Annotated in this window: 42 protein-coding genes (2 of these 42 running past the window's edge); 5 read left to right on the top strand and 37 right to left on the bottom strand. The window is 34.4% G+C overall.

Annotated elements, in window-relative coordinates; all coding sequences use genetic code 11:
• From BUC29_RS13020 to truA, 15 genes are all read right to left on the bottom strand, one after another.
• On the bottom strand, nucleotides 1-115 hold the 5' portion of the coding sequence (locus tag BUC29_RS13020) for a TPM domain-containing protein (protein WP_073416608.1). The gene continues 398 nt to the left of window position 1, outside the view; the window shows 115 of its 513 coding nt (coding positions 1-115); its start codon is at nucleotides 113-115; its stop codon lies off the left edge, out of view.
• A gap of 134 nt (nucleotides 116-249) precedes the next feature.
• Nucleotides 250-924, bottom strand: coding sequence for a carbonic anhydrase (locus tag BUC29_RS13015; protein ID WP_073416607.1), 675 nt, complete (start codon nucleotides 922-924; stop codon nucleotides 250-252).
• A 202-nt stretch (nucleotides 925-1,126) separates the two neighbouring features.
• Nucleotides 1,127-2,089: a DUF6620 family protein gene (locus BUC29_RS13010; protein WP_073416606.1), complete on the bottom strand. Its 963-nt coding sequence runs from the start codon at nucleotides 2,087-2,089 to the stop codon at nucleotides 1,127-1,129.
• A gap of 24 nt (nucleotides 2,090-2,113) precedes the next feature.
• The gene (locus BUC29_RS13005) at nucleotides 2,114-3,067 is read right to left on the bottom strand and encodes a hypothetical protein (RefSeq protein ID WP_084538648.1); all 954 of its coding nucleotides are present in this window, start codon (nucleotides 3,065-3,067) and stop codon (nucleotides 2,114-2,116) included.
• Between the two features lie 12 nt (nucleotides 3,068-3,079).
• Nucleotides 3,080-3,322, bottom strand: a complete 243-nt coding sequence (locus BUC29_RS13000; RefSeq protein ID WP_073416605.1) for a hypothetical protein — start codon at nucleotides 3,320-3,322, stop codon at nucleotides 3,080-3,082.
• Nucleotides 3,322-4,275: an SPFH domain-containing protein gene (locus BUC29_RS12995; RefSeq protein ID WP_073416604.1), complete on the bottom strand. Its 954-nt coding sequence runs from the start codon at nucleotides 4,273-4,275 to the stop codon at nucleotides 3,322-3,324. The genes BUC29_RS13000 and BUC29_RS12995 overlap by 1 nt, the downstream gene beginning before the upstream one ends.
• A 222-nt stretch (nucleotides 4,276-4,497) precedes the next feature.
• On the bottom strand, nucleotides 4,498-5,886 hold the full coding sequence (gene lpdA, locus BUC29_RS12990; RefSeq protein ID WP_073416603.1) for a dihydrolipoyl dehydrogenase: 1,389 nt from the start codon (nucleotides 5,884-5,886) through the stop codon (nucleotides 4,498-4,500).
• Nucleotides 5,887-6,402: 516 nt separating this feature from the next.
• Nucleotides 6,403-6,987, bottom strand: coding sequence for an NUMOD4 domain-containing protein (locus BUC29_RS12985; RefSeq protein ID WP_073416725.1), 585 nt, complete (start codon nucleotides 6,985-6,987; stop codon nucleotides 6,403-6,405).
• A 225-nt stretch (nucleotides 6,988-7,212) separates the two neighbouring features.
• Nucleotides 7,213-7,977: a LytR/AlgR family response regulator transcription factor gene (locus tag BUC29_RS12980; protein WP_073416602.1), complete on the bottom strand. Its 765-nt coding sequence runs from the start codon at nucleotides 7,975-7,977 to the stop codon at nucleotides 7,213-7,215.
• A gap of 335 nt (nucleotides 7,978-8,312) precedes the next feature.
• Nucleotides 8,313-9,632, bottom strand: a complete 1,320-nt coding sequence (locus BUC29_RS12975) for a RagB/SusD family nutrient uptake outer membrane protein (protein ID WP_073416601.1) — start codon at nucleotides 9,630-9,632, stop codon at nucleotides 8,313-8,315.
• Nucleotides 9,633-9,643: 11 nt separating this feature from the next.
• Nucleotides 9,644-12,982 (bottom strand): SusC/RagA family TonB-linked outer membrane protein, encoded by a 3,339-nt coding sequence (locus BUC29_RS12970; protein WP_073416600.1) that lies wholly within the window; start codon nucleotides 12,980-12,982, stop codon nucleotides 9,644-9,646.
• A gap of 21 nt (nucleotides 12,983-13,003) precedes the next feature.
• On the bottom strand, nucleotides 13,004-15,592 hold the full coding sequence (locus tag BUC29_RS12965) for a zinc-dependent metalloprotease (RefSeq protein ID WP_073416599.1): 2,589 nt from the start codon (nucleotides 15,590-15,592) through the stop codon (nucleotides 13,004-13,006).
• A gap of 86 nt (nucleotides 15,593-15,678) precedes the next feature.
• Nucleotides 15,679-17,115: a sensor histidine kinase gene (locus BUC29_RS12960; RefSeq protein WP_244160827.1), complete on the bottom strand. Its 1,437-nt coding sequence runs from the start codon at nucleotides 17,113-17,115 to the stop codon at nucleotides 15,679-15,681.
• A 189-nt stretch (nucleotides 17,116-17,304) separates the two neighbouring features.
• A complete protein-coding gene (locus tag BUC29_RS12955; RefSeq protein ID WP_073416597.1) occupies nucleotides 17,305-19,059 on the bottom strand; it encodes an ABC transporter ATP-binding protein in 1,755 nt (584 codons plus the stop codon).
• A gap of 83 nt (nucleotides 19,060-19,142) precedes the next feature.
• A complete protein-coding gene (truA, locus tag BUC29_RS12950) occupies nucleotides 19,143-19,877 on the bottom strand; it encodes a tRNA pseudouridine(38-40) synthase TruA (RefSeq protein ID WP_073416596.1) in 735 nt (244 codons plus the stop codon).
• Nucleotides 19,878-20,414: 537 nt separating this feature from the next.
• On the opposite strand from truA, the gene BUC29_RS12945 reads away from it, so the two are divergent.
• On the top strand, nucleotides 20,415-22,343 hold the full coding sequence (locus tag BUC29_RS12945; RefSeq protein ID WP_073416595.1) for an SPFH domain-containing protein: 1,929 nt from the start codon (nucleotides 20,415-20,417) through the stop codon (nucleotides 22,341-22,343).
• A 298-nt stretch (nucleotides 22,344-22,641) separates the two neighbouring features.
• Entirely contained in the window at nucleotides 22,642-23,136 is a 495-nt protein-coding gene (locus BUC29_RS12940; protein WP_073416594.1) for a metallophosphoesterase family protein, read from the top strand.
• A gap of 2 nt (nucleotides 23,137-23,138) precedes the next feature.
• Here BUC29_RS12940 and BUC29_RS12935 read toward each other — a convergent pair whose 3' ends face one another.
• The 3 genes from BUC29_RS12935 to BUC29_RS12925 form a co-directional block, all read right to left on the bottom strand.
• Nucleotides 23,139-23,879, bottom strand: a complete 741-nt coding sequence (locus BUC29_RS12935) for a sensor histidine kinase (RefSeq protein ID WP_244160826.1) — start codon at nucleotides 23,877-23,879, stop codon at nucleotides 23,139-23,141.
• 218 nt (nucleotides 23,880-24,097) lie between these two features.
• On the bottom strand, nucleotides 24,098-24,760 hold the full coding sequence (locus tag BUC29_RS12930) for a response regulator (protein WP_073416592.1): 663 nt from the start codon (nucleotides 24,758-24,760) through the stop codon (nucleotides 24,098-24,100).
• A gap of 150 nt (nucleotides 24,761-24,910) precedes the next feature.
• On the bottom strand, nucleotides 24,911-25,327 hold the full coding sequence (locus BUC29_RS12925) for a DUF4293 domain-containing protein (RefSeq protein ID WP_073416591.1): 417 nt from the start codon (nucleotides 25,325-25,327) through the stop codon (nucleotides 24,911-24,913).
• Nucleotides 25,328-25,510: 183 nt separating this feature from the next.
• On the opposite strand from BUC29_RS12925, the gene rho reads away from it, so the two are divergent.
• Nucleotides 25,511-27,322, top strand: coding sequence for a transcription termination factor Rho (gene rho / locus BUC29_RS12920; protein ID WP_073416590.1), 1,812 nt, complete (start codon nucleotides 25,511-25,513; stop codon nucleotides 27,320-27,322).
• A gap of 140 nt (nucleotides 27,323-27,462) precedes the next feature.
• On the opposite strand, the gene BUC29_RS12915 is transcribed toward rho, so the two are convergent.
• The 7 genes from BUC29_RS12915 to BUC29_RS12885 form a co-directional block, all read right to left on the bottom strand.
• Nucleotides 27,463-28,482: a M28 family peptidase gene (locus tag BUC29_RS12915; protein ID WP_073416724.1), complete on the bottom strand. Its 1,020-nt coding sequence runs from the start codon at nucleotides 28,480-28,482 to the stop codon at nucleotides 27,463-27,465.
• A gap of 7 nt (nucleotides 28,483-28,489) precedes the next feature.
• A complete protein-coding gene (locus BUC29_RS12910; RefSeq protein ID WP_073416589.1) occupies nucleotides 28,490-29,458 on the bottom strand; it encodes a DUF3667 domain-containing protein in 969 nt (322 codons plus the stop codon).
• Between the two features lie 153 nt (nucleotides 29,459-29,611).
• On the bottom strand, nucleotides 29,612-30,385 hold the full coding sequence (locus BUC29_RS12905) for a dienelactone hydrolase family protein (RefSeq protein ID WP_073416588.1): 774 nt from the start codon (nucleotides 30,383-30,385) through the stop codon (nucleotides 29,612-29,614).
• Between the two features lie 98 nt (nucleotides 30,386-30,483).
• Nucleotides 30,484-32,682, bottom strand: coding sequence for a penicillin acylase family protein (locus tag BUC29_RS12900; RefSeq protein ID WP_073416587.1), 2,199 nt, complete (start codon nucleotides 32,680-32,682; stop codon nucleotides 30,484-30,486).
• 2 nt (nucleotides 32,683-32,684) lie between these two features.
• Nucleotides 32,685-33,533 (bottom strand): cyanophycinase, encoded by an 849-nt coding sequence (locus BUC29_RS12895; protein ID WP_073416586.1) that lies wholly within the window; start codon nucleotides 33,531-33,533, stop codon nucleotides 32,685-32,687.
• 13 nt (nucleotides 33,534-33,546) lie between these two features.
• The gene (locus BUC29_RS12890) at nucleotides 33,547-35,022 is read right to left on the bottom strand and encodes a M20/M25/M40 family metallo-hydrolase (RefSeq protein WP_084538646.1); all 1,476 of its coding nucleotides are present in this window, start codon (nucleotides 35,020-35,022) and stop codon (nucleotides 33,547-33,549) included.
• A gap of 20 nt (nucleotides 35,023-35,042) precedes the next feature.
• Nucleotides 35,043-35,495, bottom strand: coding sequence for an Lrp/AsnC family transcriptional regulator (locus BUC29_RS12885; RefSeq protein ID WP_073416584.1), 453 nt, complete (start codon nucleotides 35,493-35,495; stop codon nucleotides 35,043-35,045).
• Between the two features lie 635 nt (nucleotides 35,496-36,130).
• Here BUC29_RS12885 and rocD point away from each other — a divergent pair.
• Together rocD and BUC29_RS12875 are read left to right on the top strand one after the other, a co-directional pair.
• A complete protein-coding gene (gene rocD, locus BUC29_RS12880) occupies nucleotides 36,131-37,384 on the top strand; it encodes an ornithine--oxo-acid transaminase (RefSeq protein ID WP_073416583.1) in 1,254 nt (417 codons plus the stop codon).
• Nucleotides 37,385-37,555: 171 nt separating this feature from the next.
• Nucleotides 37,556-38,011: a DUF1810 domain-containing protein gene (locus tag BUC29_RS12875; protein ID WP_073416582.1), complete on the top strand. Its 456-nt coding sequence runs from the start codon at nucleotides 37,556-37,558 to the stop codon at nucleotides 38,009-38,011.
• A 183-nt stretch (nucleotides 38,012-38,194) separates the two neighbouring features.
• On the opposite strand, the gene BUC29_RS12870 is transcribed toward BUC29_RS12875, so the two are convergent.
• The 12 genes from BUC29_RS12870 to BUC29_RS12815 all read right to left on the bottom strand — a co-directional run.
• Nucleotides 38,195-39,589 carry a RagB/SusD family nutrient uptake outer membrane protein gene (locus BUC29_RS12870; RefSeq protein WP_073416723.1) on the bottom strand — a complete coding sequence of 465 codons (1,395 nt, stop codon included), beginning with the start codon at nucleotides 39,587-39,589 and terminating at the stop codon, nucleotides 38,195-38,197.
• A gap of 10 nt (nucleotides 39,590-39,599) precedes the next feature.
• The gene (locus BUC29_RS12865) at nucleotides 39,600-42,578 is read right to left on the bottom strand and encodes a SusC/RagA family TonB-linked outer membrane protein (protein WP_073416581.1); all 2,979 of its coding nucleotides are present in this window, start codon (nucleotides 42,576-42,578) and stop codon (nucleotides 39,600-39,602) included.
• Between the two features lie 330 nt (nucleotides 42,579-42,908).
• The gene (locus BUC29_RS12860) at nucleotides 42,909-44,840 is read right to left on the bottom strand and encodes a family 2A encapsulin nanocompartment cargo protein cysteine desulfurase (protein ID WP_073416580.1); all 1,932 of its coding nucleotides are present in this window, start codon (nucleotides 44,838-44,840) and stop codon (nucleotides 42,909-42,911) included.
• Nucleotides 44,824-45,744 carry a family 2A encapsulin nanocompartment shell protein gene (locus BUC29_RS12855; RefSeq protein WP_073416579.1) on the bottom strand — a complete coding sequence of 307 codons (921 nt, stop codon included), beginning with the start codon at nucleotides 45,742-45,744 and terminating at the stop codon, nucleotides 44,824-44,826. Before BUC29_RS12855 ends, BUC29_RS12860 begins: the two co-directional genes overlap by 17 nt.
• 105 nt (nucleotides 45,745-45,849) lie before the next feature.
• Nucleotides 45,850-46,770, bottom strand: a complete 921-nt coding sequence (cysK, locus tag BUC29_RS12850) for a cysteine synthase A (protein WP_073416578.1) — start codon at nucleotides 46,768-46,770, stop codon at nucleotides 45,850-45,852.
• A 201-nt stretch (nucleotides 46,771-46,971) separates the two neighbouring features.
• A complete protein-coding gene (locus BUC29_RS12845; protein WP_073416577.1) occupies nucleotides 46,972-48,627 on the bottom strand; it encodes an arylsulfatase in 1,656 nt (551 codons plus the stop codon).
• Between the two features lie 605 nt (nucleotides 48,628-49,232).
• Nucleotides 49,233-50,492, bottom strand: coding sequence for a YeiH family protein (locus tag BUC29_RS12840; protein ID WP_073416576.1), 1,260 nt, complete (start codon nucleotides 50,490-50,492; stop codon nucleotides 49,233-49,235).
• Between the two features lie 344 nt (nucleotides 50,493-50,836).
• Complete coding sequence (locus tag BUC29_RS12835) at nucleotides 50,837-52,450, bottom strand: sulfatase-like hydrolase/transferase (RefSeq protein WP_073416575.1); 1,614 nt, start codon at nucleotides 52,448-52,450, stop codon at nucleotides 50,837-50,839.
• Between the two features lie 219 nt (nucleotides 52,451-52,669).
• Nucleotides 52,670-53,377 (bottom strand): rhodanese-like domain-containing protein, encoded by a 708-nt coding sequence (locus tag BUC29_RS12830; RefSeq protein ID WP_073416574.1) that lies wholly within the window; start codon nucleotides 53,375-53,377, stop codon nucleotides 52,670-52,672.
• Nucleotides 53,378-53,467: 90 nt separating this feature from the next.
• Entirely contained in the window at nucleotides 53,468-54,535 is a 1,068-nt protein-coding gene (locus BUC29_RS12825) for a sterol desaturase family protein (protein WP_073416573.1), read from the bottom strand.
• A 329-nt stretch (nucleotides 54,536-54,864) separates the two neighbouring features.
• Nucleotides 54,865-56,787: an arylsulfatase gene (locus BUC29_RS12820; protein WP_073416572.1), complete on the bottom strand. Its 1,923-nt coding sequence runs from the start codon at nucleotides 56,785-56,787 to the stop codon at nucleotides 54,865-54,867.
• 31 nt (nucleotides 56,788-56,818) lie between these two features.
• A protein-coding gene (locus tag BUC29_RS12815; RefSeq protein WP_073416571.1) for a RagB/SusD family nutrient uptake outer membrane protein crosses the window boundary here: on the bottom strand, nucleotides 56,819-57,671 show its 3' portion. The gene runs 623 nt beyond the window's last position; the window shows 853 of its 1,476 coding nt (coding positions 624-1,476); its start codon lies beyond the right edge, outside the window — the gene reads right to left on this strand; its stop codon occupies nucleotides 56,819-56,821.

The following is a 57,671-nucleotide window of genomic DNA, read 5'->3' as shown; positions in this document are numbered from 1 at the left end:
AAGGTCTTGAAAAAACGTTTTGAGAGTCTGAAACCGTATTTTCTTTTTTTGTCTGAGAAAATGATTTACCTGTTGAAAACAAGGCTATTATAATAATAAAGAATATTTTTTTCATCGCATGCGAAGATTAGATTTGGTGCCGCAAAAATACCATTTTATTAGTTTAGGAAAAAAAGATAAAAAGGATATTTAAATAAAAAATCCGATCTGTTTTCACAAATCGGATTCATTAATTACAATTTTTTAAACCTACAATTGGGTTACTTTTCCGGTATGAACATCATAACGCATAGAAACAATTGTCGCTTTATGCTCTTTTACGATAGGATTGTCCTGAACCATTTTGGCTGAATGTTTAATATTTGCATCTATTGCACCCAGATAATTTCCGGCCTTTGGAGAAATTTTATCAGCCTCAATTTCTTCATTTTCCTGAGCAATAGTTTCTACAATATTATCGATGTGATTAAAATGTTTTTTGTATGCTCCGTCTTTATCATTTATGTATGCTTTAACGGCACCGCACTCTGTATGGCCTAAAATAACAATTAATTTGGCATCAAGATGTTCAACGGCATATTCTATGCTTCCCATGTCGATATCAGAAATTAAATTTCCGGCATTTCTAATTACAAATAAATCGCCAATTCCCTGATCGAATACAATTTCAGGAGAAACCCTGCTGTCTGAACAGGTTACGACAACGGCAAATGGTTTTTGCCCGTCCTGATTCGCTAAAACAGTTTGTTTATCCTGATGCGGATGAATTGATTTTCCGTCAAGAAATCTTTGATTACCTGTTAATAATTGTTCCAGGCGGTCTGCCTTATTATTGTCGTTTTTAGCAGTAACTGGTTCTTCTTGTTTTTTACAGCCTAATACAGAAAGAAGAACAAAGAAAAGAAGTATAATTTTTGTTTTCATTTTGCAAGTTTTTAAAATTGATTAAATGAATATTGCTTAAAAAATGCAATGCAAAATTATCGGGCTCAAAATCTTTTTTTTGCCCGTAGAAGTCTTTTTTCTGTTAAATTAAATTTTTTTAAAACCAAGTAAAGTTAGTGTAAAAACAAAAAAAATCCGATTTGTAAGGAACAAACCGGATTTTATAGTGATAAAAAGAATGTTAGAAATTTACATCATCTGCAATATTTCCGCCTTGTTCAGCAGCAAATTTTGCAGCATATTCTTTTTGTTTTGCCTGCTGGTAATCATGAAATTCTGTAATATCTGCAGAATTCCAGTTTTGGTTTTGCTCAGTCATCCACTGCATTGCTACAGATTGAAAATCAGCCAAATTGATTCCGAAATTTTCCAAAATCCATTGTGCACCGTCAAGTCCGTATTCGTAAGCAGCTTGTCTTGCTCCGGCCAATTCTTCGTAGAAATAACGGTCAGTTTTAATTCTTTCCAGATTTGCTGCACCTTCTTCAGAAATCTCTGCTTTTAGGTTTTCTAATTGAGGAACTGTTACGTTCTCAGCATAATATTGTCCAAATAATGTTGTAACGGTAAACGATGTGTCTTCGCCCATACGCTGTGGCCAGATTGTGTTTAATTCTTCCCAAACAACTGGTTCAAATCCCATTGCTTTACAAACTTCAAGATAATCAACTCCTGCACTTATTTTAAGACACATTGCTGTATACGTTCTTAAATCTACTCCGTGAACCGGCTCCAGAAACGGATTGTTTTCGTCTACTTTTACAAAACCAGAAGTTTGAACTCCGCTGTATTTTAATGAATTTGCGTGCTCAAAACGAATCATTTGGTCAGAATCGCAGTTGTTCCATTCTGTATAAACTGTTCTTCTGTAATTGAAATATATGTTTTGAATGTCTTTTTCGTCAAGGTTTTCTCCGCTTGCACGTTCGTCAGCAATCCATGCTTCGGCTCTTTCAGCTACTTCGGCATCAAAATCTTCTACAGAATAGTGTGTTCCGTGCAATGTTTCCGGATCATATTCTATTTCCTGATAATCATTTGCATAATTATCGTCATAACTGTCATTTGATGTTTGTGTTTGTTCGAAATTTTGATTTTCCTGTTTGCTGTCTCCAGTCAGAGCTCCAAAAAGTTTTTTAAACATTTGTTGATTTTTAAGGATTAATAATTATTGTGTAATTTGATTTTGATACATTTTCTCGTTGTGTTCTTTTAAATCTGGCGTAATTTTATTCCATTCGTCATACATGGCGCGCAGATAAATTTGATATAATTTTGGAGCATTTTTAATTGCAAATTGTCTTTGTTCTTCCAAATCATCCATTTTTGCCTGAATTTCACTCAATACTTTTTTGTCTGATTCGTGAATTTTACTCAAACTTAATTCATGACGCAGATGATATAATTCGCGTTCTTTTTTATCTTCCGTTTCAAACGCTTCGTATAAATGAGCTGTTCTTTGTTCGGCAAGTCCGCGCGCAATGTTTTGTAAATTTCTGGCTTGTGTGCTTGGCGCAAATGTGTTTTGTGTTTTGCAATACGGACATGAAATAAAAGTCTCAATCAAAAAGATTTTTTCGATTTCGATATTTCCGCCGCACTGCGTACAGCTGAATTTATTTTTAATGGCTTCGTATTCGTCTAATATTTTTTGATATTCGATTTCAAGATCACGTTCCTGAGTTTTTTCGAGCTCTTTTCGCCAATAATCAAATTTATCGTCAAAATGGTTATAACGATCTGAACATGCTCTTCTAAATTCTGAAAGCAAATCATGATTTTTGTCCAGAACAGAAATCTGTGAATCCAGATCGTAATAAATACTGTCAATTTTTTCTTCGTAAGTATCTCTGGCTTTGTCTCTAATATTATTTAATTGACCATTAACGCCAGAATATACTCTTTGAAAAGTTCTTTTGTACATATCCTCATCCTCCTGTAAAACTTGTTTTAATTCAGGAACTGAGGCTGTTACCAGCTCTTCCATTTTGGCTTCAAGTTTTTCTGCAAATGAAAACCATCTTGTTTGTGTTTCCTCAAGTTCTGCGTACCATTCCGGCAAGGTTTCTTTATTCGCTTGGTTTTTTTCTGAATCTTTTGATTTATTAAATAGTCCGAACACGTTATATGATTTTTAAATTGAATTATCTTCTTTTTTAATATAAACTCCGTCTGTAAGTTTTAAGGTAATGAACTCAAATCCGCAATAAGCGCAATGTGTTACGCCATCTTGCTTTGCTCTTCCTGCCCCGCAGTTTGGGCAATCTCTGACGTTCATTTTTGCGTCGTTGATTTCCATTTCGCCGCCATAATTAGTCTGGCTTTGAGCTTTTTGTTTTAGTCTGTCTAAAAACGAATTGACTTTTTTCTCTTCCATTATAATTGGCTTAATAATTCGGATTTTTTTGTTTTGAATTCGTCTTCGTCAATTAATCCTGCGTCAAATAAAGATTTTAGTTTTTGAAGTTTAGAGGTTAAATCGTCTTTTACTTCTTCTTTCGGAGTTTCTTTATTTTGATGTAATTGATTTAAAAGAATTCCCATACTTAATGCATTTTGGGTTGCATCATGAAGTGCAGTTCCTTTATCACCAATCGCGGTTGCGGTATTGAATTTGGTAAATTTATCCATATCGGTTACCATATTCATATTGGTGATTTTGTCGTAATGTGCCGTAACTTCTTCAGGAAGAGTAACGCTTGTGATTACAAACTGTGTTAATTCAATTCCGAATTGAAGAAAATATGGTTTTAGATACGGCTCGATTTTTTTGTCTAATTGGGTAATATTTCCGGCTACATCTGTTACGGTTATGTTTTCGTTTGCTAAAACTTCTCCAAATTTTGGAGCCACAAAATCTCTTAATTGATTTTGCAATTCAAAAATGGTAAGCTGCTGATACGTTCCGGCATACTGACGGAAGAATTTGGCAACATCAACAATTTGAATGTCGAAACTTCCGAAAGCGCGAATTCTGATTTGTCCAAATTGTGGATCATTTAGCAGAATAGGAGCAGGAGTTCCCCATTTATTATTGATGAATTGATGTGTGTTGAAAAAATAAACATCGACTTTAAACGGACTTTCAAAACCGTATTTCCAGCCTTTCAGCTTGCTTAAAACCGGAATATTTTCTGTAGATAATGTATGAAGTCCCGGTTGATAAACATCGGCAAGCTGACCTTCGTTTAAAAGCATTACCTGCTGGCTTTCGCGCACGGTTAATTTCGCTCCGTTTTTTATTTCTTTATCTTCATCATAAAATTTCCACATTAGTAAATTAGGATCACTTGTTGTGGCTTCGATTATTTCTATAAAAGGTAATGTCATAAAATCTTATTTATAAAGAATAAAAATAAGAATTATAAGACGACTTCAATGTTTTTTAATGTGAAGTTTTTAACAAATTTTTCTTTATAAAATTTAAAGATTAAGATATTTGTTTGAGTATTGTCATTTCTCCCTTCGATCGAAACAAAATAAAAAATCCGATTTGTGAAAACAAATCGGATTTAAATTGAAAATTATATATAACCGTAAAACGGTATATTTTTACAAGTGAATTACTTCGCCGTAAGCATCAGCAACAGCTTCCATAACAGCCTCGCTCATTGTTGGGTGAGGGTGGATAGATTTAAGGATTTCGTGACCTGTAGTTTCTAGTTTACGAGCTACAACTGCCTCAGCAATCATATCTGTAACACCAGCACCAATCATGTGGCATCCTAACCATTCTCCGTATTTAGCGTCGAAAATTACTTTTACGAATCCGTCAGCATTTCCGGCAGCTTTAGCTTTTCCAGAAGCTGAGAATGGGAATTTACCAATTTTTAATTCGTAACCTTTTTCTTTTGCTTGTTTTTCTGTTAAACCTACAGAAGCGATTTCCGGAGTTGCATAGGTACAACCAGGAACGTTTCCGTAATCGATTGGGTCTACGTGAAGACCTTTGATTTTTTCAACACAGTTGATTCCTTCAGCAGAAGCTACGTGAGCTAAAGCCTGACCTGGAGTGACGTCTCCAATGGCATAGTATCCAGGAATGTTAGTTTCGTTGTAAGCGTTTACTAAGATTTTATCTCTGTCAACAGCGATTCCAACTTCTTCTAAACCAATATTTTCAATGTTTGTTTTGATTCCAACTGCAGAAAGTACAATATCAGCTTCTAAAACTTCTTCTCCTTTTGCAGTTTTAACGAATGCTTTAACTCCAGCACCTGTTGTATCGATACGCTCAACAGAAGAGTTTGTCATTACTTTGATTCCTGATTTTTTCAAAGAACGCTCAAATTGTTTTGAGATATCTTCGTCTTCTACAGGAACTACGTTTGGCATAAATTCTACGATAGTAACATCTGTTCCCATTGAATTGTAGAAATGAGCAAATTCAACTCCAATTGCTCCAGAACCTACGATAATCATAGATTTTGGCTGAGTTGGTAATGTCATTGCCTGACGATATCCAATTACTTTTACACCATCTTGTGGTAAGTTTGGTAACTCACGAGAGCGAGCTCCAGTTGCGATGATAATGTGATCAGCGCTATATTCAGTAACTTTATTGTCTTTGTCTGTAACGTCAAGTTTTTTTCCCGGTTTTAGTTTTCCAAAACCTTCAATAACGTCAATTTTGTTTTTTTTCATTAAGAACTGAACTCCTTTGCTCATTCCTTCAGCAACACCGCGGCTGCGTTGAATAACTGCTGGAAAATCTTTGTCGAATTCAGAAACTTTTAATCCGTAGTCAGAAGCGTGTTTTAAATAATCAAAAACCTGAGCTGATTTTAATAATGCTTTTGTTGGGATACATCCCCAGTTTAAACATACACCACCAAGATTTTCTTTTTCAACTACAGCTGTTTTAAAGCCTAATTGTGAAGCTCTAATTGCTGTTACATATCCTCCAGGACCACTTCCTAAAACAATAACGTCGTATTTCATTTTTTTTGTTTTTAGTATTAACTATCGAAAATGAGGTTTATAAATTCCGAAACTCACTTGTCGATTTTCTTTTGTTATTTGTGCTTGCGAATTTAATGATTTATTTTAAAAACAGTATCATGTAAAAAAGTAAAATGTGAGATGTTAGTTGTGAAATGTTAGTTGTGAGATGAAAGAGCAAGAAACAAGATTTATAAAATTTGAGATGTTATCCGTTTGTCAGGCTAAGCGAAGTCGAAGCCTTACTATTTGTAAAATAGCTCTTCGACTTCGCTCAGCCTGACACAAATTATTAAAAAATAAAAGCCACAGATTATTAGGATTAAAAAGATTTTTTAAAAATCCGTTTAATCTGTGTAATCTTTGGCGATATATTTTGTTTTCATGGAGCTATGTGGAAGAACTTTGCGTGGGCTTCGACTTCGCTCAGCCTGACAAAAAAATTATTAATTGTAAATGGTTAATTATTAATTAAGCATTTTCAGCCATTAACAATTAACCATTTACAATTAATAATTAAACTTTCACGTGTCCCCAGTTTTCGCCGCTGGCAATTCTGCGAATCTGCATTTCGCTTACTCCAAATTGTTTAGCGATCATTTTTAAACGTGTTTTTTGTTCTGGCCTTGCTAGTATTTTTTTGATTAACATGACTTTTGTGGTAGTTAATTTTCGTCCGTCGGCTTTTAGGTTGTGTTCGATCAGGTTTTTCTTTGCCTGAATTACTCGCGGACTTTTGCGGCTGTGTGCCATCATTTCCTGTTTGGTTGCCCAGCGTAGATTACTTACATCGTCGTTACTTCTATTATAATCAAGATGAAGAACATAAGTTTGATCTTCGGATTCTTTCGGAATAAAATATTGGGCAACTAATTTGTAAAGAAATAAGTATTTGTTGATGATTTTATCATCTTTTTTAACCTTAAATCTAAAAGTTGGATATCCATCGCTTAATCCGCCTTTTAGGATTCGGCCGTTTTCAATTTCGTCGGTAAAACTTATTAATCTTCCTCTGTTTGAAATTGCGTATTTAAGTTGCAGTGATGCGTTTATTTCTATTTCTTTGAATTCTTCGTTAGGGTAAAATCTGTTATGTGGCATTTTCTTTTTCATTTAAATTTTGTCTCTCAAAGATAAAGAATTCCCAAACGAAGAATGCTATTTGGCTGGTTATGAACTATCAATTTTATGATTCTTATAACGCTATTTTAACGTTTTAAAATGATTTTGACAGTTTTTAGGCAAGTTTAAACCTGCAAATTGTGAATTATGCAGTTTTTTGTTTTTCCGCAAATGCGTAATTTTTAAGAAAATTAACGTATTGGTTTATTGATCCAGCCAGTTTTTAAAGTTGTTGATTTCTTTTTTGCTGATGATTATCGGATCATTTTCGATAGGAGGTACATTCAGAATCAATTCGATTTTTTGATGTGAATGTTTTACAACTTCTTTTATTGTATTTCGATTTACGATATATTTTCGGTTTATTTTGAAAAATGCAAACGGATCGAGACTATTTATAATATCTGTTATGGTGCTGTTGTATAAATAACTGTTGCCTGATTTTACATAAATAAATAAGTGCTTTCCTGATGCTGCAAAATAGGTGATTTCGGAGTCGTTTACTGAAATTAATTTATAACCGTGGTTTACCAAAAAATGACGCTGTATTTTGTTTGTTTCTGGATTTTCGATTGCTACTAAAGACTGCAGTGTTGCATCGGCATTAAAGCTTTCCTTAATTTTTCTGAATTTACTTAAGGCTTCTAATAATTCCTGTTCTTCAAAAGGTTTTAAAAGATAGTCGATCGTAAAATGTTTGAATACCGAAATAGCATAAGAATCATAAGCCGTAACAAAAATAACGGGGCAGGAGATTGTAGTTTTTTCGAAAATTTCCAGACTTTTTCCATCGCCTAAATGAATATCCATAAAAGCTAAATCGACATTGTTTTGTTTAAAATAATCGACGGCTTCTTTGACAGATTTTAAAACTGCAATTTCGGCAATCTGCAAAATATCCTGCTGCTCTAAAATAGATTTTAGATAACTGGATGCAAGATATTCGTCTTCGATAATGGCAATTTTCATTTTCCTTTAATGATAAAGTTTTTAAGAAGTTCTTAAATAATTCTGCAAATATAATTGTCTATAGTTTTTTTACAACAAGTTTTTATAGGAGTTTGCAGTTTTGTTGTGATTTAATCTTATTTGTTATTTTTATTGTGTTGCCGTGGTTGAAACCACGGGCTGTGTTTATTTAATGTTTAATGAAATTTCAATGTTTCTATTTTAAATATAGCCTGTGGTTTCAACCACAGGAAACGATTTGTGATTCATGGATATATTTTAGATATGTCATAAAAGCAAAAAAGAGGCTCAGTTTTGCAACTGAACCTCCTTTTAAAAAAAACAATAGGTAAAACTTATAGATTGGGATTGTTTAATCTCGCGTCTGCCGGGTAAATAATGGTATATCGCGGATCGTTTTGTATCAATGTGTAATTGTCACCGTCAAAAGTGTGAACGATTTGTTTTTGAGATGTTCTTCTTAAATCAAACCAACGCTGTCCTTCAACAGCAAACTCACGTTGTCTTTCTGCGTAAATGAAGTTTGTTAAATCTGCCGCATTCATTGCGTTAACTTCAATTTCAAGCTGTACATAAGCAGCAGCTGTATATCTATTTTTAATGAAACTTAAAACAGTAGTTTTTGCATCAGCAATGTTGTTTAGTTTTAATGAAGTTTCAGCTTTTGTTAAATACAATTCAGAAGTTCTGAAAGAAGATTTTTGATCGTCATTTCCGCCTTTTTGGATTCTGTAACGGCTTCCGCTTGCTAAAAAGTAAAGAGGAAAACGCAAATCAGTTGTTTTGCTGTAAGCAGCAATTAAATCTGGTGAAGCATAAACGGCACCTTTTAGTCCATTTATTAAACCGTCTTCAAGAGCTAAAATAGATTCTTTTGAATCATATTTTGTAGCAAAAACCGGAGTAGCTTTTAAATCAACTAGATTACTGTTAATTGCTAATGCTTTGTTTGCAGCGTCAAGTGATTTTTGCCACTGTTGTTGGTATAAATAAAGGCGACTCTCAAAACTGTATAATGCAATTTTAGAAAAACGGTAATTTTTACCTTTTACCTGAGAATCTACATTGATTAATTTTTCTGCTTCCTGTGTGTCAGAAATAATTTGATTGTAAATTACTGCTACACTTTGTGGTACGAAAGCCTGCTCTAAATCAATTTCTAAAGCTAAAGGAACTCCTTTGTCTGATGCAGCAGTTGCAGCGTTATAAGGTTTTCCGAAAAGGTTAATCAAATCAAAGTAAGCCATTGCTCTTAGTGCATAAGCTTCTCCAACTAATTGGTTTCTTTCTTCAGAAACTTCTAATTTTTTAGACGCTTCGTTGATGATTACGTTTGTATAAAAAATAGTCTTATATAAATCAGCATATTGGAAAGTAGTTGTAATACGATCCGGATTAGCATCTTTCCAAATGTAAATATCTCTATAGTATGTTACATCATCACTAAATTCATTCATCGTTAATTCGTCTGTACGAAGTGCCGTTAATGATTTGTGTTCAGGATATACGTCATATCCTTTTGTTAAAACAGCGCGGTATTGATCTAATGTTTCCGGAATTACACGCCCAATAGGCTGAATATCCAGATAATCATCACAGCTTGTTACTGCAAGTGCTGCAGCAAAAAGTAGTATATATTTTGAGAATTTTTTCATCTTTAATTTTATTAGAAAGTTACATTACATCCTAAAGTGAATGACTTAGGAACTGGTTGTGCATAAATGTTTCCGAAAGTTTCAGGGTCAAAGTAACCTTTATAATCAGAGCTGATTACGAATAAGTTTCTTGCTTCAACATTAAGTCTGATGCTTGAAATGTTAATTTGATCTGTAAATGCTTTAGGGAATGTATAACCTAAACGCATACTGCTTAATCTCATATAACTCATTTCGCTTACCCATGTATCTAAGTAATTGTAAGTTGGAATTTGGTTTCCTCCAGAATACCATAAATATGGCATGTAAGAATCTCCTGTTCCTGTATCTTTACCATTAATTCCTGGTAAGTTAGAAGATGTATTAGTTGGTGACCATGCATCTAAAATATCTCTACTGTAGTTTTGTCCTCTGTCAACCAAAGTTCCGTTGTAAGGAGGAGTTTTTGTAACAGTTTGTTTAATATTGAAAGAAGCAGCGATTGTTAAATCAAAATTACTTACTTTAAAAGTATTGGTAATACCACCTGTAAATTTAGGATCTCTGTCTCCTAAGTATGTAAATAAATCTCTAAACTCAGCTGCAGATAGGTTTGATTGAACTAATTCTCCAGGGAAGAAGTCAGCAAATGGATCGTATAAGCCAAAGAATGTTTGAGAGTTTACAGTTTCTCCTTTTTTGTTGATGAATAATGGATATCCGTTTTCGTCAATTCCATTAGTTTTAAATCCAAATACGGCATTTACAGGACGTCCTTCTCTGTTTGGTAAATAATCAGTATCACGTACTTCGATACGGTCTATGTTACTTTTGTTATGAGAAAAGTTGATGCTTGTATTCCATTGAAAGTTTGGATGATCAATATTTTTTGTAGACAAAGTAATTTCATAACCTTTGTTAGTTACTTGTGCCCAGTTCATATTAGTATATTCAAAACCGTTTTCTAATGGAAGTGCTCTTAAACCAATTAAGTCAGAACTTTTTCTACCGTATAAATCCGTTACAAGGCTAATACGATTGTTGAATAAACCGATATCAGCACCAACGTTAGTATTGGTTGTTTTTTCCCAGCGTAATTTTTGATTAGGCGGACTGTCAACAGTAATGATTTGTTCGTTTTGTCCAGGCAAAATAATAGTTGTTCCAATAGTTCCCATTACATAAGGAGAAGTATTTTTATCAATATTTCCTTGTAAACCGTAAGAAGCACGAAGTCTTAAGTTAGAAAGTGTTAAGTTATCTTTTAAGAAATCTTCTTCAGAAACAGCCCAAGATGCAGATGTTGACCAAAGTGGTAAATATTTGTATTTAGGATCTACACCAAATAAATCTGAACCATCATATCTCACACTTCCAAACACACTATATTTTCTGTTGTAAGTATAAGCTGCAGTAGCGAAGAAAGAAGCAAATGCATTCTCATTTTGAGATTTAGCATATTGTCTATAATCTGTTTCTTTAGCCCAGCTTGCGTTAGGGAAAACAATTTGCTGTGTAGTTAAGTTTTTCTCGTCAAAACCAAACCCTTTTGTAGCAATAGATGTTGTGTAGTTTCTTCTTAACTCATTACCAACCATTGCTTCGATTTCGTGTTTTTCAGCAATTTCAGTTTTGTAGTTAACCATTGTTTTTAGGTTATACTGAAAAAAGTCAGTATTTGAGTTTTGGATAATACCACCTTCAGGAAGGAAATAATTGTATGCTCCGTTAGAGAAATAACGTGATTTTTCCTTTTGCTTTCTAGTATAATAAGTGTCTTTTCCAGCAAATTTTTCACTAGCCGTGTTGTCTAACTGTAGACCTAATTGAGACGTTACTTTTAAGTCTTTTGTAAGTTTATATTCAGCATCTAATAAAGCTTTTACCGCTCTTGTTTTTAAATCGTAAGAAGTATTGTTTCTTTCTTCGATAATATTAAAAGGAACATAACGGCCAGAATAACCAGTAATGTCCGGATCATATTTATAACTTCCATCTGCATTATATGGAGTTAAATATGGATTTACGTTTCTTGAATAATTTGATGGGTTTGTAAACGCATCTGTATCTGTAAGGTAAGATGTAGTTTTGTTTTCAGAACCAAAAATACCAACACCAACTTTAAATTTATCTGTTATTTGGTAGTTGTTTTTCAAAGTTAAGTTGTAACGTTTGAAACCAGTTCCAATAGTTGCTCCTTTTTCATCATAGTATCCTAAAGAGAAATAGTAATCTGATTTTTCTCCACCACCAGATAAACTTAAACCGTGCTGCGTATTGATAGCAGTTTGGTATAATAAGTTACCCCAGTTTGTATTGTTACTTCTTAAAGAGTTGATAGATTGTTGTGTTGCAGGGCTTAAAGCAGAAAATCCGCCGGCTCTGTAAGCGTCTAATTCACCAGCTCCGTTTAAGATACGAGAAATATCTCCACCTGTATCTCTGTACGTTAAGTCAGCGCGACTTGCTAAACCAAGTTCAAAATCAACTTTTTCATTTGAATCCATCAGGTTTAATTTTGAGAACTGAGGTCTTTGTGTGATAAAAGTGTTGGTGTTGAAACTTACGACCATTTTACCAGCTCTACCTTTTTTAGTAGTTACCACGATTACACCATTTGCAGCACGCGCACCGTAAATAGCAGTTGCAGCAGCATCTTTTAAAATCGTAATATCTTTAATATCGTCTGGGTTTAAACCTGCAATAGAGTAGTTGTTTAATACATCGATATTTTCTTTGTCAAAGTTTTTAGGAACTTCATTTCCTTCTAATGGTAAACCATCAAGTACCCATAAAGGATCTTGCGTACCGTTAAGAGAAGCTGTACCCCTGATTCTGATTTTTGCAGGTGCTCCAGGTGCTCCAGATGGTGTGCTCACCGCAACTCCGGCAATTTGTCCAACCAATAACTGGTCAATGCTGGAAACCCCAGTCTGCTGAATTGCAGCCATGTCGATTTTAGAAACTGCAGCAGTAAGTTTTCTTTTCTCAATTTTTTGGTAACCAGTTACTACAACCTCCTGAAGTTTTGCAGTTTCAGATGTTAAGTTAATTGTATAATTTTTTTGAGCAGAAAGTTCAAGCGTATACGATTTGTATCCCATGAAAGTAACTCTCAAAGAAGTAATATTTTTTGAAATTTTCAAAGAGAATTTACCGTCAAAATCTGTAGTAGTTCCGATTCCTTCACTCTGAATAATACCTGCCATAGCAGTTTTATTTGAGATGGAATTGTTCTCAACAAAGATCGATGCACCTGGAATAGGCGACAAGTCAGCTTCATCTTGAATGATCCCCGTAATAGTTCGGGTTTCCTGCGCATAACCTGCGATGGCCAGGAACAGCAGTAGGGCATGTAGAATTTTTTTCATGTTTTGGGTTTGGGTTATGTATTAAAAGGTTGTATTGTTCAAAGCTTTGTCGATTCGTTGTATTAAATCGCGGTAATGATTTTGGGTCGATTGATCTCCGGTACTTCTTTTTGTTCTTAATAACTGAAGTACTTTACTCAATTCTCCCTTTTTATCAGATGTTACTTCTGTAACTCTTTTTAAGAAAGAATTATTAATGTTTCTCGCCATATGTGCTTCATTTAAAGAACATAAATGAGGCATTTGTAATGTTTCTTCTATTTGGATTGTTTTTTTAACATCCGTTTTTTCAAATAATTTATTTGTCGAAACAATTAAAACATCTACATAATTTTTTTGTGTCATACGTTCTAAAATGCTCAGCGATTTGTTTTGAATAGTTCCTGCAAATACACTTTGATGTAATTTTTGGAATAAATCATTTACGGTAAAAACCTTTTCATTGGTTTTATTTCGCTGGTATAATTCATTTTCTGTCATTCGAAGTAAACGATCATCGCTGAATAAGCTATACATAACGTCGTATTGTAATGCTCTTGACATTGTATATGGTGTGTATTCATAAGGCCCAAAAGGAGAATCTTTCAGCGGGTTTGTTTTGTCTAAAACGTCATTAAAAAACAACCATTGCGGAATTGTAATTACATTTTTAACTAAATAATCTACCGCTCTTTTTTGCATTGCTGCAGGAACCGGAACATAACTTTGTTTGTTATCGCCATGAACCGTTGGGTTTAAGTAAACACCGCCAATATTGGTTAATACATGACCATTGTACGTTTGCCATTGTCCGATAGCTCCAATATAAAGTTTGCCAGTTTGATAGTAAGACTGATCTTTATCGTAGGACCAGTTTAAGATATTATCTACTACACGTTTTAGGTTTTTCAATCCGTACTCGCTTGCTTTTACGGCATCATTCCCTAAATCTTCAGACTGTGAACGAGGATCGATATCAGAGCCTTGCTCACCGTAAAAATAAATCGGGTCGTTTTGATGTTTTGCAATAGCTTCGTTTAACCTTGCCGTTTCATTTTCGTTTGGACCGTACCATCTGTAACCCCATTCGATTGCGTATTTGTCGTACTCACCAATTTTTGGAGTAATTACAGTTACGTTATCTTCCGGTTGTGCTACATAATTGTATCGGGCATAATCCATGATAGAAGGAGCAGTGCCGCCCATTTTTGCCGTGAATTCTTTAGAACGTAAAGACTCGACATCATAAGCGAAAGAAGCGCCCATATTATGTTTTAATCCAAATGTGTGTCCAACTTCGTGAGACGATACAAAACGAATCGCTTCTCCCATGTGTTCCTCACTAAATACATTCCCTCTTGCTTTTGGATCAATTGGTCCTGTTTGGATTCTCATCCAGCTTTGAAGCGAAGTCATAACATTGTGCCACCAAATAATGTCGGCTTCAATAATTTCTCCGCTTCTTGGGTCAACAACCGATGGTCCCATAGCATTGGATTTAGGCGATGCCGCATACGTAATAACCGAATAGCGAACATCATCAACGTCAAAGTCTAAATCTTTTTCAGTAGGTTCTTTTGCAATAATAGCGTTTTTAAAACCCGCTCTTTCAAAAGCTGCCTGCCAATCGAGTACCCCATCAATAATATATTTTCTCCACTGTTTTGGAGTCGACGGATCGATGTAATAAACGATTGGTTTTTTCGGCTCTACTAATTCACCTTTCAAATATCGTTCTTCATCTTCTTTCTTTGGTTCTAAACGCCAGCGCGTTATCAATTCTTTTTCAAGCATTGCTTGCTGTGCATCGGTAAAATACCAATGCTTTTCAGAAAAGAAACCAATTCGGTTATCAGAAAAACGAGGTTTCATTGGAGTTTTATCCAATAAAATAATATTAGTTGTCACACCAAGCGTAATTGGTAATGACGATGTGCCATCGCTGAAAGAAGTTGTAAGCTGCGATTTTACAACAATGTTTTTAGGGAAAGTTTTTAAACTTTCTATATACGATAAATCAGATTTTACAGAACCTCCAATACCAGTGTTGCTCAAAACATCATTGAAGCTTTTTTGTTTTCCGTCAAAAATCTTATTTACTTTAATTACTACAGCGCTCGAATCGTTATTTTTAGTTTCAATATCAAAAACTTCAATAACAGATTCAGAGAAATTGTCAATTACAGATGCTGTAATAGCATCCTCTTTTGGTGAAGAAACTTTAGGAACATATGTTTTTACCCAAACTTTCTTTGCAATTGTATCCTTATAAAAAGAAATGATTTTGTTTTCATAATTCATTCCTTTATTTAAACCGGCTTCGTTAATCTGGAAAGGAACCTGAGATAATTTATTTACAATCAGAAATTCTCTTTTAAATAAACTATCCTGAATTTCGAAATAAACATCGGTCTTAACCTGAATGATGTTAAATAGTCCTTTTTTTAGTGTGCCTTTTTTTACAAGGTCATTATATTTTTTCCCTTTTTTGGAATCAGTAGAATCTTTTACAACTTCAGTTTCTGTTTCTTTTTTCTTTTTCTTTTGCGAAAGAACTGTAACAGGAATGAATAATAATAAAATTAGTAAGCAAAGTAATTTTACACTATGCAGGAATGCCTTTTCCCTCATTTTGGTGTTAAGTTTAAGTTAATTTTTCATCGAAACTATTCGAATTTAGTTCAGAAAAAAAACAAAACGGAGTGAATGGCTTTTTTTTAGGAGTGAATGGATATTAAAGGCAAAATACATACGAAATTGCCGTCTTTTTCTGAAGTTTGTAAATTGGTTCTTGAATAAAAAGTATAAATGCTTGACAGGTATTTTAAACCAAAATTAGTGCTGGGTTCTCTGTGAGCCTTTTTTTGAAGATTATTGCTGATAATAACCTGATCTTTTTGAATCAGAATCTCTGTCGTAAGCGGATTTTCCTGTGTTGCCATATTATGCTTAATAGCATTCTCGACCACTACCTGAAAAGCCAGATATGGAATAAACTTTTCTAAAGCTTCCTGATCTTCGATTTTTATAGAAAAAATTAATTCTTCTTTAAAACGGGTTTGCTGTAAAAAGATATATTTTTCGATAAACAATAATTCATCTTTTAACGGAACAATATTCTTTTCTGGCGGATCTATCAAATAGCGATAAATGCGCGAAAGATTTAATGTGAATTTCTGTGCCGTTTTTACATCGCTTCCTACTAACATATATAAGGAGTTAAGCGAATTAAACAAAAAGTGCGGATTAATCTGCTCTTTTAAATGCTGCAGCTGAATTAATGCTTTTTCTTTTACGATTTTTTCGTTTTCAACCAGAAGTCGGTTTTTTTCTTTAATAGCGATTCCTTTTTCTCTGTACGCGCGTCTGTTGGCATAAGAAAATAAATAGAAAATCAACAATAACATTACCGTTGTGATCGAATAAATCCAGGTTGAATATTTTTTAACCAAAAAAACATTTTCATTGTCAATCATTTTCGGAAAACTAATGCAGATATACCAAGGCAGATTTTTAACATCTAACCTTGTTGTAAAACTGATAACATCCAGTTTTAAAAATTCAGACATCGTAATTTTTTTAGTGTAATCCAATTTTAAAAAATCAGATGCCGAAGTATTGGCGGGATCTTTTTTATAAGTAAAAACCGTATCTGATGGCTGAATAGCCGAAAAATCATAAATATTTTTTCCTATAAAGGTAGAGTCAGGGTGATAAACACATCTTCCTGTGTTGTCAAATACAAAAGCATAATTAGAAGCCGCTTTGTCAAAAGTCGCAAAATTATCATGCAATTTTTTTAAGTTGATGTCATAGCCGCAACGAACCGTTGTGTAGTTTTTGGAAATGATTTTAAAGTAAACTCTCCAAACCCATTCTTTTCCTTGTTTAATTACAGTATTGCTTCGCGTAGTGTTTTGGTTTTTAGAAATAAATTCGGCAACGTCTTTTTTTATTTCATCAGAAACAGAATCGTTTCCAAATTCTATTTTTTCATCATTAATCTGAAACCAGTTATCAACTATCATTAAATTGATGGACTGAACAGACGACAGTACCTTTATGTTAGCAGATAAATTAGATTTACTGCTGATTTTTAAAGCATGTTTGATTCTGTTTTCCTGTTCCAGAAACCTCGAAAATTCCCGCGACATTAATTCATGTTTTTTAATGAAGTTCAATCGCGCCTCACTTTCATTTGCTTTTTGTGTAACATCAGTAATCAAATTACTTAACATGTAAACAGAATAAACGATAATAAGAATAGAGACGATAACGTAAATTACGAAAGCACGTCGGGATGTTATTTTTTTTAATCTAAATCTCAAAAAGTATTCTATTAATTAATTCGCAACCGAAAATTGAGAATCGTATAAGTTTTTATAATACCCATCAGTTTTTGTTAATAACTCCTGATGCGTTCCTTGTTCCACAATTAAACCTTTATCCATAACCACGATTTTATCAGCATTTACAATTGTTGCCAAACGATGCGCAATAATAATCGAAGTTCTTCCTTTTGTAATAGTTTCTGTTGCACGCTGAATCAATTCTTCAGAATACGTGTCGATTGACGAAGTTGCTTCATCCAGAATCAAAATACTCGGATTACTTACATACGAACGTAAAAATGCAATTAACTGGCGCTGTCCAGAAGAAAGCATAACACCGCGTTCCTTCACATCAAAATCATAATTATCAGGAAGACTCATAATAAAGTCATGAACACCAATTTTCTTGGCAGCATCGAGAACCTGTTCGCGTGTAATTTCCGGATTATGAAGCGTAATATTATTGTAAATCGTATCGGCAAACAAAAACACATCTTGAAGTACAACCGCAATTTGTTTTCTTAAAGAAGCCAAAGTATAGTTTTCTATATTTTGCCCGTCGATATAAATTGTTCCGCTGTTAATTTCGTAAAAGCGATTCAGTAAATTAATAATTGTAGATTTTCCGGCTCCGGTTGAACCTACAATTGCAACGGTTTGCCCGGAATCTACAGATAAATCAATTCCTTTGATTACTTCTTCTTCTGGAATATAACTAAAACGAACTTGATTAAACTCGATACTTCCGTTAAAAACCGGAGCTTCAATTTTTCCTGTATCCTGAATATGATCCTGCGTGTCGATAATATCAAAAACACGATTTGCCGCAATCATTCCCAATTGCATCTCATTGAATTTATCTGCAATTTGTCTTAGTGGATTAAAAAGCATTCCGATAAACATCGTATACGAAAATAAATCTCCAAACGTAGTAAAATTATCTCCATTCAAAATTTTAAATCCGCCAAAAACAACAACCATTCCTAAAGTAATCGACGAAATAATATCGGCAATAGGAAAGAAGATCGAGTTGTACAGAATGGTTTTAATCCAGGCCACTCTATGTTTATCATTTATAACTCTGAAATTTTCCGCTTCGATTTTTTCACGGTTAAAAAGCTGAACGATTTTCATTCCCGTAACCCGTTCCTGAACAAACGAATTCATGTTTGCAATCTGAGTACGAACTTCTTCAAAAGCAACCTGCATTTTGCGTTGAAATATTCTTGTAATGTAAACCAGAATTGGCATTGCAACGACAACAATCCATGTCAGTTTCCAGTTCATGTAAAACATAAAAATCAAAACTACAAGCATTTTCATCAAATCACTTATAATCATAAATAATCCCTGACTGAAAATACGTGCAATCGATTCAATGTCTGAAACTGATCTGGTAACCAATTGCCCAACCGGAACCAAATCAAAATATTTCATTCTAAAACTTAAAATATGTTTGAAAAGTTTATTTCGAATATCTTTTACAATATCCTGTCCCAGCCAGTTGGCCCAGTACACAAAATAAAACTGAGAGAAAACTTCCATCAGCAAAACACCTCCCATTAAAATAATATATAGAAGTAAGCCCGTTTTGTCATGTGTTTTAATATAACCATCGACCGTTTGCTTTAATAAATAAGGTCGAAGTGCTGCAAAGATAGAGAGCGAAACCGCAAAAATAATAACGCCGTAATAACGCCATTTATAAGGTTTCGTATATTTTAAAATTCGTTTAAATAAACCGGTGTCAAATGCTTTTGCTTTCATTGATGCTTTAGGCTTTAGGCTTTAGGCAATAAGCTGTAATGCGTATAGTGTAAAGCCTATAGCTTACTGCTTATAGCCTAAAGCTATAAATAATCGTAATAGATTTTGGTTAAATACAAACCATGGGCCGGAACCGAAAAACCGGCTTTTTCTCTGTTTTTGCTGGCAATAATATTTTCAAAATCTGCCAGCGTGATTTTGTGCAATCCTATATTAATTAAAGTTCCCACAATCGCCCGAACCATATTTCGTAAAAAACGGTTGGCCGAAATTGTAAAAACTAATTTGTTGTTTTCTTGTTTCCAATATGCCTCAAAAATCGTGCAGTCAAAAGTATTTACATCGGTATTCACTTTAGAGAAACACTGAAAATCGGTATGATTTAATAAAATTTTTGCCGCTTCATTCATTAAATCTACATCCAGTTTTTGTGTTACGTACCAGCTTAATTCTTCTAAAAATGGATTTTTAACCGTGTTAATATGATATTCGTACGTTCTTTTTGTGGCATCAAATCTACAGTGCGCATCATCGTGAACAGGAATCAAATTGTAAACCGCAATATCTTTTGGTAAATACGAATTCAGCTTATGTACCAAGACCGGAATATCAATTGCTTTTTCTAAATCAAAATGCCCGTACATTTCCTCAGCATGAACACCAGTATCAGTTCTTCCGGCGCCCATTACATTTATCTCCGAATTTAATAAAACAGAAAGTGCCTTATTTAAAGTTTCCTGAACTGATGAAGCATTCGGCTGAAACTGCCAGCCATGATAATGAGTTCCGTTATAAGCAAAATGAATAAAATATCTCATTGTGAGGTACAGAGGTTTTTTTTAAAGGTACTGAGGTACTGAGGTGCAAAGGTACAAAGGTTTTTTTTAAAAGTTGCTATCCCGATGGCTATCGGGACTGAGATGCTAAGGTTCTAAGATTTTTTTAAAGTTATTCGGAGTTGCTGAGATTCTAAGTCTTTTTTTATCCTCAATTAATGTGTAGAGACGCACTGCAGTGCGTCTTACGTAATATTTTGAAAAATTACATTTATATATAGATATAATATTTTCGAATATTTAAAATCGATAATCTCCCATTTCAATAAAATCTAAAAACAAAATTTAGAACCTTAGCCTCTCAGAACCTTAAGATTTGTGTTAAAATCCACTAAAACCCAAAATGCGAGTCATAGTTTGTTCAGCAAAAAATAGTGTCAGAAATTGACAATTCCAACGATATAATCGAAATCATTTTTTAACATTTTTAGCAAGAAATTTCCAAATGTTAATTTTGAAAATTTTTCATTTTAACACTTCATATTTCTCCTATGTTTGCACTACTAAATATCAAAAACTATGAATGAAATTACTTCTTATTGGTGGATACTTTTAATAGTATTTGCGATTCTTTTTTACAAATTTATTTTACGTGTTTTCTTCGGAATGGTAATCGTTCCAGAGGATAAAATTGGTTTAGTAACCAAAAAATTCGTTCTGTTTGGCGCAGACAAATCATTACCCGACGGCCGAATTATCGCAACAAAAGGCGAAGCGGGTTATCAAGCAAAAACGCTTGCTCCTGGATTGTACTGGGGAATGTGGATTTGGCAGTATTCAATAGACATGACCAGTTTTACATTAATTCCCGAAGGAAAAATTGGACTGGTTTTAAGTAAAGACGGAAAAGAAATTCCAACCGGGCGTATTTTGGCCAGAAGAGTAGAAAGCGACAACTTTCAGGATGCAACAGCTTTCTTAGACAATGGCGGACAAAAAGGACGTCAGACTGCTTTTATTACAACGGGATCGTATCGTATTAATACGTTTTTGTTTGAGATCGTGATTGCAGATCAAATCAAGATTTTTGAAAATATGATTGGTATTGTAACTGCTCTTGACGGAGAGCCAATTCCGCAAGGACAAATCGCCGGAAAATTTGTTGAAGAACATAATAATTTTCAGGACTTTGATAAGTTTTTGGAACAAGGCGGAAACCGTGGTTTACAGCCGCAGGTTATGCTGGCAGGTTCTTACTATATCAATACTTGGGGAATTCAAATTGAACAAAACCCAATGACAGATGTGCCAATTGGTTACGTTGGTGTTGTGATTTCTTATATTGGAGAAGACGGACAAGACGTTACCGGAGATACTTTTAAACACGGAAACATTGTTTCAAAAGGACAGCGTGGTGTTTGGATGGAGCCATTTGGTCCTGGAAAATATGCCTTGAATAAGTATACAACAAAATTAGAAGCAGTTCCAACAACAAACTTAGTTTTAAACTGGGCAAACGCACGAAGCGAATCACACGATTTAGATAAAAACTTATCGACTATCACAGTTCGTTCAAAAGACGGTTTCCCGTTCAATCTTGACGTTGCACAAATTATTCACGTTCCGGCGGCAGAAGCTCCAAAAGTAATTGCACGTTTCGGAAGTATGAACAACTTAGTTTCTCAGGTTTTAGAGCCAACAATTGGTAACTATTTCAGAAACTCGGCTCAGGACAGTGATGTAATTTCATTCTTGACAACCAGAAAAGAGCGTCAGGAATCGGCTAAAAACCATATTAAGTTAGTTCTGGACGAATACAACGTAAATGCTGTTGATACTTTGATTGGAGATATCGTTCCGCCAGATTCATTAATGAAAACTTTGACTGACAGAAAACTGGCTGAGGAAGAACAAAAAACGTATCAAACTCAAAGAATGGCGCAGGAACAGCGTCAGGGAATGGAAAAAGAAACCGCAATTGCAGATATGCAGAAAGAAATTGTACGAGCTTCGCAAAGTGTTGAAATTGCACAACGTACAGCGGATGCAACAGTTAAAAAAGCAGAAGGGGATGCAACCAGTTTAAAACTGAATGTAAACGCAGAAGCAGAAGCTACAAAAATGCGTGCAAATGCCGAAGCTGAAGCAACAAAAGCAAGAGCAGGAGCACAAGCAGAAGCTACAAAACTAAATGCAAGCGCAGAAGCCGAAAGAATTTCGAAAACCGGTCTTGCAGAAGCCGAGAAAATTATGGCAATTGGTAAATCAACTGCAGAAGCTTACCAACTACAAGTTAGTGCTATGGGCGGTGATAACTTTACAAGATATAAAGTAACAGAGGAAATTGGTAAAGGAAATATCAAAGTAATTCCAGATGTTTTAATTTCCGGAAACGGAGGTTCTGACGGTTCAATCAGCGGTTTATTAGGATTAAAACTAATGGAAATGATGGATACAAAAGAAACGAAAGATTTGAAAGAAGTTAAAAATCAAAATCCGAAGAAATAATAATTATTTATAAAGTGTTAAACGTTAGATGTAAAATGTAAAAGACATCTTATATCATAGAGACGCACAGTATGCGTCTAACACATAGTCTGAAAACCGGTCTGCATCAGCAGATCGGTTTTTTTTGTTTAAAAGAAATGAAAACCAGACGAAAGACGTACTGCTGTGCGCCTCTACATAATATTGGCGCAAAAAAACCTTTGTACTTTTGCCTCTCAGTCCCGATAGCCATCGGGATAGCAACTTTTAAAAAACCTTTGTACCTTTGCCTCTCAGAACCTTAGTGCCTTAAAAAAAATTGAAAAAAATCCTCCTTCTTTCCGATACTCATTCTCATATTGACGATGTCATTTTAAAATATGTCAATCAGGCAGATGAAGTCTGGCATGCGGGAGATATTGGCGATTTGCATGTAACAGATGCTATAAAGGCATTAAAACCGCTTCGCTGTGTTTACGGAAACATCGATGATGCAAAAGCAAGATTAGAATTTCCGCTGAATAATAGATTTATGTGTGAAAATGTTTCTGTTTGGATTACACATATCGGAGGTTATCCCGGAAAATACAATCCTGCGATTAGAGAAGAGATAGTATCAAACCCGCCAAAATTATTCATCTGCGGACATTCACACATTTTGAAAGTAATGTTCGATAAAAAGAACAATTTATTGCACATGAATCCCGGTGCGGCAGGAAAAAGCGGATTTCATCAAATGCGAACGATGCTTCGTTTTGTTATTGATGATGATAAAATAAAGGATTTGGAAATTATCGAAATTGGAAAAAAATAAGATTAAGAAATCGGAACCTTTATTTTAACTGATGTTCCTGTATTTTCATTTGCCCTTGAAATAATCGAAAAATTTCCTTTTAGTTTCTTAATACGAACTCTAATTCTGTTTAAACCAAAACCTTCAATTTCGTTGAGTTTTTCGGCATTAAAACCTTTTCCGTTGTCGTGAATAATGATAATCAGCTGGTTTTGATTTTCATGTAACGAAATCTGAGCTTTTTGTGCTTCACTATGTTTTATTATGTTGCTTAGTAATTCTGACACAATGAAATAAAGCTTTGTTTCGAATTTTTCCGAATATCTCGTTTCAGTTAAAACAGAACTTGAAAATTTAAACTCAATGCTTGAATTAGAATTTCTTTCGCATAAATCTTCTAATGCATAAATTAATCCAAAACGAACCAAAAGCGTAGGAACGAGGTCATGTGATATATCCCGTAAAAGATCATGAGCTTCTAAAAGAATAGCTTTTGCTTTTTGAATTTCTTCAGATTGAATATTATTTTTTGTAGTAAACACATTTAAATGCAATCCTGCTGAGGACAAAAGCGAATTAATATTGTCGTGTAAAAAAGAAGCAATCTTTTTTTGCTCAGTTTCCTGACTGTCAATTCCTGCGTTTATTACGTTTAAAAGTATTTTTTGTTTGGCATCTTTGCGTTTGATTTTCTGTTTTAGCTTATTGTTTTGGTACACAAAATAAAACAGGAAAAATAATAATATGATTAAAATTACAGACAAGCTAACAAGCCTTTTGTTGCGTAACTGCTCGGGCGTAATTTCCTTTAAATCTTGAGTTTTTTTTGGATTTTCGACATTCGAAATTTTTACTTTTTCTAAAGAGTTGTTATCCTGGGGCAAAAGTTTATTTCCACTAAAGACAAGAATTAGGAATGATATAAATAACCTGATAAAAAACATATATTCTAAAGTATTTTATTATTCTTTTTAATTTGGATTTATGGATTTATCAAATTGTTTTTCAAGGCATATTTTACCAAACCTATCGTGTTTTTAATATTTAATTTTTTCATGATATTTTTTCGATGGGTTTCGACAGTATTTGTGCTGATAAAAAGTTTTTCACTTATTTCTTTTCCGCTGTATTCCAAAGAGATTAAAGTTATGATTTCGATTTCTCTTGGACTCAAAATAGGATTCTCGGCATAAATATTCTTGTTTAGTTTTGGATTATTTTGAGAAAACATACTAAATATTTTTTCTCTTACAGCATCAGAATAATATTCCTGATCCTGATAAACGGCATGAATAGCTTCAATAATATTTTCACCGGCACATTTCTTTGTTAAATAGCCTTTTGCCCCTAATTTCATTACTTCCTTAATGATCTTAAGATCATCATAACTTGATAAAATAATTACTTTACACGGAAATCCTTTTTGACTGAATTCTTTTAAAACTTCGATCCCGTCTTTTTGAGGCATACTTATATCCAAAACCAAAATATCAGCCTTATCCTGAACTACATCATCATATATTGTAAGACCATTCAAAGAACTTCCGGCAATTTCAAAATTTGGAACCGTCTCCAGTAAATTTGAAAGCCCATCAATAAGAACCTGATGATCGTCAGCAAGGTGTATTTTTATTTTATCTGCCATATTTTTGTAGAACAAAAAGCAAATTTATGAAAAAATTATCTTACAAAACGGTTTTTTAAAATATTCGCATTTTTTTGTAAAAATAAAGCACAAAAAAACCCGAATATAAATTCGGGTTTTTCTTCGCACAAAAAAATTAAGTTTATAGGTTTATCTCAATCGGTCTACAGATTTTACAAGATCTTCGTCCTTTTTGATGGCCTTATTAGCAAGAACTAATAACACGATAGCAACAATAGGAAGAAACATCCCAATACCTTTCTCAGAAACAACGTTAGCAGTTTCTCCAGATAAATTTAGAGAACGATAAACAAATAATCCTAATAAAATTAAATTTAATATTATGTTCAGTCTGTTTAGCACAAACTGATTTTGTCTCTTTTTGTATGATATAATACTAACAATAGTAAGCATTGTGCTTAAACCAACGATAATATTATATACAGGATCCTGATTAAAATAAAATACCTTGCCTGTTTTTAATGTCCATAAAGGTATAAATAGCATCAAAACACTTGTCGCTATAAACGTAAGAATTAAATATACAGTCTGAATTCGTTGTATCATGATCTAAAATTGTTTTACAAAAATATATTTTCTTTTTTTAAAATACTATTGTATGATTAAATTTTATTCGTATTATTGCATCATAATACCGTAAGCACTTCATACTGCGGTCAATCGAAAAAAAATATCTACCTATTCTTTTTACAGTATTTCCTTTAAAATAATTAAATTCATAGAACATTCATGTTTGATATTTCTGCATTAAAAGAAATGAAGCTATCTGAGCTTCAAGAAATAGCTAAGTTAGCTAAAACTATAAAGATTAATGGCGTTAAAAAAGATACTCTGATTACTCAGATACTTGCGCATCAGGAGGCGACATCAGCACCGCCCGCAGAAGCTATTGCAGAAAAGGAAGCAAATAATGATAAGCCAAAAAGAGCCCGAATTGCTCCGGCTAAAAAAACGGCAAATAAAAATACGCCGGTTCTTGAATTTGATGCGCCAGAAGAAACTTCAAAGGAAATTATAACTCCGGCAGCTGCAGAAGAAAAGCAAAAAACAGAGACTGAGCCCGCATCTGAAAATAAAACTGTAGACAAAAAAGGAGCAAAAGCTGTAAAATTTAATAAATCGGCTTATGAGAAAAAAGTCGCATTACAAAAGGAAAAAGAAGTTGCTAAAGAAGTGATTTCTACAGAAGAAATAACAGAGAATGCTCCAACGGCTCCAGTTGCTGAAAAAACTGAAAATACTGCTCCGGTTAAAAAGATTAATCCTAATCAGAATAAAAACCAAAATCCCAACCAGAATCAAAATCCGAATCAAAACCAAAACCCAAATCAAAACGGGAACGGAAACGGAAATAATGGGAATCATCAAAACCAAAACAATAAAAACAAAAAGAACAACAACAATTTCAGAGATTCAGATTTTGAATTTGACGGAATTATCGAAAGTGAAGGTGTTCTTGAAATGATGCCGGATGGTTACGGATTTTTACGTTCTTCTGATTATAATTATTTAGCTTCTCCGGATGATATTTATTTATCAACTTCACAAATCAGATTATTTGGTTTAAAAACCGGAGACACTGTAAAAGGTGTGGTTCGCCCTCCAAAAGAAGGTGAGAAGTTTTTTCCTCTTGTTCGTGTTTTAAAAATTAACGGACATGATCCGCAGGTTGTTCGTGACAGGGTTTCTTTTGAACACCTGACTCCTGTTTTTCCTTCTGAAAAATTCAAATTAGCCGAAAAAGGCAGTTCTATATCAACCCGTATTATTGATTTGTTTTCTCCTATCGGAAAAGGACAGCGTGGAATGATCGTTGCCCAGCCAAAAACAGGTAAAACAATGCTTTTAAAAGACATTGCAAACGCAATCGCAGCAAATCATCCTGAGGTTTATTTAATCGTTCTTTTGATTGATGAGCGTCCTGAGGAGGTTACAGACATGCAGAGAAGTGTTCGTGGTGAAGTTATCGCGTCAACTTTTGACAGAGAACCGCAGGAACATGTGAAAATTGCTAATATCGTTTTGGAGAAATCAAAACGTTTGGTAGAATGCGGACATGATGTTGTAATTCTTTTAGACTCTATTACACGTTTAGCAAGAGCTTATAATACAGTTCAGCCGGCATCTGGAAAAGTATTAAGTGGAGGTGTTGATGCAAATGCATTACAAAAACCAAAACGTTTCTTTGGAGCGGCAAGAAATGTAGAAAACGGTGGTTCATTAAGTATCATCGCAACTGCATTAACAGAAACGGGTTCTAAAATGGATGAGGTTATCTTCGAAGAGTTTAAAGGAACCGGTAACATGGAACTTCAGTTAGATCGTAAAATTGCTAACAAGCGTATTTTCCCAGCAATCGATCTTACTTCTTCAAGTACACGCCGAGACGACTTATTACTTGACGAAAAAACATTACAAAGAATGTGGATTATGCGCAAATATCTATCAGATATGAACCCAGTAGAATCTATGGATTTTGTAAACGATCGTTTCAAGAAAACTAAGAATAATGAAGAGTTTTTGATTTCTATGAATGACTAGAAAAGGTGCTAAGGTTCTAAGATGCTAAGTTTTTTTCTTCTTTGACTTTACAATATAAAAAAGGGATGAGTTATAAAACTCATCCCTTTTTGTTTCTATCTTAGAGACTCAGTAACTTAGAACCTTAGCATCTTAGAACCTTATTTAATCGGTTTATCAACCACCGGTCTGTTCTCTCTATTTGCTAAGTCCCAGGCAAGTACAAAAGCAAGTTTTGTTCTTTTGGTTAAAGCATCATATTCGATTTTTTGCGGTTCGTCGCCTTTTCCGTGGTAATCTTCGTGAACTCCGTTGAAGAAAAAGATAGCCGGAATACCATGTTTAGCGAAGTTATAGTGGTCAGAACGCTCATAAAAGTGATTTGGATCAGCAGGATCATTAAATTTAAAATCTAAGTCCATTTTGATGTATTTTTCATTCTGAGCCACAACCGCATTGTGTAAATCAGATGATAATCTGTCAGCACCAATTACATAAACATAATTGTTCGTATTAGCATGTTCTACGTCACGACGACCAATCATATCGATATTAATGTCTGAAATCGTGTTAGCAATTGGAAACAAAGGATTTTCAGAATAAAAACGAGAACCGTGTAAACCGTGTTCTTCACCGGTTACATGCAAGAATAAAATAGAACGTTTTGGTCCGTGACCTTGTTTTTTTGCTTTCGCAAAAGCTTTTGCCATTTCGATAACAGCAACAGTTCCGGAACCATCATCATCAGCGCCGTTATAAACTTCACCATTTTTAATACCAACGTGATCGTAATGAGCAGAAATTACCAAAATTTCGTCTGGTTTTTCAGAACCTTCGATAAAAGCCCAAATATTCTCAGAATCAGGTAAGTTTTGGTTACGTCTTGCATTTAAGTATGATGCGGGAATATGCTGATAATAATCAGATGCGCCTTTTGGAAATGGTATACCGCTTTTTTTGTATTGCCCGATCATGTAAAGACCCGCTTTTTTCTGCCCTGCAGAACCAGTTTCGCGGCCTTCCATTTCATCTGAAGCGACAGTGTAAAGCATTTTTTTAAGGTCTTTTTCAGAAATATATTTCACATATTTGGTTGGATCTGAATTATCCTTAGAAGCAACCTGAGCATTTTTACATGAAAAAGCCGAAGCGATTAATAAAAGAATTACAATTTTTTTCATTGTGTATTTAGTGTAAATTGATAAACGTGTATAAAACATAGAACGTGAGTAAAAATATAATAAAAAAGAAGTTTATAAAGAATAACATAACGCTTTTAACAAACGATACGATTCTGCTTTCGCCATAAAAACGGTGATGTGCCGGATAAAAATAGTAACACATCCAGATTACGCCTACAAAATTCGTTATACCCGAAATAAAATTTAAAGGACTGTTTTCACCAAAGAATCCTACAATCCTGTCTATTATAAACATTATGAGGAAAATGAGCAGTAAAAATGAAAAATAATGAAGGGTAAAAATTCCGTGATCAAAATAATACCATTTCTTTTTATTGTGGAAAATCCAGAGAAAGAAAGCAAAAAACGGCATTATAATAAAAAGAATTTTAGGAATATTATGGAAAAAGGACTCGATAAATTTTTCGATAATTTCTCTTTTGGTATTATGTTCGGTAACGTGAACCGATTTTTCATAAAGCCAATATTCAAACTCTGAAAGCTTTTCATCTTCCTTTCCGTATTTTTGAATCGAATCGATTTCTTTCATCGGTCTTAATTCAAAATGAGTTTTGTATTTAGATTTTTCCTCTTTTTTGTCCTGATTTACAAGCGATGTAGAAATTTCTTTTTCGCCTTTATTAAGTTTATCGCTTACTTTATTTGGAAACATAGCAATTAAAAAGAATGTGATAAAACTGATAAAAATATAAAGACGAACAGGAGCAAGATATGATAAACGTTTTCCCGAAAGATATTCTTTAGTTAATGTAGCAGGTTTAAAGAGAAGGTTTTTAATTGTTTTCCAAAAAGCATTTTCATAATGCGTTAAATCTTCAAAGAAATGAATAAATAAATGATGAAAAGTTTTTCTGGAATCTGAATTTTCCTGTCCGCAGTTTGGACAAAATTTTTGCTCAACAACATGCCTGCAGTTTAAACAGGTTTTGTCTTCTCTAATTTTGTTATGTGACATTGGTTATTTTAGTTGGTTTTATTTTTGGTTATTGTTTTAGCCCACGAATTAAACGGGTTAAACGGGTTTGCGCTGGTTTTTTGCCACAAAGTGCTATATATTAATCAGCGTAAATCCGTTTAATCAGTGTCATCTGTGTGCCATAAAAAAGTATTATTTTTTAAGAACCTCGTTTAGAAAAAGCTGTAAATGGTCAAAAGATCTTTTAGCCGCAACAGCATTGTAAGCAGCACCTTTAGAATTATCATTTCCGGCTTCCGGATTTGTAAATGAGTGTACCGAATTAGCATAATAAATCATTTGCCAGTCTGCTTTAGCATCGCGCATTTCCTGCTGAAAAGAAGCGATTTCTTCTTTTGGAACAAACGGGTCATCTGCTCCGTGACAAATTAAAATTTTAACCGAAGTTGGTTCTGTTTTTCTGGCTGCATCTTTACCTAAACCTCCATGAAACGAAGCAACTCCTTTTACATTAAGATGTCCGCGAACAGCTTCAAGAACTCCAGTTCCTCCAAAACAATAGCCAATAGCTACAATATTATCTGCATTTGCTCCGGATTTTATTAATTCCTGCAAAGCTGCGTTTATTCTTTTTTGATAAGCTTCAGGATTACTTTTATAAAAACCGGCTTGTTTTCCTGCTTCACCAGTATTTGTGGGATAATTTCCTTCTCCATAAATATCAGCGATAAAAACATGATAGCCTAATTTTGATAATTCCTGGGCAATTCCTTTTGACGCATTGTCGATTCCTAACCAGGCAGGAAGAAGCAAAATTCCGAGATTATTAGCGCTCTTTTTAGCCGATTTTATAAATAAACCATTTAATGTCTGATTTCCTTCAGCATATTTTACAGGTTTTAATTGTGCATTCATAACTGTTGAAAACAATGTTGCAACTACAATAAGTATGATTGATTTTTTCATTTTTTTACAATTTTTAACAAATATCAGAAATAATATGTTATAAAAAAACCTCGAGAGCTATTTCACGAGGTTTATTTAACACATTTCTTCGAGTAAAATTATTTACCGGGATGATAAGTTCGTTCGGCATTTTTAAGAACGTCTTCTTTATAAAACAAAACATCTTTAAATTGTCCCTTTCTGTACATTTCCTCCTGATCAGAAAAATGTTTCGAATTTATATCGCCGCTGTTGCCACCAGCCAATAATGATTTTGCTCTTATTTTTGAACCAAATTCTACTGCGCATACAAAGCTATTTCCGTTGTATCCGTATCGTTTTTTGGAATTATTATGGTAATTGGCTTTAAAAGAAGGTAAACTTCCCCATGAACCAGGGCCAAAACCAATTGGGAGACTTGGTTTTGAATCATCGTATTTTAAATCAATATCTCCGCTTGAACGTTGAAAACGATTAATTTCTCCCCAAGCTATTTTCCATGTTCCCCATTTTGAGTTAAGGTCTTTTATAACGGTTTTAAGCTGCGGAATCATTTGCTGCACTGTTGCTTTTTTTGCAAAGTTTTTAGTGTTTTCAACCTGATCCAATTGCCCTTCATCAATATAAGCTTTTTGAATAATTGGGTCTAATTTATAAGCCCATTCCACGGCTAAAGTTGTCGCAACAGAATTTTCTTTGGCATAATAATCCCAATTTTTAAGAATTGAAATAGGTTCAGCCAATTCGGAATATTCAACTGATTCTGGTTTGATATTTTTTTCGAAAACATCAATCAGACTCGGAATTAATATTTCAAAAATGGATAATTTAGTATCATATCCATCAGTAATAACTTTGTCTAATGTATATTTTTCGCCTTTGCTAAAAATTCTAACGGCATTTATTCCTCTAAAATTTTCGCCATCCGGCGCCATGTAAGGGATGTAGTTTTCCTTTTTTGGACTATTATTTCCAGCAACCGTAAATGGAGTTGAATTACAATTTTGAAGCCATCCATTTGTTGGGTTATATAGATGTACGGTTTCGTTTACATCGTGTAATCCTTTCCATTGGGTTGAAGAAATTGATCCGTCAATAACTTTTGACCAGTTTAAACTTTTGTCTCGAATTGGAATAAAATTTCCATGCCAATAGGCAATATTTCCTTTACTGTCAGCATAAACCGTATTGTTAGAAGTATTGGCTTTTAAATCCATTGCTTTTTTGTAATCGTCAAAATTGGTAGATTTAGTTCTAACCCAGCTCTGAATCAAACTTGCCATCGAACGATTATTTGACTTTAAACTAATCCATTTTCCGTCGCGTTTGGCCATAATTGGACCATTATTCGTTGCGTAGGTTTTGAATTTCTTTGAAATCAATTTTCCTTTTTTCAGATATTTTACAGTAATTTCTTTTTCGATAACAGGCAAAAGTTTAGAATCGAATTCATAGAAAAGCTTTCCGTTTTTGTTGGTAATTTTTTCGGCATACATATCCGCCACGTCAACGTTTGAAGAAGTATGCATCCAGCCGCAGTTTTCATTAAATCCCTGATAAATAAAAAACTGTCCCCAGGTTACGGCACCATAAACATTTAAACCTTCTTCACTTGAAATCTGTACTTCGGGTCTGAAATAAAAAGTGGTATGCGGATTTATATATAAAATCGAATTTCCGCTTTCTGTTTTAGATGGCGCAAAAGCAAAACCATTTGAACCCGTTTGAACATATTTTTCTCTTTCAACATAAGCGACTTTATCATTATTTCCAGAATAAAAAGCTTTTAATTCGCCAGTTGAAAGATCTGCAGTACTAATGGCGCCAATACTTCCGTCGGTCCAAAGCAGCGGAAACCATGGTTCGAAATGGGTTAAAAGTGCCGGTTTTATTTCCGGATGTTTATAAAGATAAAAGTTGATCGCATCGGCATAACTGTTTAAAAGTTTTTTGAGCCAGTCCGGAGCTTTTTTATAATCCGCTTTTGCTTCATCAACGTCAATTAAAAGTTTAATTTCTAAATCATTATATAAAACCGATTCGCCTTTTATTTCAGAAAGGCGTCCCAGTTTTTCTATATAATTCATTTCGATTCTTTTAAAATCATCTTCACATTGTGCATATAATAATCCAAAAACAGCATCGGCATCGGTTTTTCCGTAAATGTGTGGAATTCCCCAATTATCGCGTATAATAGTAACTTTTTCTGCCAGTTTTTCTAATCGGTTAATTTCTTTTGTGCTGATTTTTTGTGCCGAAAGCTGAAAACCACAACAGATTAAAAAAGTTATTTTTAGGATTTTAGAATATTGAAACATGCTTATTTGATATTAAATTTTTGCCCAGCTGTATAGATGCTCATTTCTAATTTTTCAATCGAAACGAGATTGTCTTTTTTAACTTTTACAATGCCTTTTGGATTTTTGAAAACAATCACTTCACTTTCTCCGGCAACTTCAACTTTATTGTTTCTCACAATAATTGCAGTTGCCTCGTCGATTCCAATTCCGGTTAAATCCGGAAACTCAACCAATGCAGAAAGTAAGCGGTTATAGCGGTTTCTTTTTAAAAAATGCTGATCGATTACAACCGATTTTAATAAGCCTAAACCTTCTGAAGTTTCGAGATTATCGTATTTAATTGTTGAAAAAGTTCCAGTATATTCTTTTTGCAATTTTTGGTTTCCGGTAATCATTTTTTCAGACATTACGGCCGCTCCGGCGCTTGTTCCGGAAATGGTACTTCCGTTTTCATACGCTTTCAAAATTGCTGTTTTTATTGGAGTATTATGAACAACAGACATAAATCGGGTTTGATCGCCGCCGCTTATAAAAATTAATTTTGCTTTTTGAACAGAATCTGTAAGTGTTTTATTTTGCGCTGTTTCTTTATTGAAGTTCAGCATCACAATTGGGTTTGATGTAAGTTTTACCATTTGCGTTTTAAAAAAGATAAACGAACTGTCCGGTTCTTCGCTTGACATTGGTAAAACCACGATATAGTCTTTTTTGCCTAGTTCAGCGACATCCAAAACCTGCTTCATTAAATCATCAGAACGATCACCTCCGCCAATAATAAATAATTTTCCCTTGGGATTTTGTGCCAGAACAAAAGTGCTTAGTAGTACAAAAAATATTGTAAATGATTTGAAAAGAAGGTTGTTTTTCATGGTTTATCTGGGTTTAGTTTTTTTGATTTTCAATGAATTTTAAAAGAGAATTGTTGACGATAAATAACACATCCTGCATTTTATCTAAATCTACTTTTGAAGCAATATCGCGAGGCGTATGATAATCCTCGTGAAAACCACTGAAAAAGGTTAAAATCGGAATTCCTTTTGCAGTAAACGATGCATAATCACTTCCCGAATGTCCGTTGGTTTCCCATAAATCCAAAGTGAATGGATTTTGAAGTTTAGCGTTGCTTTCGCTGGCGATTTTCTTTAAATATTCAGTTTCTTTTTGAGTTCCGATGCTTAAAATTCTATGAGCTTTATCTTCGGGAGCACTTCTCGAAATCATATCCATATTGATACAGAGAAGGATTTTTTGGTTTTTTAAATTCAAATTCTGAGCAAAATATTCACTTCCTAAAAGTCCCATTTCTTCTGCAGTCCAGGCGGCAAAAAGAATATTATATTGGGGTTTTATTTTTGATTCTGACCAGTTTTTTGCCAAAGCCAGCATGCCCGAAGTTCCTGATGCATTATCGTCTGCGCCATGATAAATAGAGTCATTTTTAATTCCTAAATGATCGTAATGTGCGCCAACAATAATGGTTTTGGTTGTGTCTTTTCCGGGAATCATTCCCAAAACATTTGCAGCATCTAACATATCATGTTTTAATTCTATCGAAAAATTGATTTTTACTTTTTGTGATAGAGTAGAAGCAAGGTTGTTTTTTAATGGAATATCAGTTTTAGAGAATAGACTTTCGGCTGTTTTTTTACTAATTCTAAAAACAGGAATTGCTTCTGATTTTGAATTTTCTAAAGAATGAAAAACTTCATTTTCTTTGTTTTCAGGTTTAAAGTTTTCTTTTTCAACAATGAGTAAAGCAATCGCACCTTTATTAATGGCGGTTTTTAGTTTTGTTTCTTCTAAATCATTTTCTTCGGGAAATATGTTTTTGAATTTTTTATAAGTTGCTGAAGTACTGTCTTTGTCGTTTGGAAATCCTTTTAAAACGACTACAATTTTATTTTTTATGTCTACATTTTTATAGTCGTCATAGTCTTCTTTTGGTAAACTTAAACCATAAGAAGCAAAAACTACTTCAGCTTGTTTTTTTTGAATGGAATTTTCAGTTGGAGTAACTTCAAAATCCTTTTCAGGTGAAAGTGAAATAGTTCTATAATTTTTTCTTTTGATTTCTAAAGCTGTTTTTTTTACGGTATGTTGCCGAATTTCAAATATTTGAAAACAATATTCAAAATTGTTATATTCTTTCAGCTTATAAGAATGCATTTTAGATGATATATAGCTTGCGGTTAGATTTCCTCCTCTTGTATTAGGTTTTCGGCCTTCCATTGAATCTGAAGCTAGAATATTTAGTGTTTCAGAAAAATCATTTTTCGTAGGATTTGGAATCGTCGTTTGCGAAAAGAGTATTGATTTACAAAAGAACAATGTAAAAAAGATAAGTATTCGTAAACGCATATTTCACCAGATAAAATTGATTATAAAATGATATTTCTTTTAAAAGCACAGCCCAATTCTATAATCGAATCGGTTTTAGCAATTCCGGGAATATTATCGATTTTTTCGTAAAGAATTTTTCGCATGTGTTCATGGTTTTTTGCCACAATTTTAATGTAAAGTGTAAACGAACCCGTTACATAATAACATTCGGTAATTTCAGGAATGTTTTTTAATTCTTCGATAATTCGGTTAGAATCAGAATCTTTGTTTAAAGTAATTCCGGTAAAAGACGCCCAGTCAAATCCAATTTTTTTCTCCTGAATAATGGGTTTTATACCGCCAATAATTCCTTGTTCCATTAATCGGTTAATACGCTGATGCACCATTGTATTTGATATTTTCAAATTGGCCGCGATGGAAGAAAAAGCCATTCTTCCGTCTTTTTCAAGTTCCTTAATTATATTGATATCAAATTCGTCTAAACTATCCATTTTTTAAAATTGGTTTTATTTCTCAAATATTTGTTTGAAATAAATTATTCGTGTTATTATATAGTCCCTATGGGACATTTTAATGTTATTTCATTCTTTTTTTCTACCGATCTGTAACTCCTAACGGAGTTTTACCGCAGTTGATTTTGTTTTTAAATATTGTTTGAAATAAATATCGTATACTATTATATAGTCCCTAAGGGACATTTTAACGTCGTCATTATTTTTTCTACCGATATTTAATTCCAAACGGAATTATGTTGCTATTTATTCAAAGCACATCGTCCTTATTATAACATTTTAGCGTGGCATCATTATTTTTTCTGCCGATATTTAATTCCTACCGAAGTTATTCATTGATTTCAAAGGTATCTCGTAGAGATAAAATATCGGTAGCTTTAAATATAACGCCCCAGCAATTAGTCCCGTAGGGACTACACTACATAACCATAAAAATAGCTATTTTTTTTAATAAAAGACTATATAATTGAAATTTCTAAAAATTAAAATTGATTCTAATTGTGTTCAAAAATAGTTTTTTTGACTTTAAATTAATTAAAATAAAGTCAAAATTTACTTTTTTACTTTGTTAATTTAGAATATTTATTACTTTTGTTTCTTTAAAGTTAAATATCATGATACATACAGAAAACGCACTTTCGTCAAAATCAGAAGTTTTGATTGAAAAAGAGAATAAATACGGAGCTCATAATTATCATCCGCTTCCTGTGGTTTTAGAAAGAGGAGAAGGTGTATATGTATGGGATGTTGACGGAAAAAAATATTACGATTTCTTGTCGGCTTATTCTGCAGTAAATCAAGGACATTGTCATCCTAAAATTGTGAAAGCAATGGTAGATCAGGCTCAGACATTAACGCTGACTTCTCGTGCTTTTTACAATGATAAATTAGGAAATTACGAAGAATACGTAACGAAGTATTTTGGCTTTGATAAAGTCCTGCCCATGAATACGGGTGCAGAGGCTGTTGAAACGGCTTTGAAAGTCTGTAGAAAATGGGCTTATGAAGTAAAAGGAATTCCTGAAAATCAGGCGCAGGTTATTGTCTGCGAGAATAACTTTCACGGAAGAACGACTACAATCATTTCATTTTCAAATGATGAAACGGCTCGTAAAAACTTCGGTCCGTTTACAGATGGATTTATAAAAATTGAATATGATAATCTTGAAGCGCTTGAAAAAGCTTTAGAATCATCAAAAAATATTGCTGGATTTTTGGTTGAACCAATTCAGGGAGAAGCTGGAGTTTATGTTCCGTCAGAAGGGTATTTGGCGAAAGCAAAAGCGTTATGCGAAAAACACAATGTTTTATTTATTGCTGATGAAGTGCAGACTGGAATTGCGCGTACAGGAAAATTATTAGCCGTTCACCACGAAAATGTACAGCCGGATATTTTAATTCTTGGTAAAGCGATTTCTGGTGGAGTTTATCCGGTTTCGGCAGTTTTGACAAATGACGAAATCATGAACGTTATAAAACCTGGCCAGCATGGATCTACTTTTGGAGGAAATCCTGTTGCGGCTGCGGTTGCCATTGCGGCTCTTGAAGTTGTTAAGGAAGAAAAACTGGCTGAAAATGCAGAACGTTTAGGAGTAATTTTAAGAGAAGGATTAAATAAAATTGCTGAGAAAAATGACCTGATTACGCTTGTTCGCGGGAAAGGACTTTTGAATGCGATAGTTATTAATAGTGGTGAAGATTCTGATCTGGCTTGGGAAATCTGTTTAAAATTCAGAGACAACGGACTATTGGCAAAACCAACTCACGGAAATAAAATCAGATTTGCTCCGCCTTTGGTTATGACAGAAGTTCAAATTAAAGAGTGTCTTGAAATCATTGAGAAATCATTGAATGAATTCAAATTATAAAGGATATAATTATATTAAGAAAGCCGCATTTTATATGCGGCTTTTTTTTTGAGGTCTAAATTATATAACAACGGATGAAAATTATATAACTTATAGATGAACTTCCTGAGTAGTTTTGGGTATCTGATTTAAGACAAAAAAGATTTGTTGAACCTTATAAATTTATCGAAGATGGCTTACGGAAATAATGATTTAACGCGTTTTTTAGATGCTCAAAACAAACTTTACCTTACAGCTTATTCTGAATTGAAAAAAGGGAAAAAAGAAACACACTGGATGTGGTTTATTTTTCCTCAGATACAAGGATTAGGAAAAAGTGATATTGCAAAATATTACGCTATTGCTGATCTTGATGAAGCACAAGCTTATTTGAATCATCCGATTTTGTCAAAACATTTGGTTGAAATTGCTCAGCTTTTATTAAATTTTAAAAAGAAAAAATCTATTGAAGATATTCTGGGAGAATTAGACGCTCGTAAACTTCGTTCGTCGTTGAGTTTATTTTCACAGGTTGAAAATGCAAACCCAATTTTTCAGGAATTATTAGATACTTTTTATTCGGGAGATTTAGATCAGGCTACTTTGACAATCGCTCAGGAATTAATGAAAATGCCTGTTGAGGCATAACTTAATATATATATGATATTAAACTTTACCTTTCAATTTTACTTATTTAGAATCTGTTAATTAAAAAAGCCATTCATTGGGGAGAATGGCTTTTTTTTGCTTAACAAAGATTGATATCTTTAACTTAAGCAATAAAAAAACATCCGCTATAGCGGATGTTTTTTAGTTTTATAAATATTTAAATTAAATTCTATAACCCGGATTTTGAGTGATTTTTTTGTTAGCATCAGTTTCTTTTAACGGAATTGGAAACACTAATTTATCAGCATCATAAGTTAATAAAAGCGGATCACCATCTGGAGTTTCTGTCAAAATAGAACGTTTAGTTCTCTTAATGTCGTGAATTAAAAATCCTTCCATTCCCAATTCTAATTCTCTTTCCAACAAAATATCATCAATTGTTACTGCAGTTAAAGCATCTGCATGCGCTCTTCCACGAATAATATTGATGTCATCAAGAGGCGTATTGCCAATTGCAGTTCCTTCTTCAAGATTCCCTTCTGCTCTTATTAAATACATTTCTGCCAGACGAATAATTCCAACATCAGCAAACTGATCTGTATATTTAGAAGTCAGGATTCTTCCGTTATCTTCGTTTTCGTATATAAAATTGGCTCTGTCGTCAGGATCACTAAATTTATTTAGATAAGCATCACGAATAGAAAAATCCCCGCCGCGTCCTCCATTACCTTCAGAAGCATAAAAAGTTACCGCATCATTTACACCAGTTTGTTTGGTAATTTGAATAGCAAAAACATCTTCTGCCTGATCGGTATCATGATTAAAAGCTGCTGCATAATTTTGAGACAATGCATGTCCGCTGTTTTCAATAACGTCATTTGCCGCATCCCTTGCTAAATCGTATCTTCCCTGCTGTAAATACACTCTCGCCAATAAAGCTTGTGCAGCATATTTATCAGCATAAAAACCATTTTCTTCTGGTAAGTTGGTATAAGCAAGATTTAATCCGTCTATAATAACTTTATAAACTTCTTCAACAGTACTTCTTTCTTTTGAAAGATCAACACTGAAATCATAAATTGCATTTGGTCTTATTACAACTCCTAATTGATTGTTTGTTTTGCCGCTTTCATACGGTTTTGCAAAGAATCGAACCAAATCAAAATAAGCCAGTGATCTTAAAAAACTAGCTTCGCCAATCATAACGGCTTGTCTGTCGGGATCTTTTACCTTGTAGATATTCTCGATAACGGTATTCGATGCATTTATAATTTCGTATAATCTTGCGTATGTTCCTTCGATAATTACATTGTCAGACAACATGTTCTTGTTGTACATTTGTCTTAATTCACCAAAAGTACCGCGCCATCTTAAATCGGTTGTACTTAAAACTCCGGTTACGCCTAGTAAATCTGCGTAAAGGAGAACTCTTCCGCCGTAAGCGTTTCCATTAGCTGCAAGTGCATAAGTTCCCGTTAATACATTGGTTACACCCGTTTCTGTGCTTAAGGTTTTATCAGCGTCTTCTCTTTGTTTAGGATCTAAGTCTAATTCATTTTCACAACTTGTAAAAAAAGCTGCTAAAAATATAAATAGGATTAATTTATTTGCTTTCATCTTTTTCATTTTAAAAATTAAAGTTTACACCAATTGCAGTTGTTCTTGCAGGCGGTGCTGAGTAAAAATCTTCTCCAATTCCTGTATCATCTCTTCTTGCCTCAGGATCATTACCTTCGTAATTTGTAAATGTTAATAGGTTAACAGCAGTAAAATAAATTCTTAAACTGCTCATTCCTAAATCTTTCAATACGTCTTTAGGAAGCGTATAACCTAAAGTTAAATTTCTTAAACGAACAAAATCAGCTTTGTCTAAATAACGTGAAGAATCCTGAGTTCCGTTTCCTCCTCCAAATCTTGCCTGTGGTACATCTGTAATATCACCCGGTTTCTGCCATCTGTTTAACTGATCTGCTGTCTGGTTGTCAAAATAATCAGCCGCAGTCGATTGGTAAATTCCTGCTGAATTGTAAATACTTGCTCCCCATTCTCCCTGAAATGTAAAGGTAAAATCAAATCCTTTGTAAAGAATAGTATTGGTTAAGCCAGACATTAAAGTTGGGAATGGATTTCCGGCAATAATACGTTGTGCTTCACTATAATTTCTAGTTTTAGTACGATCTAGTGTACCATCAGCTTTTTTAGTGTTTTTATAAAATAAAGCGTCTCCGTTATCAGGGTCAACTCCAGCATATTCAACTAAATAGAAAGACGAAATGTTTTCTCCGACTCTGTTGATATTATAAGAAACGATAATATCTCTGTTATCATTTGGAAGCGATTTTACTTTTGACTCATTTGTTGTGATATTGAAACTTGTGTTCCATTTAAAGTTTTCAGTATCAATATTTTTTGTGTTTAAGGTAACCTCAAAACCATTACTTCTAATTTTTCCGATATTTTTATTGATAGAAGCTGCTCCGGAACTTATTGGCAACGGAACTTCAAATAATAATCCGTCCGTATCTTTTTGGTAATAATCGGCTTCAAGTGTAAATCTGTTTAAGAAACCAACTTCGATACCAAAATCTGTCTGAGCTGATTTTTCCCAAGTCAAATCGTCATTACCCGGCTGATCGAAAGTAAGTCCAGATTTTAAGTTATAAGGATTTGGTCTGTAAAGCTGACGAGAAGCAAAATTCCCGATTTCGGCATTTCCTAATTTACCCCAGCTTCCTTTAACTTTTAAGTTCGTCAAAACATTACTGTTTTTTAAGAATTCTTCCTGAGAAATAACCCATCCTGCAGAAAAAGCAGGGAAAACTCCAAAACGCTCATTTTTACCAAAACGAGATGAACCATCACGACGAATACTTGCTTTTAAAAGATATTTGTTCATGTAGGAATAATTCAATCTTCCAAATTGAGAAACAAAAGCATAATCTGTTTCGTTTCCGTGTCCTTCGTTTACCTCAGCACCGCCGTCTACTGTTTGAAAATCATCGCTTGAGAAATAAATACTGTTTACGTCCTGATATCTTCTATGGTACTTATTGAACTCCATACCAGCCACAACATTGAAAGTATGTTTTTCTGCAAATGTCTGATCATATGTGAAATAATTACTCGAAACATAATTTTCTGTATTTACAGAAGAAGCAAAAACAGCTCCGTCTGTTGCCATAAAAGGTGCATTTTTACCTTGCCAGTAATCTTCTGTCTGAGATAAAAGATCATATGAGAAATCAGAATTAAATTTTAATGAATTAAGAATTCTAAACTCTGCAAAAGCTTTACCTGTAAGTCTGCGCATAATGGTTTTCCAGAATGTATTATCTTTTGCTAAAAGGTAATTTGAGTATTCTGTATTTGGGTTTGCGCTTCCGTCTTCTAATCTTGCCGGCGAAATAGGCGCTTGCGCAACAGACTGCAATGGAGAAGAGAATGAGTTATCATCCTGAACCCTGTGAATTAAAGATCTAGAAAAACCAAGGTTCATTCCCAATGTTAAACGATCCGTAACTTTATGCGATACGTTTGTTCTTGCTGTGAATCTTTCTAAAGTATTGCTGTCAACAATACCCGTTGTGTTGTTGTACGCACCAGAAAAGAAATATTTTGTTTTTTCATCTCCTCCAGAAGCAGAAAAATCAGCATCGGTAGTATAACCAGTTCTTAGGGCAATATCCTGCCAGTCAGTATCGACTGCACCATTTCTCCAGTCGGTTCCCTGAGAAAGATATTCTAACTCATCTTCAACAGATTCTAAGTCATTTACGTTTCTTCCAGCCTCCTGCAATAATTCAACATATTGTTTTGCATTCAGCCATTTTCTTTTATGAGTAGCTTCGCTTACACCTTGAGAAAGATTTACGGTAAAAGTTCCTTTTCCTTCTCTTCCTTTTTTAGTAGTAATTAAAACAACTCCGTTTGCTCCACGCGCTCCATAAATTGCTGCCGAAGAAGCATCTTTTAAAACGTCAATAGATTCAATCTCATTTGTACTTAAAGTCAATAAAGGGTTTGTTGGCGCTCCGTTGCTGGATTCATCGTCATTAATTAACGGAATTCCGTCCAAAACATACAAAGGCTGTGTTCCCGCACTAATACTCGCTGCACCGCGCACACGAATATTAATACCACCGTCAACCTTACCGTTTGTCTGCGTAATCTGCACACCTGCTAATTTTCCAACCAAAGCATTCTGAACGTTTGAAACCGGAATCTGCTGAATATCTTTTGCCGTTACACGAGCAATATTATCCGTTAAATTTCTCTTCGATTGAGTTCCGTAACCTACAACAACTACAGCTTCAAGTTCGTTTTGAACTTCAATTAATTCAATTTTAATATTGTTTGCAGCCGGAACTTCGACAGTGTCATAACTTACATAACTTACAACCAGTATTTCGCCTTTTTTTGCTGCTATTTTAAAAATTCCATCAAAGTCAGTTTGAGCACTAACATTTTTTCCCTTTACAATAATATTTACTCCGGGAATTGGTAATCCTTTTTTATCTGTTACTTTTCCGGAAATAGATTCTTGTGCTGCGGCTATTTGTACAAATAGTAAAAACAGCCACAAAAAGTGTTTTAATTTAATTTTCATGTTCATTTCGTTTAAATTAGTCTCTCAAATATCCTAATTTAATGTTAATTTTTAATGGTTTTTTAACATTAAAAATAACAAAAACATCATGTTTTGTGATATTGATAACTTTTGTATATGTGTTTGTTGGTTTTTGATGAAAATTGTTTGATTTTTTGATAAAAATGTAAGGAAGAATATCTGCGTTAAAAAAACAGGCATAAAAAATTAATAGAAAATAATTGATTTTATTAAAAAAGCGACTGTTTTATAACAATCGCTTTTCAGGGTATAATTACTTAAAATATCAAAAAAAGCAATTATCAGTTTTGAGAAGAAATCTCAATATTTTTAGAATCTAACTTTTTTAAGTTCCCAGATGGTTTTTATGAAAGTGTCGACATCTTCAGTTGTATTGTAAAATGCTAATGAAGGACGAACCGTTGTTTCAACTCCCATTCTGCGTAAAATAGGCTGCGCACAATGGTGTCCCGTTCTCACTGCAACGCCTTCTTTATTTAAAGCCTGCCCAACCTGATCGTTCGAATAGCCTTGTAAATTGAAAGACAATACACTGGCTTTATCTTTGGCAGTTCCAATCAATCTAACGCCCGGAATTTCTTTCAAAAGTCTGGTAGCATATTCTAACAAATAATGCTCGTATTGACCAATAGCTTCAATTCCTAATTTGGTTACATAATCGATTGCTGCGCCAAGGCCAATGGCATCAGCAATATTTCCCGTTCCAGCTTCAAAACGATTCGGAGCTTTATGGTATTTTATTTCCTCAAAAGTTACGTCCTGAATCATATTTCCGCCAGATTGATACGGCTGCATTTCGTTTAGCAAATCTTCTTTTCCGTATAAAGCTCCAATTCCAGTTGGACCAAATAATTTATGTCCAGAGAAAACCAGCCAATCCGGATTTAAATGCTGAACATCAACTTTCATGTGCGAAACCGATTGTGCACCGTCGATTAAAACTTTTGCTCCGGCTGCGTGTGCCATTTCAACTATTTTTTTTGCCGGCGTTACCGTTCCCAATGCATTCGAAACTTGTGTGAAAGCGACCAAACGTGTTTTTGAATTCAGCAGTTTTGCATATTCATCAAGCAGAATTTGTCCGTCATCGTCAACTGGAATTACTCTTAATTTCAAACCTTTTTTGTCAGCAAGACGTTTCCACGGAACTATATTTGCATGATGCTCCAGATTACTCACAATGATTTCATCTCCGGAATTTAAATTCTGTTCGCCCCAGGTTGAAGCCACCAGATTTATTCCTTCAGTTGCGCCTCTCACAAAAACAATTTCGTTTACAGAAGAAGCATTTAAAAATGCTTTTACTTTTTCACGAGCCGCTTCATAGGCATCTGATGCACGCGCAGCCAATTCATGTGCCGCACGGTGAATATTTGAATTTTCGTGTTCGTAGAAATACGCAATTCTGTCAATAACCGATTGTGGTTTTTGAGTTGTTGCCGCATTATCAAACCAAACCAAAGGTTTTCCGTTTACGGTTTCTCTAAGAATCGGAAAATCCTTTTTTACCAAAGCAGCGTCAAAAGAATGACCTTTAAAAAGATTAATTTCTTTATGTACGAAAGAATTCCCAACAATTATATCCGTACTTCTTTTATCAAAAGCAAAAGGATTCTGCTCCAGAAAATAGTATGAATTTGTTGTTTCATTTCCGTTTAACGGAAAATCTTCGCGTTTTTTAAATTGTGTATCGACAGATGCTAAAGCTGCCTGTAATTCAATTTCAAAAGATGAATTCTCAGTTTGAAATGGCAGATATAGATGGTTCAGTGAAAATCCCGAAAAAAGACTTTCTTCATTTAATTGAGGAGCATTTCCATTTTTTAAATTAGAATCATAAAACCCGTTATGCGGATTGTTGATGTTTAAATCATGGTTTTCTTCAACACCAGAAGAAGAATTCCTGTTTTGCGGATTAAATCCTGCTCCGGCATTTGGGTACAAAGCTGAAGTTCCACTTCCGTAATTTATTACTGATGGAGAAGCCCCAAATCCGCTAAATGCTGGCGGAGAAGGCGAAGTACTCGACGGGCTTACAACTGGAATCTGACCAAACTGATCAAGATTTCCGGCATGCAATATCGTTTCTGCAATTTTTGTCGCACGAGGATGTTCTGACTTATCCGGACTTAATGAAATTTCTTTTGGAAATTCATTTGGTAAAGCTTTAAACAACTCGTTTGCCAGATTTTGCAAATCGTCGATACTTAGTAAACCGTTGTTGTTAATATTTGTACTCATGATACTTTCCTATTTCTACATCTTCTAAAACAGCAATAGCATCATCTACCAAAATAGCCAAAGAACAATAAAGTGAAACTAAATACGATGCAATGGCTTTTTCATTAATTCCCATAAAACGAACTGATAATCCAGGAGATTGTTCGCCTTGTAATCCCGGCTGAATTAATCCGATAACACCCTGACGGCTTTCACCGGTTCTTAAAAGAATGATTTTTGATTTTCCTTTTTCGATTGGTAATTTATCAGATGGAATAAGCGGAATTCCTCTCCAGGTTAAAAACTGAGATCCGAATAAAGAAGTTGTCGGCGGCGGAACACCGCGACGTGTACATTCGCGTCCGAAAGCGGCAATTGCTAATGGATGCAAAAGGAAAAATCCTGGTTCTTTCCACACTTTTGTTAATAATTCATCAAGATCATCCGGAGTTGGCGCACCTGTTCTTGTTTTTATAATTTGAGAAGGTGCAACGTTGCTCAATAATCCGTAATCTTTATTATTGATTAATTCGCTTTCCTGACGTTCTTTGATTGTTTCGATAGCCAGACGAAGCTGCTCTGAAATCTGATTATACGGTTTGCTGTACAAATCAGAAACACGAGTGTGAACATCTACAATTGTTTGTACAGCAGCCAGATTGTATTCTCTTGGATTATCGATATAATCTACGAAAGTATTTGGTAAAACTCTTTCATCACGTGCCGAACAATCTACTTCGATATGGTTGGCGTTTTTTACTTTATTCAAACGAAATACGCCAGATTCTACAGGAACCCAATGCAATAAATGTGTTAACCAGCGTGGAGTAACGGTTCCAATTTGAGGAACGGTACGAGTTGCAATTGCTAATTGTCTTGCAGCAACATCGCCTAATGCGGTCTGTTGTTTTTCTAATTCTGCCATAGTTTTAAGGTTTTTCGGTTAATTATTTTATTTTTGATCAATTCTAAGATTTAATTCTTAAAATTACGGGTTTTATTTTATTGTAATATTTTGGTTTTTAATTTTTTATGAGAAAAAATCAAATAATTCTTCAACAGAAAGATAGCGTTCTCCAGTATCATAATTGAAAGTTAGAATTACGGCATCTTCGGGAATATTTTTCAGTTTTTTTGAAACCGCAGCCAATGCCGCTCCAGTTGAAATTCCACCAAAAATTCCTTCTTCTTTCGTTAATTTCTTAGCAAATGAAAAAGCGTCATTTTTTTCAATAGTTACAATTTCATCGATATATTCTCTGTTAAAAACCTCAGGAATAAACCCGGCGCCAATTCCCTGCAATGGATGTGGAGCAGGAATTCCGCCGCTTAAAACCGGCGAAAGCGCAGGTTCTACTGCAATAGTTTTTAAATTTGGAAAATGCTGTTTCAGAATTTTAGAAACTCCGGTAATATGTCCGCCCGTTCCAACTCCGGTAATTAAATAATCAATCCCGTCCGGGAAATCAGCTAAAATTTCCTGTGCCGTTGTTCTTTCGTGAACTTCAACATTGGCACGATTGGTAAATTGCGAAGGCAGAAAAGAATTTTTAATTGTGGCCGCCAGTTCATTTGCTTTTTCAACCGCTCCTGAAGTTCCTTTTTCTCTCGGAGTCAAAACATATTCTGCGCCGTAAGCTTCGATAATTTTTCGACGTTCGATGCTCATCGATTCCGGCATTACAATAATTACTTTGTAACCTTTTACAGCTGCAACAAGCGAAAGCCCGATTCCGGTATTTCCGGATGTTGGTTCAATAATGATAGAATCCGGATTTAAAATTCCTTTTTTCTCCGCATCTTCAATCATAGCCAGTGCAATTCTGTCTTTGATACTCGATCCCGGATTTGCTTTTTCTAATTTAATCCATACTTCATGGGTTTTAAAAAGCTTATTAAGCCTAATGTGCGGCGTATTGCCAATGGTTTCTAAAATGTTCTGATATTTCATGTGTTTGATATTTTTATGCTTCGATGTATTCAGGAATTTAAACACATAGAAACATAGAATTTCGGCACTTAAAAAAGGCGTTTCACTTATTTTAAACAAACATAGTAGGCTATGTGTTTGAAACTAGTTTCTTTTTCATCCTCTTTTACACACAAAATCTATGTTTCTATGTGTTTAAATATTTTACGAGTTTAACTAATTTTATTTTTTCAAAGCCGCACCGCCCGGCATTGTTTCTGGTTTTAGTTTGAATTTACTGTATTCTACAACTCCGGTTTTATCAGCCCATTCAAAATAAGAAGCCGAAAGTTTGTTTACAATTCCCGGATTTTGCTGAGCGACATTTGTAGTTTCGCCTCGATCTTTTTCAAGATCGTACAATTCCCATTCATAAGAAGGATAAATCGAAACCAATTTCCATTTTCCGTCGCGAACGGCTCTGTTTCCTGCTCTTTCCCAAAATAATGGTGCGCCTCTATCGACCTGTGAAACATTATCAAATAAAACAGGCAACAAACTTTTTCCAACCAAAGAGTTTGTCGTCACACCATTATATTCTTTTGGGTATTCTATTCCTGCCAATTCGTAAAAAGTAGGAGCTAGGTCAATAATATGTCCGGTTCCTTTATCAATTCTTCCTGCTTTTATTTTGGATGGAAACCAAGCGATAAAAGGGGAACTAAAACCGCCTTCGTGCATATTATTTTTATATTGCTGCAACGGAGTATTTGATAAATATGCCCAGTTTTGTTCCTGATAATCAAATGAACCCGAAGTTCCAACTGGTCCGTCATTTCGAACCAAACCTCTTCCCAACGGATTATACGTATTGAATCCGCCTTGCGCTCCATTATCTGAAATGAAAATAATCAGCGTGTTTTTATCTTTTTTAAGCGCTTTTAATTTGTCCAGAACTTTGCCAACGTTTTGATCCATATTGTCGACCATAGCGGCGTATACTTCCATTTTAGCTTTCCAGAATTGTTTTTCGTCGTAAGACAATTTATTCCATTCCGGAACTTCAGGATCTCTTGGCGATATAGTTTGGTCAGCAGGCAAAATTCCGCTGGCTTTTAGTTTCTGAATTCTTTTTTCTCTTAAAACATCCCAGCCTTCATCAAATTTCCCTCTGTATTTGGCAATATCAACAGGTTTTGCCTGAAGTGGCCAGTGAGGCGCAGTAAAAGCCAGATATAAAAAGAAAGGTTTGTTTTCCTTATTTTGTTCGTCAAGGAAAGTCACCGCATTGTTTCCGATTTCATCTGTAAAATAATACGAATCATCTTTTGGATGCAGTTCTTCGTTATTACGAATTAATTTTACCGGATACGGCGTTTTCCCGAAAGGCAGAGGTTTTGTATCAAAATAATTTGAAGCGCCTTTTAAAATTCCGTAAAACTTATCAAAACCTCTTTGGTTTGGCCATTGCGCCTGATCTTCTGATCCTACATGCCATTTTCCGGATAAAAGTGTGCTGTAACCGCCGGAACGGAAAACTTCTCCCAAAGTCAAAGATTCTTTGTTTAAATAGCCCTGATAAGCCGGTAAACCTAAATTGACATCAAAAAATCCAACTCCGGCTTTGTGCTGATATTGTCCGGTTAGGAGGGAAGCTCTTGTTGGCGCACAAATCGAGTTGTTGTAAAATTCGCGTAAACGCAAACCTTCTGAAGCCAGTTTATCGAGATTTGGTGTTTTAATTTCTGAACCATAATTCCCTAAATCTGAATAACCCATATCATCTACCAAAATCAAAATAATATTGGGTTTTGACTGCGTTTGAGCGTTCGACTCGTGAGAAGTAAAAGCTCCGGTTAAGAGAATAGAAAACAGAAGTTTTGTAATTTTTGTATTCATCGTAATGTGTTTTTTGTCTGTTGTTTTTTTTAAGTGATAAATGTTCTTTAAATCAGGTCATTTCTGTTGCCGCAGAAATGACCTTTGGTAATCAAAAAGAATGTTAGTTTGTCGTCTCTATTTTCATTTTTGATTTAGTATAGCGTAACATCTTCTGAAACATAAGTTCAAATGATATTTTAGTAAAATTGGGATAAATGAAGTTCGTTTTCATATGTTTCGATTTTAGTTTAATCTGATTCAAACGAACGTATAAGGAAGAATTAACAACAGCTGCACATATAACAAGAAGCGTTATAAGTATGTTTTTTACGAAGAATGTGGTACGTATTGTTAACTGTTGTTTTCAAAATGTAAGTTTTTAATTTTAAACTCTACTAATTCTATAGACAAAATTATATTTAAAAATGTAAAATCCAAATTAATCTTTACTTTTTTTGAAAAAAAGATGTGATATAATAGGGTGTAGGTGTATTATTTCGGTTTAGTTTGTTGATTTTTAATGTTTTAAAGGTATTAAAAAAAACACAAAGACATGCTAGATGTTTTCGCCACGAATTCACGAATTTTATTTGTCAAATTCGTGAATTCGTGGCGAAAAAAAATTAACCAAAAAGCAAAAACGCAATAATCAAAGTAACAATCACATTGAATAATTGTGCAATCAAAAAGGCATACAATGGTTTACGGCTGTTATTACTTAGTAAATCTTTAAAATTAGTTTCTAAACCAATGCTTGTAAAAGCCAATGCAAACCAAATTCCCTGCAGGTTTTTCAAACTGTCTTTTACGCTGTCTCTGGTTTCGGGAGAAATTAAAAAGGAGAAGAGTAAAGAAGCGGCAATAAATCCGATTACGAATTTTGGAAAACGTTCCCAAATTACTTTTAAGGTTGGTTTTGATTCAATTGCTTCAGACGAAGTATTATGTGAATATGTCCAATAAACCGAAATCGCAAAAGCGGCTAATCCCAACAAAACATTTTGGGAGAATTTTACAATCGTGCTGATTTTTAAAGCGGTTTCTCCAACCAAAGTTCCAGAAGCTACAACAGCTCCAGAAGTATCGATACTTCCGCCAAGCCAGGCTCCGGTTACTTCTTCGGGGAAATTGAAATATTTGGCAATTATCGGCATGAAAATCATCATGGGAATTGCGGTTACCAAAACAATTGAAATCACATACGATAATTTCTTAGAATCACCTTTTATTGCGCCCGAAGTTGCAATTGCCGCCGAAACGCCGCAAATAGAAACGGCACTTGAAATCATCATCGTTAATTCGTCGTCGACTTTTAATTTTCGACAAAGCCAAAAGGCAAAATACCAGACGGATATCACAACAACCAATGCCTGAATTAAGCCTAATGAACCTGCCTTTAATATATCTGAAAAAATAACACCGGTTCCTAATAAAACCAATCCAATTTTCACAAAAACTTCTGTAGAAAGTGATGATCGAAACCAATCCGGAAGTTTGAAGAAATTTCCAATCGCCAAACCAATTATCAAACTGAAAATTACGGCTTCGAGATTGATGGATTTTATGGCTGAATTTCCGGCGAGAATCAATGCAATCAAGGTTAAAAGATATACTATCGGAAAAGTAAAAAGAAAATATTTTACGGATCTTCCAATTAAAAAAGATCCAAGTGTTCCGATAAAAATCAAATATAGAAATTGAATTAAAAGGATTTTAAGGTTTTTAGAATCAAATACATTCGTAAATAAATCGGAAGTATTTGTCCAGCTGAAAACCGGAACTTCGGGAAGAAATATAAAAAGAGAAATACCGATTATTATAAATCCCAGAATAACTACTGTCCAGTCTTCGTGAATATTAAATTGTTTGGGTTGAGTTGACATTTGTTTTTGATTTGATTATTCTAAGAATTATTGATTCTAAGATTTTATATTAAATTGCCTCCAGCTTTAGCTGGATTTAAAGAATGTGTACATTAGAAAGCTATTAATTGCCTCCAGCTTTAGCTGGAGGTAACTGATTTGCAAATAGAAAAGGCTTTAGCCGAATTAAAAGTTTGGCTAAAGCCTTCTAAACTTTCAATTTTAAACCTCCAGCTAAAGCTGGAGGCAATTGATTGTTTAATTTCCTGCAAGGTTTCCAAAACCTTGTAGGTATTAGTTATTAATATAGAATTTAAAATGAAAGACCTACAAGGTTTTGAAAACCTTGCAGGACTGCTTTAATTTTACAAATCAACAAAGTATTTTTGTTTGCCAAAGTCGAATTCATAATAAGTAAGATTAGGCCAAAGCGGTTTAACAAGTCCTTTTTCCCAAGTTTGTAAAGCAGTTTGTAATTCTTTTACTTTTTCAGGATTTTTTGAAGCCAAATCTGTAGTTTCAGATTTGTCTTTGGATAAATCATACAGCCATTTTTCATGTGTTTTTCCGCTGATTATTAATTTCCAGTTTCCGCTTCGAATGGCTTTTGCATCGCCGGAACGCCAGTATAGATCTTTGTGCGCTTCTTTATTGTTATTGACAACGTCAACCAAATCAACTCCGTCATAAACTCTGTCTTTTGGTAAACCAGAATGTGTTACGGCTGCAATTGTGCTGAAAATATCCAATGAACTTACCGGAGTCTTATAAACAGTATGCGGCTTGATTTTTCCCTTCCACGAAAGTGCAAAAGGAACATTTATTCCGCCTTCAAAATGAGAAAATTTACCGCCTTTTAAAGGAGCGTTCGTTGTTGCAAAAGTATAATCGGCACCGCCGTTGTCACTTATAAAAAAGATTAAAGTGTTTTCTTCTAAACCTTCTTTTTTAACTTTTTCCCTAATTCTTCCAACCGCGTCGTCAAGTGCGCTGATCATCGCAAAATAAACACGTTTGTTTTCGTCTTTTACATTCGGGAAACGTTCGTAATATTTTTTGCGAACCTGAAATGGTGTATGCGGCGCATTAAACGGAACGTAAAGTAAAAAAGGTTTGTCTTTATTTTTGTCTATAAAAGCTTCGGCTTCGTCAGCAAATGTTTCGGTTAAATACTTTTTATCTTTTATAATAGTAGTATCTCGGCGAATCTGTCCAGTTCCTACACGGCCGTTGCCCCAAATTGTTTTATCGGTAAAATCTTTGTGATGATGGTTAATAATGTCCGGATTATCATCTTCGGGCGTGTAAAGTGAGAAAGCCTGATAAAATCCATAATGGTAATCGAAACCTCGGTCTAAAGGAAAAAATCCTTTGTTGTGTCCTAAATGCCATTTTCCGATAATTGCCGTATTGTAACCTTGTTTTTTGGCTAAATCAGCAAACGTAATTTCAGATTTTGGTAAACCTTGTGTGGCTATAGAAGCTTCATTTGGGTAATTTATTTTATCATTTATTCGCCAGTTGTTGGTATTTATTACATATTTAAAAGCATAATATTCTAAATTGTTTTTTGGATAACGATCTCCCGGCTGATATTCATGTCCGAAACGTTCCTGATAACGACCTGTTAATAATCCCGCGCGCGAAGGCGAACAAATGGATGCAGAAACATATCCGTCGGTAAAAGTAACTCCTGATGCTGCAAGCGAATCAATTTGCGGCGTTGGGGTCGATTTTCCTCCATAAAGAGAAATATCATATTTGCCTAAATCATCGGCAACGAGAATGATAATATTAGGTTTTTTTTCTGAAGTTGTATCTTTTTGAGACAGAAATGCTGCTTTTCCCTGAGCTAATTTTTCATCGGGTTTTATTAATGTTCCGTCTGTATTGATGGGCCAGAAAAGAAATAACGCAATAAACGAAAGGATTATAACGATAGGGAGAACGATCCCGGTTATTTTTTTATAGTTTGCCATTATGGTTAGTTATTTTTGGAATTTTGGTTTTGCATTGTTTATTTTTTATGTACAGTTTGTCAGGCTGAGCGAAGTCGAAGCCCACACAAGTAGTTCCGTCACGAAAATTCAATCTTTGTGGAGTTTCTAATGTGGGCTTCGACTTCGCTCAGCCTGACATTCGACTTCGCTCAGCCTGACACCATTGCAGTGAACTTTATCAAAGTTTCACGGGTATTTTTATTTCGAAGCTAATGCCACATCAACATCATTTTTTAAATCGCCTAAACCGTCTTTTTTGAAAATGATTTTACCATTTTGATATAAAATCAAAGTTGGAAAAACTTTTACGGTTTTTAAATCGGCGATTACCTGTGGACTGGTTTCTAACTCGATTTCTACGATTTTTAAGTTTTCACCGTATTGCGCTCTGATGGTTTCCAGAACTGGTTTTACTTTTATGCAGGCACCACAATATTTAGAGCCAATATCCACCAAAACAGTTTTGTTATCAGCAATGATTTTGTTGTATTCTGTTAAAGTCAGTTTGCTTTTAGTATTAGCATAAAAAGGTTTTCCGTTTCCAATCCAGTTAGCGATTCCGCCTTCTAAACTGTAGGCTTCTTTAAACCCTTTTTTCAATAAATCATCGGCAAGCCAAACGCTTCTTCCGGCACCAATGGAGTAAGTAAAAACGGGTTTTGATTTGTCTAGTTTTGCCACTTGTTCCGCATAATCTTTTGATTCTAAATTAAAATTTACTGCGCCGTTAAGATGATTTAATGCAAATTCTTCGGGACCGCGGGCATCGATTATCTGCGGATTTTTCTCAGCCTGAATTTTACTGTAATAAACATCTAATGAAACGGTGTTTGAACTTTTATTCTGCGAAAAACCTACAATTGTAAAAAGCAGGATTAATGTGGTAATTTTTATTTTATTTTTCATGATGGTATAGTTTGGATAAAAGCTGGCAGTGTATTCAGGGTTAATTTTGAATACACTGCCGCGCTTTATATTTTTATTTTCATTTTAAGATTAAACCTGCTCTAAAACCGGAGCTGGTTCTGAAGTTTCTATTACTTTTTCTACAGGTTTAGATTTTAGCGGAAAAGCCAAAACACCTTCGGCAAGAGAACTTCCTTCTTTTTTAGATTTGAAGATCGGCCATAAAAATTGTGCATACCATTCTTCTTGTTTGTACGATTTTGTTCCGTAAGATTCAGGGAATTTTCTTGTAATTAATCCTGTTCCGAAAATCATATCCCAAATGAAAAACATGTTTCCGAAGTTTCCTTTGAAATGTCCAACACCATCTCCGCTGGTATCTGCGTGATGCGCGTGGTGTGTTGCCGGAGTAGAAATCAATCTTTCTAAAACCCATGCAATTGGGTGTAAAACTTTGTATTTGTAAAATGGTTTGTCCCATGCAATACTTGAATGTGCGCCCAAAGTGATGAAACTTTTGATAACTAAAACGAAAAGAGCCGGTAATCCTAAACCTAAATAGGTTAAAGTTGCTGTCAAATAAATTTGAGAAAAGAAAACTGTGTAGATAAAGTTTTGTCTTGATGCCATTGCCATTCCCATGTATGGAGCAGAGTGGTGTGTTCTGTGAAAACGCCATAAAAATGGTACCTGGTGGTGCAATCTATGGTACCAGTATTGTGTTAAATCATCGGCAATTGCGATTAGGAAAAATCCTCCCCAAAACGGAACCCAAGATAATGAATTTGCCAAATCCGGCAGTAAATAGGGTAAGGCTGTTAAGCTAAAAAAAGCAATTACCGGTGGTAAAAGTAATTTTGGAGCTAAGAAACAAACAATATCAATTTTACGTTCTTCGCCTGTCCATTCGTCATCGTACAAACCTGCAGCAAATTCTATGATTCCCAAAACGACCATGAAAACGGTTAATCCCCAAGTACGGATATTTTCGAATGCTGGTTTTGCAAATTCTAAAAATGAAGGCAGTGTAATATGAGATTCGCTTACTGCGCCGCCCGTTAATTTAAAATAAAGGTAAATTGCCACTACTGGCAGTGAATAAATGAAGAAACTTATCGTTAAGTCTCGTGTTAATTTTTCTTTTTGAACTATTGCCATGACTTCTTATTTTAAAAATTGATTAATTAGTGCCAAACCTCCCGCAAGTATCACCAGCGGAACTAAAAACAAAATTGCGCCTACCACAATTTTTTTTCCTATAATTTCATAATCTATTCGTTTCATGATTTCTAAATTTTATTTTATGTATAGTTGTAAATCAGTAAATTATGATTGAGTTGTAAATTTAAATAAAAACTTCTATATCTATAGAATTAGTAGTATTTAAAATATATCTTTTTTTACCAATTTTGTTATTTATTTACATTTCTGTCAAAGAGTTACGAGTAAAATCTGCAAGGTTTAATAACCCTGCAGATTTCTATAATCTAATTACTGCTTCCGCTTTCACCAGGTTTAGAGGCTTGTTTTACTAAATCCTGCAAAGTTTTACCTTTTTCTGCACCGGTATTGTGGATTCTTCTGTTGTAAACATCCTGCCAGTCGATCAATGGATAAACATTGTTTTCTTTTGCCTGTTCATCAAAAAGTTTTTGAAGTTCAGCCAGTTTTTCAGGGTATTTTTTTGCAAGGTTGTTACGCTCGTTAAAATCTTCGTTTAAGTTGTACAATTCCCAAACATCGGCATCAAAATTACTTTCAGCCGGTTTTTCGTTTTTGCCTAAAGATTTTTTTACAGCAAATGAATCCGGTAAGTGCGCCGCCGCAGCTTTCCATCCGTCTTTGTAAATCGCTCTGTTTCCAAAAATGTAGTAATATTGAACTTTGTGTAAAGATTCAGCTTTTGGATTATCAATAGAAGCCTGAAATGATGAACCCTGAATAATATCTTGTTTAATTCCTTTGATATATTCCGGAGCTTTGATTCCTACGATATCCAAAGTTGTTGGCAGTAAATCGGTTACGTGGCTGTATTGATTTCTGATTCCGCCTTTATCTTTAATTCCGTTTGGATAAAAAACAATCAGCGGATTGTGCGTTCCACCTTCAGAATGTGCATCTTGTTTCCAGTTTTTGAAAGGTACATTTGTAGCCTGAGCCCATCCTAAAGGGTAATTCGTATTTAAACCTTTTGGCGTTCCGATTTCATCAATATTGGCTAAGTTTTTCTTCAGATTTTCTTCATCAGATGTACCTTGAGAGAATAAACTTTGGTTGATTGTTCCTTCTGTAGTTCCTTCTTTACTAGCTCCATTATCTCCAATGGCAACAAAAATTAAAGTGTTGTCTAGCTGACCGCTTTCTTTTAAATAATTTACAACTCTTCCTACTTCATAATCAGTGTAAGTTAAGAATCCGGCATACACTTCCATAAATCTTGCATACACTTTCTTTTGATCCGGAGTTAATTTTTTCCAGTCTGTGATTAACGGGTTGCGCTCTGGTAAAACAGCATTAGCAGGAATTACACCCAATTTCTTTTGGTTAGCAATAACCTCTTCGCGGTAAGCATCCCATCCTTTATCAAATTTTCCTTTATATGGATCGCTCCATTTTGTAGCAACCTGATGAGGTGCATGTGCTGCTCCGGGCGCATAGTATAAAAAGAATGGTTTTCCGGGTGCCGCTTTCTGTTGTTTTTGAATATAACTGATGGCTTTATCCGTAATTAATTCGTTTAAATGACGTCCGTCTGGTTTAATATGCACCTGATCTTCTACTAAATCCGGATTGTATTGATCTGTCTGCGAACCTAAGAATCCATAGAAATGATCGAAACCTTTTCCGGTTGGCCATCTGTCAAACGGTCCTGCATCTGATGCGTCTTCGTCTGGAGTTACACCATATTTACCAACGGCAAAAGTGTTGTATCCGTTTTCACGTAAAATCTCTGCAATTGTTCCTTTATCAGAAGGAATTCTTCCGTCCCATCCAGGAAAACCTGCAGATAAAACAGTGTGTGAAAATCCGCTTACGTGAACTCTTCCTGAATTTCTTCCGGTTAATAATGCTGCACGCGTTGGAGCACAAATTGCAGTTGTATGGAAATTTGTGTAACGTAAACCGTTGTTTGCCAAATTATCAAATGTTGGTGTACTGATTAATCCTCCAAAAGCGCTTGAAGCTCCAAATCCAACATCATCCAAAAGAATCCAAACAATGTTTGGTGCACCTTTTGGGGCTTTTACAGGATCCGGCCAGTATTCTTTAGAATCAGCTAAAGTTTTGCCAATTGTACCTTTAAACTCTTGCTGCTCTTGTGCAAAGCCAAACTGTGCCAGCAGCATTGCAGTAATCAAAAGACCTTTTTTAGGACTTTTGACTGTAGTGGTATTTTTAATTTTTTTCATCTTTAATAGTTTTTTGGGTTGTGGTTTATAATTAATAACCTGGATTTTGCGGTAAACCAACCGGGTCAATATTTCTTTCACTCTGCGGAATTGGATATAAATTGTTTCTTTCTGAAACGGAGTTTTTAGCCGTGACCTTTTTTACTTCTGTAACCAAAGTTCCCCAGCGTACTAAGTCAAACCAGCGCTGTCCTTCCTGAACAAATTCTTTTTTGCGCTCTTCCTGAATGGCAGCTCTAAAAGAGGTTTGGTCCAATCCAGTTAAATCTATTGTTACATCCGGAGTTGTAATGGTTTTTCCGTAAGCTCTTCTTCTTACCTGATTAATTAATTCGTAGGCTTCTGCTGTTGGTGCTCCGTTTTGCTCATTTATGGCTTCTGCCAAAGACAATAAGATGTCTGCATAACGAATTATAGGAAAATTGATTGCTACGTTTGCCGGAGTTGCCAAGTTGGTCAAATCCAGATATTTTTTGAAAATTGGTTTAGGAAAAGTATAAAGCGTTCCAGTAGTTGGATTTAGTAATTGTTTGGCATAACTAACATCTCTGCGAGTATCTCCCGGTTGATAGATATCATAGAACAAAGCTACATCTGAGATAATATCAGCAGGTTCAGTTGCTGTAAATCCGGTAAAAGATGTTGATTGAAAAGTACTTCCGCTGGAACCGTTTCCTGCCTGATTTGGCTCAAACTGAACAGAGAAAATATGTTCTTTTCCGTTCTTTTTTGTTTTAGTAAAAATGTCCTGAAAGTTTTCGAATAAAGCGTAACCGTAACCTCCATTAATCACTTCTCTTGCTTTTGAAATCGCATTTGGCCAATCTTTTCTAGTCAAATATACTTTTGCTAAAATGGCTTTTGCAGCTCCGGAAGTCGCACGT

The sequence above is a fragment of the Flavobacterium defluvii genome (genome assembly GCF_900129555.1).
GTDB lineage: Bacteria > Bacteroidota > Bacteroidia > Flavobacteriales > Flavobacteriaceae > Flavobacterium > Flavobacterium defluvii.
This window is presented reverse-complemented; position numbering and strand designations above follow the sequence as displayed.

Coding starts and splice junctions, on each gene's coding strand:
- BUC29_RS13015 (WP_073416607.1), bottom strand. CDS start 924: ATGAAAACAAAAATTATACTTCTTTTCTTTGTTCTTCTTTCTGTATTA.
- BUC29_RS13010 (WP_073416606.1), bottom strand. CDS start 2,089: ATGTTTAAAAAACTTTTTGGAGCTCTGACTGGAGACAGCAAACAGGAA.
- BUC29_RS13000 (WP_073416605.1), bottom strand. CDS start 3,322: ATGGAAGAGAAAAAAGTCAATTCGTTTTTAGACAGACTAAAACAAAAA.
- BUC29_RS12995 (WP_073416604.1), bottom strand. CDS start 4,275: ATGACATTACCTTTTATAGAAATAATCGAAGCCACAACAAGTGATCCT.
- lpdA (WP_073416603.1), bottom strand. CDS start 5,886: ATGAAATACGACGTTATTGTTTTAGGAAGTGGTCCTGGAGGATATGTA.
- BUC29_RS12985 (WP_073416725.1), bottom strand. CDS start 6,987: ATGCCACATAACAGATTTTACCCTAACGAAGAATTCAAAGAAATAGAA.
- BUC29_RS12980 (WP_073416602.1), bottom strand. CDS start 7,977: ATGAAAATTGCCATTATCGAAGACGAATATCTTGCATCCAGTTATCTA.
- BUC29_RS12975 (WP_073416601.1), bottom strand. CDS start 9,632: ATGAAAAAATTCTCAAAATATATACTACTTTTTGCTGCAGCACTTGCA.
- BUC29_RS12970 (WP_073416600.1), bottom strand. CDS start 12,982: ATGAAAAAAATTCTACATGCCCTACTGCTGTTCCTGGCCATCGCAGGT.
- BUC29_RS12965 (WP_073416599.1), bottom strand. CDS start 15,592: ATGAGGGAAAAGGCATTCCTGCATAGTGTAAAATTACTTTGCTTACTA.
- BUC29_RS12960 (WP_244160827.1), bottom strand. CDS start 17,115: ATGTCGCGGGAATTTTCGAGGTTTCTGGAACAGGAAAACAGAATCAAA.
- BUC29_RS12955 (WP_073416597.1), bottom strand. CDS start 19,059: ATGAAAGCAAAAGCATTTGACACCGGTTTATTTAAACGAATTTTAAAA.
- truA (WP_073416596.1), bottom strand. CDS start 19,877: ATGAGATATTTTATTCATTTTGCTTATAACGGAACTCATTATCATGGC.
- BUC29_RS12945 (WP_073416595.1), top strand. CDS start 20,415: ATGAATGAAATTACTTCTTATTGGTGGATACTTTTAATAGTATTTGCG.
- BUC29_RS12930 (WP_073416592.1), bottom strand. CDS start 24,760: ATGGCAGATAAAATAAAAATACACCTTGCTGACGATCATCAGGTTCTT.
- BUC29_RS12925 (WP_073416591.1), bottom strand. CDS start 25,327: ATGATACAACGAATTCAGACTGTATATTTAATTCTTACGTTTATAGCG.
- rho (WP_073416590.1), top strand. CDS start 25,511: ATGTTTGATATTTCTGCATTAAAAGAAATGAAGCTATCTGAGCTTCAA.
- BUC29_RS12915 (WP_073416724.1), bottom strand. CDS start 28,482: ATGAAAAAAATTGTAATTCTTTTATTAATCGCTTCGGCTTTTTCATGT.
- BUC29_RS12910 (WP_073416589.1), bottom strand. CDS start 29,458: ATGTCACATAACAAAATTAGAGAAGACAAAACCTGTTTAAACTGCAGG.
- BUC29_RS12905 (WP_073416588.1), bottom strand. CDS start 30,385: ATGAAAAAATCAATCATACTTATTGTAGTTGCAACATTGTTTTCAACA.
- BUC29_RS12900 (WP_073416587.1), bottom strand. CDS start 32,682: ATGTTTCAATATTCTAAAATCCTAAAAATAACTTTTTTAATCTGTTGT.
- BUC29_RS12895 (WP_073416586.1), bottom strand. CDS start 33,533: ATGAAAAACAACCTTCTTTTCAAATCATTTACAATATTTTTTGTACTA.
- BUC29_RS12890 (WP_084538646.1), bottom strand. CDS start 35,022: ATGCGTTTACGAATACTTATCTTTTTTACATTGTTCTTTTGTAAATCA.
- BUC29_RS12885 (WP_073416584.1), bottom strand. CDS start 35,495: ATGGATAGTTTAGACGAATTTGATATCAATATAATTAAGGAACTTGAA.
- rocD (WP_073416583.1), top strand. CDS start 36,131: ATGATACATACAGAAAACGCACTTTCGTCAAAATCAGAAGTTTTGATT.
- BUC29_RS12875 (WP_073416582.1), top strand. CDS start 37,556: ATGGCTTACGGAAATAATGATTTAACGCGTTTTTTAGATGCTCAAAAC.
- BUC29_RS12870 (WP_073416723.1), bottom strand. CDS start 39,589: ATGAAAGCAAATAAATTAATCCTATTTATATTTTTAGCAGCTTTTTTT.
- BUC29_RS12865 (WP_073416581.1), bottom strand. CDS start 42,578: ATGAAAATTAAATTAAAACACTTTTTGTGGCTGTTTTTACTATTTGTA.
- BUC29_RS12860 (WP_073416580.1), bottom strand. CDS start 44,840: ATGAGTACAAATATTAACAACAACGGTTTACTAAGTATCGACGATTTG.
- BUC29_RS12855 (WP_073416579.1), bottom strand. CDS start 45,744: ATGGCAGAATTAGAAAAACAACAGACCGCATTAGGCGATGTTGCTGCA.
- cysK (WP_073416578.1), bottom strand. CDS start 46,770: ATGAAATATCAGAACATTTTAGAAACCATTGGCAATACGCCGCACATT.
- BUC29_RS12845 (WP_073416577.1), bottom strand. CDS start 48,627: ATGAATACAAAAATTACAAAACTTCTGTTTTCTATTCTCTTAACCGGA.
- BUC29_RS12840 (WP_073416576.1), bottom strand. CDS start 50,492: ATGTCAACTCAACCCAAACAATTTAATATTCACGAAGACTGGACAGTA.
- BUC29_RS12835 (WP_073416575.1), bottom strand. CDS start 52,450: ATGGCAAACTATAAAAAAATAACCGGGATCGTTCTCCCTATCGTTATA.
- BUC29_RS12830 (WP_073416574.1), bottom strand. CDS start 53,377: ATGAAAAATAAAATAAAAATTACCACATTAATCCTGCTTTTTACAATT.
- BUC29_RS12825 (WP_073416573.1), bottom strand. CDS start 54,535: ATGGCAATAGTTCAAAAAGAAAAATTAACACGAGACTTAACGATAAGT.
- BUC29_RS12820 (WP_073416572.1), bottom strand. CDS start 56,787: ATGAAAAAAATTAAAAATACCACTACAGTCAAAAGTCCTAAAAAAGGT.